Source organism: Burkholderia plantarii, assembly GCF_001411805.1.
GTDB classification, from domain to species: domain Bacteria; phylum Pseudomonadota; class Gammaproteobacteria; order Burkholderiales; family Burkholderiaceae; genus Burkholderia; species Burkholderia plantarii.
Genome location: NZ_CP007212.1, coordinates 2,341,281 through 2,398,064, shown reverse-complemented (window position 1 = coordinate 2,398,064; position 56,784 = coordinate 2,341,281). Strand labels below are relative to the sequence as shown.

48 protein-coding genes and 1 pseudogene (1 of these 49 cut by a window edge) are annotated in these 56,784 nt (G+C 69.6%); 31 read left to right on the top strand and 18 right to left on the bottom strand.

Going from position 1 to position 56,784, the window contains the following annotated elements; genetic code table 11:
- Window positions 1–575: 575 nt before the first annotated feature.
- On the bottom strand, window positions 576–1,031 hold the full coding sequence (locus bpln_RS10240; RefSeq protein WP_123863489.1) for a hypothetical protein: 456 nt from the start codon (window positions 1,029–1,031) through the stop codon (window positions 576–578).
- Window positions 1,032–1,175: 144 nt separating this feature from the next.
- Here bpln_RS10240 and bpln_RS10235 point away from each other — a divergent pair, with 144 nt between their 5' ends.
- Window positions 1,176–1,766 carry an SOS response-associated peptidase gene (locus tag bpln_RS10235; protein ID WP_244132056.1) on the top strand — a complete coding sequence of 197 codons (591 nt, stop codon included), beginning with the start codon at window positions 1,176–1,178 and terminating at the stop codon, window positions 1,764–1,766.
- A gap of 158 nt (window positions 1,767–1,924) precedes the next feature.
- On the opposite strand, the gene bpln_RS10230 is transcribed toward bpln_RS10235, so the two are convergent.
- Window positions 1,925–3,319, bottom strand: coding sequence for a recombinase family protein (locus tag bpln_RS10230; RefSeq protein ID WP_338025947.1), 1,395 nt, complete (start codon window positions 3,317–3,319; stop codon window positions 1,925–1,927).
- Window positions 3,320–3,624: 305 nt separating this feature from the next.
- Between bpln_RS10230 and rimO the strand changes: the two genes are divergently transcribed.
- The 5 genes from rimO to bpln_RS10205 all read left to right on the top strand — a co-directional run bounded on the left by rimO (window position 3,625) and on the right by bpln_RS10205 (window position 9,282).
- A complete protein-coding gene (gene rimO, locus bpln_RS10225) occupies window positions 3,625–4,995 on the top strand; it encodes a 30S ribosomal protein S12 methylthiotransferase RimO (protein WP_042625138.1) in 1,371 nt (456 codons plus the stop codon).
- Between the two features lie 23 nt (window positions 4,996–5,018).
- Window positions 5,019–5,942, top strand: coding sequence for a sugar kinase (locus tag bpln_RS10220; protein ID WP_123863619.1), 924 nt, complete (start codon window positions 5,019–5,021; stop codon window positions 5,940–5,942).
- A 116-nt stretch (window positions 5,943–6,058) separates the two neighbouring features.
- Window positions 6,059–7,243 carry a beta-ketothiolase BktB gene (gene bktB, locus bpln_RS10215; RefSeq protein WP_055139501.1) on the top strand — a complete coding sequence of 395 codons (1,185 nt, stop codon included), beginning with the start codon at window positions 6,059–6,061 and terminating at the stop codon, window positions 7,241–7,243.
- Between the two features lie 53 nt (window positions 7,244–7,296).
- Window positions 7,297–7,920, top strand: a complete 624-nt coding sequence (locus bpln_RS10210) for a hypothetical protein (RefSeq protein WP_042625135.1) — start codon at window positions 7,297–7,299, stop codon at window positions 7,918–7,920.
- A gap of 180 nt (window positions 7,921–8,100) precedes the next feature.
- On the top strand, window positions 8,101–9,282 hold the full coding sequence (locus bpln_RS10205; RefSeq protein ID WP_055138746.1) for a cystathionine beta-lyase: 1,182 nt from the start codon (window positions 8,101–8,103) through the stop codon (window positions 9,280–9,282).
- A gap of 175 nt (window positions 9,283–9,457) precedes the next feature.
- On the opposite strand, the gene serB is transcribed toward bpln_RS10205, so the two are convergent.
- On the bottom strand, window positions 9,458–10,303 hold the full coding sequence (gene serB, locus bpln_RS10200) for a phosphoserine phosphatase SerB (RefSeq protein ID WP_055138745.1): 846 nt from the start codon (window positions 10,301–10,303) through the stop codon (window positions 9,458–9,460).
- An 81-nt stretch (window positions 10,304–10,384) separates the two neighbouring features.
- Entirely contained in the window at window positions 10,385–11,419 is a 1,035-nt protein-coding gene (locus bpln_RS10195; protein WP_055138744.1) for a LysR family transcriptional regulator, read from the bottom strand.
- A 114-nt stretch (window positions 11,420–11,533) separates the two neighbouring features.
- Here bpln_RS10195 and bpln_RS10190 point away from each other — a divergent pair, with 114 nt between their 5' ends.
- Both bpln_RS10190 and bpln_RS10185 read left to right on the top strand, forming a co-directional pair.
- The gene (locus bpln_RS10190) at window positions 11,534–12,550 is read left to right on the top strand and encodes a zinc-binding alcohol dehydrogenase family protein (protein WP_055138743.1); all 1,017 of its coding nucleotides are present in this window, start codon (window positions 11,534–11,536) and stop codon (window positions 12,548–12,550) included.
- 370 nt (window positions 12,551–12,920) lie between these two features.
- A complete protein-coding gene (locus bpln_RS10185) occupies window positions 12,921–13,472 on the top strand; it encodes a DUF6013 family protein (RefSeq protein ID WP_055138742.1) in 552 nt (183 codons plus the stop codon).
- 174 nt (window positions 13,473–13,646) lie between these two features.
- Here bpln_RS10185 and bpln_RS10180 read toward each other — a convergent pair whose 3' ends face one another.
- Together bpln_RS10180 and bpln_RS10175 are read right to left on the bottom strand one after the other, a co-directional pair.
- Window positions 13,647–14,465, bottom strand: a complete 819-nt coding sequence (locus bpln_RS10180) for an ABC transporter permease (protein ID WP_042625129.1) — start codon at window positions 14,463–14,465, stop codon at window positions 13,647–13,649.
- Entirely contained in the window at window positions 14,462–15,232 is a 771-nt protein-coding gene (locus bpln_RS10175; protein WP_055138741.1) for an ABC transporter ATP-binding protein, read from the bottom strand. Before bpln_RS10175 ends, bpln_RS10180 begins: the two co-directional genes overlap by 4 nt.
- A 128-nt stretch (window positions 15,233–15,360) precedes the next feature.
- On the opposite strand from bpln_RS10175, the gene bpln_RS10170 reads away from it, so the two are divergent.
- The 4 genes from bpln_RS10170 (at window position 15,361) to bpln_RS10155 (ending at window position 21,749) form a co-directional block, all read left to right on the top strand.
- Window positions 15,361–17,679 carry an AsmA family protein gene (locus tag bpln_RS10170; protein ID WP_055138740.1) on the top strand — a complete coding sequence of 773 codons (2,319 nt, stop codon included), beginning with the start codon at window positions 15,361–15,363 and terminating at the stop codon, window positions 17,677–17,679.
- A gap of 329 nt (window positions 17,680–18,008) precedes the next feature.
- Entirely contained in the window at window positions 18,009–19,601 is a 1,593-nt protein-coding gene (locus bpln_RS10165; RefSeq protein WP_055138739.1) for an ABC-F family ATPase, read from the top strand.
- Window positions 19,602–19,851: 250 nt separating this feature from the next.
- On the top strand, window positions 19,852–21,042 hold the full coding sequence (locus bpln_RS10160; RefSeq protein ID WP_063891276.1) for an NAD(P)H-dependent flavin oxidoreductase: 1,191 nt from the start codon (window positions 19,852–19,854) through the stop codon (window positions 21,040–21,042).
- Window positions 21,043–21,107: 65 nt separating this feature from the next.
- A complete protein-coding gene (locus bpln_RS10155; RefSeq protein ID WP_042625124.1) occupies window positions 21,108–21,749 on the top strand; it encodes an OmpW/AlkL family protein in 642 nt (213 codons plus the stop codon).
- Window positions 21,750–21,864: 115 nt separating this feature from the next.
- Here the strand turns inward: bpln_RS10155 and bpln_RS10150 are convergent, their stop codons facing one another.
- Window positions 21,865–22,068 carry a DUF1289 domain-containing protein gene (locus bpln_RS10150; RefSeq protein ID WP_055138738.1) on the bottom strand — a complete coding sequence of 68 codons (204 nt, stop codon included), beginning with the start codon at window positions 22,066–22,068 and terminating at the stop codon, window positions 21,865–21,867.
- Between the two features lie 46 nt (window positions 22,069–22,114).
- A complete protein-coding gene (locus tag bpln_RS10145) occupies window positions 22,115–23,413 on the bottom strand; it encodes a phospholipase A (protein ID WP_055138737.1) in 1,299 nt (432 codons plus the stop codon).
- 563 nt (window positions 23,414–23,976) lie between these two features.
- Here bpln_RS10145 and bpln_RS10140 point away from each other — a divergent pair.
- From bpln_RS10140 to bpln_RS10125, 4 genes are all read left to right on the top strand, one after another.
- Window positions 23,977–25,071, top strand: a complete 1,095-nt coding sequence (locus tag bpln_RS10140) for a polyamine ABC transporter substrate-binding protein (RefSeq protein ID WP_042625121.1) — start codon at window positions 23,977–23,979, stop codon at window positions 25,069–25,071.
- A 141-nt stretch (window positions 25,072–25,212) separates the two neighbouring features.
- On the top strand, window positions 25,213–26,364 hold the full coding sequence (locus tag bpln_RS10135) for an ABC transporter ATP-binding protein (protein ID WP_042625120.1): 1,152 nt from the start codon (window positions 25,213–25,215) through the stop codon (window positions 26,362–26,364).
- Window positions 26,361–27,290, top strand: coding sequence for an ABC transporter permease subunit (locus bpln_RS10130; RefSeq protein ID WP_042625119.1), 930 nt, complete (start codon window positions 26,361–26,363; stop codon window positions 27,288–27,290). Before bpln_RS10135 ends, bpln_RS10130 begins: the two co-directional genes overlap by 4 nt.
- Window positions 27,287–28,105, top strand: coding sequence for an ABC transporter permease subunit (locus tag bpln_RS10125; RefSeq protein ID WP_055138736.1), 819 nt, complete (start codon window positions 27,287–27,289; stop codon window positions 28,103–28,105). Before bpln_RS10130 ends, bpln_RS10125 begins: the two co-directional genes overlap by 4 nt.
- Window positions 28,106–28,240: 135 nt before the next feature.
- Here the strand turns inward: bpln_RS10125 and bpln_RS10120 are convergent.
- Window positions 28,241–29,482 (bottom strand): annotated as a pseudogene (locus bpln_RS10120) (NAD(P)/FAD-dependent oxidoreductase); the annotation flags it as partial.
- Window positions 29,483–29,623: 141 nt separating this feature from the next.
- Window positions 29,624–30,523: an MBL fold metallo-hydrolase gene (locus tag bpln_RS10115; protein ID WP_055138735.1), complete on the bottom strand. Its 900-nt coding sequence runs from the start codon at window positions 30,521–30,523 to the stop codon at window positions 29,624–29,626.
- Between the two features lie 512 nt (window positions 30,524–31,035).
- Between bpln_RS10115 and bpln_RS10110 the strand changes: the two genes are divergently transcribed.
- The gene (locus bpln_RS10110) at window positions 31,036–32,289 is read left to right on the top strand and encodes a sigma-54 interaction domain-containing protein (RefSeq protein ID WP_244132061.1); all 1,254 of its coding nucleotides are present in this window, start codon (window positions 31,036–31,038) and stop codon (window positions 32,287–32,289) included.
- An 81-nt stretch (window positions 32,290–32,370) separates the two neighbouring features.
- Here the strand turns inward: bpln_RS10110 and bpln_RS10105 are convergent, their stop codons facing one another.
- The 3 genes from bpln_RS10105 to bpln_RS10095 are packed head-to-tail and all read right to left on the bottom strand — an operon-like array spanning window position 32,371 to window position 38,182.
- Complete coding sequence (locus bpln_RS10105; RefSeq protein ID WP_244132055.1) at window positions 32,371–33,924, bottom strand: efflux transporter outer membrane subunit; 1,554 nt, start codon at window positions 33,922–33,924, stop codon at window positions 32,371–32,373.
- Between the two features lie 2 nt (window positions 33,925–33,926).
- Window positions 33,927–37,082: an efflux RND transporter permease subunit gene (locus bpln_RS10100; RefSeq protein WP_042625115.1), complete on the bottom strand. Its 3,156-nt coding sequence runs from the start codon at window positions 37,080–37,082 to the stop codon at window positions 33,927–33,929.
- Entirely contained in the window at window positions 37,079–38,182 is a 1,104-nt protein-coding gene (locus bpln_RS10095) for an efflux RND transporter periplasmic adaptor subunit (RefSeq protein ID WP_055138734.1), read from the bottom strand. The genes bpln_RS10100 and bpln_RS10095 overlap by 4 nt, the downstream gene beginning before the upstream one ends.
- Window positions 38,183–38,411: 229 nt before the next feature.
- Between bpln_RS10095 and bpln_RS10090 the strand changes: the two genes are divergently transcribed.
- Window positions 38,412–39,032 carry a TetR/AcrR family transcriptional regulator gene (locus bpln_RS10090; protein WP_042625113.1) on the top strand — a complete coding sequence of 207 codons (621 nt, stop codon included), beginning with the start codon at window positions 38,412–38,414 and terminating at the stop codon, window positions 39,030–39,032.
- Window positions 39,033–39,137: 105 nt separating this feature from the next.
- Here bpln_RS10090 and bpln_RS10085 read toward each other — a convergent pair whose 3' ends face one another.
- Together bpln_RS10085 and bpln_RS10080 are read right to left on the bottom strand one after the other, a co-directional pair.
- Window positions 39,138–40,871, bottom strand: a complete 1,734-nt coding sequence (locus bpln_RS10085; protein ID WP_055139499.1) for a ClcB-like voltage-gated chloride channel protein — start codon at window positions 40,869–40,871, stop codon at window positions 39,138–39,140.
- A gap of 112 nt (window positions 40,872–40,983) precedes the next feature.
- Window positions 40,984–42,066, bottom strand: a complete 1,083-nt coding sequence (locus tag bpln_RS10080) for a YeiH family protein (protein ID WP_055138733.1) — start codon at window positions 42,064–42,066, stop codon at window positions 40,984–40,986.
- Between the two features lie 110 nt (window positions 42,067–42,176).
- Between bpln_RS10080 and bpln_RS10075 the strand changes: the two genes are divergently transcribed.
- From bpln_RS10075 to bpln_RS10040, 8 genes are all read left to right on the top strand, one after another.
- Window positions 42,177–43,088 (top strand): LysR family transcriptional regulator, encoded by a 912-nt coding sequence (locus tag bpln_RS10075; protein ID WP_055138732.1) that lies wholly within the window; start codon window positions 42,177–42,179, stop codon window positions 43,086–43,088.
- Window positions 43,089–43,335: 247 nt separating this feature from the next.
- The gene (locus tag bpln_RS10070; RefSeq protein WP_055138731.1) at window positions 43,336–44,100 is read left to right on the top strand and encodes a TIM barrel protein; all 765 of its coding nucleotides are present in this window, start codon (window positions 43,336–43,338) and stop codon (window positions 44,098–44,100) included.
- A gap of 26 nt (window positions 44,101–44,126) precedes the next feature.
- Window positions 44,127–45,134, top strand: a complete 1,008-nt coding sequence (locus bpln_RS10065; RefSeq protein ID WP_055138730.1) for a sugar kinase — start codon at window positions 44,127–44,129, stop codon at window positions 45,132–45,134.
- A gap of 117 nt (window positions 45,135–45,251) precedes the next feature.
- Window positions 45,252–46,532, top strand: a complete 1,281-nt coding sequence (locus tag bpln_RS10060; RefSeq protein ID WP_042625108.1) for an MFS transporter — start codon at window positions 45,252–45,254, stop codon at window positions 46,530–46,532.
- Between the two features lie 5 nt (window positions 46,533–46,537).
- On the top strand, window positions 46,538–47,506 hold the full coding sequence (locus tag bpln_RS10055; protein ID WP_055138729.1) for a 2-hydroxyacid dehydrogenase: 969 nt from the start codon (window positions 46,538–46,540) through the stop codon (window positions 47,504–47,506).
- A gap of 495 nt (window positions 47,507–48,001) precedes the next feature.
- Window positions 48,002–49,048, top strand: coding sequence for a LacI family DNA-binding transcriptional regulator (locus bpln_RS10050; RefSeq protein ID WP_042625106.1), 1,047 nt, complete (start codon window positions 48,002–48,004; stop codon window positions 49,046–49,048).
- A gap of 55 nt (window positions 49,049–49,103) precedes the next feature.
- Entirely contained in the window at window positions 49,104–49,892 is a 789-nt protein-coding gene (locus bpln_RS10045) for a YhfC family glutamic-type intramembrane protease (RefSeq protein WP_055138728.1), read from the top strand.
- Between the two features lie 19 nt (window positions 49,893–49,911).
- Entirely contained in the window at window positions 49,912–50,274 is a 363-nt protein-coding gene (locus bpln_RS10040) for a DUF3022 domain-containing protein (RefSeq protein WP_055138727.1), read from the top strand.
- 64 nt (window positions 50,275–50,338) lie between these two features.
- Here the strand turns inward: bpln_RS10040 and bpln_RS10035 are convergent, their stop codons facing one another.
- Both bpln_RS10035 and bpln_RS10030 read right to left on the bottom strand, forming a co-directional pair.
- Window positions 50,339–50,773, bottom strand: coding sequence for a PGDYG domain-containing protein (locus bpln_RS10035; protein ID WP_042625103.1), 435 nt, complete (start codon window positions 50,771–50,773; stop codon window positions 50,339–50,341).
- A gap of 527 nt (window positions 50,774–51,300) precedes the next feature.
- The gene (locus bpln_RS10030; protein WP_055138726.1) at window positions 51,301–51,840 is read right to left on the bottom strand and encodes a Spy/CpxP family protein refolding chaperone; all 540 of its coding nucleotides are present in this window, start codon (window positions 51,838–51,840) and stop codon (window positions 51,301–51,303) included.
- Window positions 51,841–52,119: 279 nt separating this feature from the next.
- On the opposite strand from bpln_RS10030, the gene bpln_RS10025 reads away from it, so the two are divergent.
- From bpln_RS10025 to bpln_RS10010, 5 genes are all read left to right on the top strand, one after another.
- Window positions 52,120–52,584 carry an Lrp/AsnC family transcriptional regulator gene (locus bpln_RS10025; protein ID WP_042625101.1) on the top strand — a complete coding sequence of 155 codons (465 nt, stop codon included), beginning with the start codon at window positions 52,120–52,122 and terminating at the stop codon, window positions 52,582–52,584.
- 220 nt (window positions 52,585–52,804) lie between these two features.
- Window positions 52,805–53,875 (top strand): zinc ribbon domain-containing protein, encoded by a 1,071-nt coding sequence (locus tag bpln_RS10020; RefSeq protein WP_055138725.1) that lies wholly within the window; start codon window positions 52,805–52,807, stop codon window positions 53,873–53,875.
- 341 nt (window positions 53,876–54,216) lie between these two features.
- The gene (locus tag bpln_RS35275) at window positions 54,217–54,384 is read left to right on the top strand and encodes a hypothetical protein (RefSeq protein ID WP_420807338.1); all 168 of its coding nucleotides are present in this window, start codon (window positions 54,217–54,219) and stop codon (window positions 54,382–54,384) included.
- A 181-nt stretch (window positions 54,385–54,565) separates the two neighbouring features.
- Complete coding sequence (locus bpln_RS10015) at window positions 54,566–55,666, top strand: saccharopine dehydrogenase family protein (protein ID WP_055138724.1); 1,101 nt, start codon at window positions 54,566–54,568, stop codon at window positions 55,664–55,666.
- 180 nt (window positions 55,667–55,846) lie between these two features.
- A complete protein-coding gene (locus bpln_RS10010; RefSeq protein ID WP_055138723.1) occupies window positions 55,847–56,089 on the top strand; it encodes a hypothetical protein in 243 nt (80 codons plus the stop codon).
- Between the two features lie 201 nt (window positions 56,090–56,290).
- Here the strand turns inward: bpln_RS10010 and bpln_RS10005 are convergent, their stop codons facing one another.
- On the bottom strand, window positions 56,291–56,784 hold the 3' portion of the coding sequence (locus tag bpln_RS10005; protein ID WP_055138722.1) for a xanthine dehydrogenase family protein molybdopterin-binding subunit. The gene runs 1,750 nt beyond the window's last position; the window shows 494 of its 2,244 coding nt (coding positions 1,751–2,244); the start codon falls outside the window, past its right edge; it ends in the stop codon at window positions 56,291–56,293.

The following is a 56,784-nucleotide window of genomic DNA, read 5'->3' as shown; positions in this document are numbered from 1 at the left end:
GTGACATAGCATCCTCCAAGGGTGGGGGGAATTGAATACCAGGCGGATAGCCCAGGAGCCAAGTTATAAACGATTAAGGGAAATATCGCAACTCATCATGTTGAGGCGCTTACCTTCGTTGACCAAAGGTGCCGGCACTCCAGTGGAACGAGGACTGGTTGACCCGAGCCGGTCCCAGCCCCGATGGGTAGGACCGTTTAGACAGGCTCGTCTTAGGAGACTATCCCGGATAGTCAACGAACTACGTGTGGCAGTCGAATGGCCGGTTGTGGCCGGAAGCGGACGGCTCGCGCCGGACCTGCTCCGTCAACTGCTTCCGAAAACCCGCCGGCCCATCACTGTCTCGATCATCACGCATTGGCTGAGCGTGAAGTTCGAACTGCCTGTGGCTAGAGGAATCGGCGCCCGGCTGGCAGCACGTGGCGCCGCTCACGCACGTCGGCAGCGCCGGCACTGCCGTTTCCTAGCATCGAAGACCACGCGATCGACCGCGTGATTGCTGCGCTCGCACCGGCAACGTTTGCTCCGGCCGCGTAGGCTCGGACGGCGGCGGCAGGGCGGTGGCCCGCCGCCTGTCACCGGCGCTTCCTCGTGCGCCGCTTGCCCGGTCGCTCCGCCGCCTCGGCGAGCGTGACCTTCACCCACGCGCTCTCGTCATGCGCCTTCACGCCGGCCTTGCGCAGCGCTCGGCGTAGCGCGATCACCTCGAGCACCAGGCGCTGGATGTCCCCATCCTCCGCCGCGCCTGGGCTTACCCACCACGTCCGCATCACATCGAGCGTTGGCGACACGAACTCCGGGAGCGGCTGCTCATTGTCCGGGCCGCGCGCGGTGCCGAACTGGTCCCCCGAGAATTCCGCCCGGGTCAGCTGCAGGTTGCGATCGCGCCGCGTTTCGTCGATGCGCATCGATCCTTCCTTGCCGTAGCCGTGCCAGCGCTCTGCCTCCCAATCCGTCATCCAGAAGTTCGTTGCGATCGGCCCGTAGTAGAGGTCGTGGTACAGCCATCGATACTCCCAGAGCGGTTCCATCTCACACCTCAAACACTGTATAAAATTACAGTATCTTATTTTGATATAGCATGTCCTCGTCAACTCGAAAAAACAGGGACCGCAATATGTGCGAACTACCGCGCACCTAACGAACCTGACGGCTTCAGCGACCTGAAGCTGCCGATGCTCGGCCCGCTCTACGATCACGGGCCATGGCGCGCGGAGATCTGGCCGGACTATTTGGCGCCGATCGCGCGCGCGGCCGGCGACAGCGCCGAAGCGGTGCTCGCGAACTTCGGCATGATCCCGAAAGCGCATCAGCCGCCAGGCAAGCGGTACATGACGATCAACGCACGCTCGGAGACGGTAGGTAAAAAGCCGGCGTTTCGCGCGGCCTGGCGCGCCAGTCAGCGATGCCTGATCCCCGCGGCCTGGATCTACGAGCCGAACTGGGAGACCGGGAAGCACGTCAAGTATCGGATCGGGCTGGACGGCTGGCAGCCGTTCTGCGCCGCCGGAATCTGGCGTGCGTGGAAAGAGGCGGACGGCAGCGAGACTCTCGCGATGGCGATGCTGACAGTGAATGCGGACGAGCATCCTGTGATGAGTCGCATGCACAAGCCGGGCGACGAGAAGCGCTCAGTCGTGATCCTGAGGTCGGCCGGCTATGACGAATGGCTGCATTCGACGAATGCCGATGCGGCCAGGGTGATGCTCCAGATCTGGCCGGCCGATGAAATGGTGTCGGAACCATATCGGCATCGCGAAGCGTAAGGGAAATCGATGGGAATGAAGCCTAAAAAAATCAACTTAATCAACGGTCACCTTGGCTAGGAAATTCCCAATGACTTGCTCAGAAGGCTTGTTGCATAACGATTGCGTACTAGGATTGTGATTCCTGCTGTCGTGGGGTCGATTGCCCGAATCCTGAATCAGTGTGGATTTGTTTGATTTTCTACGGGTGGTGCGGCCAAACGGCCGTCTGAAGGAAGTGGAAGGCCTCCGTCGAGAATAACATCGTCTGCCGAGCGCCATTCCCCGGTGCTGCGATCCACATGCAATAGCCGCGTACTGCCGCGCTTCGCGATCAGCATCAATCCGATCAGCCCGTCGTCGGTTTCCGGGTAGAACCCCGACTGGAACACCACAATCCGAGAGAAGGTATCCGCAACGAGCTGGCGCGCCTGCATCCGCGCGTCATAGTCGAGTTCCTCGACGCCCCGCGCGAGCGCCGACCAAGCGTCTGCGGCGGCCGGCGACTCGGCTGATGCCGCCGCATGCACCTGCAGTTCGAGCGCCTCACAGCGATGGCGCTCGCGCTCCAGATCCGCCTCCATCTCGCGCATCCTCTTCAGCAGCGCGGCCGGCGCTTGCGCCTCGTCCGTCAGCAGCACATCCGTGACGCGGCCGATCTGGCGTTCCAGATCGGCGACCGCGGCACGCGCGCGTGCCAACTCGGCGTTGAGCGCGGTCACGCCGCTGTCGCCCTCCAGTAGCCGCGTGAGGTTCATCTGATCCGAGCAGTAGAGCATCAGCGCGCGCTCGACCGGCGCGACGCTGCAGCTCCCGCTGACCTTGCAGCCCGTGCTGGAGCTGTAGGTGACGCAGTGCAGCCGCCGGTGGCCGGGGTAGGGCAGGCCGTTGGCCATGCGCCGACGTCTCATAATGTTTTGAGCGACGACCGCCGCGCCACAGTATCCGCAGTAGGTGATGCCCAGCCCGGTCACCACGCCCGGGATCTCGCCTTTCCCCTTCCGGCGGCCACGCTCGCTGGCCGCGTTGCGCAGGTCCGCGAACTCGGCCGAGCTGAGCACCGGCGGGTAGTAGCCCTCAAGGCGAAATTGCTCGCCGTCCAACTCGACGGTTTTCTCGCCGATCAGCATCCGGTTCGCGAGCAGTTTGTAGAGTTGCGGCGCGCGCGGCAGGCCGGCGTTGGTGATCGTCATGCCACGATCGTGCAACTCGCGCAGCGTGCGAACCGCGCCGTGCCCCTTCTGGTACATGTCGACCACGAGGCGGATCGCAGCGGCGCGCTCGGGGATCAACTCGAATCGGCCCCCATCCTCACGCACCCACTGCGGAGCCTTGCCGACCCGGACCGGCGCGCGCCAGGTGCCGGCGATCCAGCCTTGGCACTGGCGCCGGATCGCCGCTTTGACGCGCTTGCTCTTCGTGTCGGATTCCTCGTGCGCCCGGATCATCACCAGCAGGCTGTAGACGAGGTCCATCGGCTGCGCCTTGAGGCGCTCCCGGTTGTACTCTCGGCCGTCGCTGGCCGTCACGACGGTGATGCCGGCGTTGATGATCTGGGCGAGTTGCGCCTGCAACGGCTCGGCGCGACTCAGGCGGTCCAGACCCTCGACGATGAGGACGGAGCCGGGCGGAACGTGGCCACCCTCGACGGCGCAGTAACACGCTCAGTGCGCCTTGCTTGACGTGCCGCTGATGGTAGGCGGACAACCCTTCGTCGCGTAGTGAAAGGGACGCACCCAACGACAGGTCCCGCTCGGCCGCCCAGCGCGCGGCGTACTCAAGCTGACGATCAATGCTGCCGCTGGCCGCTTGTTTTGGATCGCTGACCCGTAAATAGCTGTAAACTCTCGCTTTTGCCGCCACACCCCACAAGATTCCGATGTCCCATACCCCGAAAGTAGGGTTCGTCTCCCTCGGCTGCCCGAAGGCCCTGGTCGATTCCGAACAAATCATCACCCAGCTGCGCGCCGAGGGCTACGAGATCTCCGGCACCTACGACGGTGCCGACCTCGTCGTCGTCAACACCTGCGGCTTCATCGACGACGCCGTCCAGGAAAGTCTCGACGCGATCGGCGAGGCGCTGACCGAGAACGGCAAGGTGATCGTGACCGGCTGCCTCGGCGCGAAGAAAAGCGCGAGCGGCGCGGGCCTGATCGAGGAAGTCCACCCGAAGGTGCTGGCCGTCACCGGCCCGCACGCGCTCGGCGAGGTGATGCAGGCGGTCCACAGCCATCTGCCGAAGCCGCACGATCCGTTCGTCGACCTGGTGCCGGCCGCCGGCATCAAGCTCACGCCGCGCCACTACGCGTACCTGAAGATTTCCGAAGGCTGCAACCACCGCTGCACGTTCTGCATCATCCCGTCGATGCGCGGCGATCTGGTCTCGCGCCCGGTCGCGGAAGTGATGCTGGAAGCGGAGAACCTGTTCAAGTCGGGCGTGAAGGAACTGCTCGTGATCTCGCAGGACACCAGCGCCTACGGGGTCGACGTGAAATACCGCACGGGCTTCTGGAACGGCCGCCCGCTCAAGACGCGCATGACGGAACTCGTGGCGGCGCTCGGCGAACTCGCCGCGCAATACGGCGCCTGGGTGCGCCTGCACTACGTCTATCCGTATCCGCACGTCGACGAGATCATCCCGCTGATGGCCGAGGGCGCCTATCGCGGCCACGTCCTGCCGTATCTGGACGTGCCGTTCCAGCACGCGGACCCGGAAGTGCTCAAGCGCATGCGCCGCCCGGCGAACGCCGAAAAGGTGCTGGACCGCGTGCGCAAATGGCGCGAGATCTGCCCGGACCTGACGATCCGCAGCACCTTCATCGCCGGCTTCCCGGGCGAGACGGAAGCGCAGTTCGAAACGCTGCTCGACTTCATCCGCGAGGCGGAACTCGATCGCGTCGGCTGCTTCGCCTACTCGCCGGTGGAAGGCGCGACGGCGAACGAACTCGACGGCGCGCTGCCGGACGAGGTTCGCGAGGAGCGCCGCGCGCGCTTCATGGAAGTGGCCGAGGAAGTGTCGGCGGCGCGCATCGAGCGCAAGATCGGCCAGACGCTGAAGGTGCTGATCGACGAAGTCAACGCCGAGGGTGGGATCGGCCGCACGGCAGCCGACGCGCCGGAAATCGACGGCGTGGTCTACGTGGAGCCGGCGGCAAAGGGCGCGAAGCGCTACAAGGTCGGCGATTTCGTGTCGGTGGCGATCACCGGCGCGGACGGCCACGACCTGTGGGGCGAGGTCGAAGCGGCATGACCCGGGCGATGCCGGCACCGGGCCTGCCGGCGCGGCCCGAGATCCTCGCGTTCGGCGAGGCGATGGTCGAGTTCAACCAGTCGCGGCCGGGCTCGCCGCAGTATCTGCAGGGCTTCGGCGGCGACACCTCGAACTTCTGCATCGCGGCGGCGCGCCAGGGCGCGCGCACCGGCTTCGTCTCGGCGGTCGGCAGCGACCACTTCGGCCGTCTGCTGCTCGAACTGTGGCGGCGCGAGCAGGTGGAGACGGCGACGGTCCGCGTCGACGCGGCAGCCCCCACGGGCGTCTATTTCGTCTCGCACGGCGAGCATGGCCACGCGTTCGACTATCTGCGCGCCGGCTCGGCCGCGAGCCGCTACGCGCCGGGCGACCTGCCGCTCGACGCGCTGGCCGCGGCGCGCGTGCTCCATCTGTCCGGCATCAGTTTCGCGATCAGCGCGAGCGCCTGCGACGCGGCGTTCGCGGCGATCGATGAGGCGCGCGCGCACGGCGTGCAGGTCAGCTTCGACACCAACCTGCGCCTGAAGCTGTGGCCGCTCGCGCGCGCCCGCGCGGTGATGCTGGAGGCGCTGCGCCGCACCGACATCTGCCTGCCGAGTTGGGACGACGTGACGGTGCTGACGGGTCTCGACGAGCGCGACGCGATCGTCGACGCGCTGCTCGACTGCGGCCCGCGGGTGGTCGCGCTGAAGCTCGGTAAAGCGGGCGCCTACGTGGCCACGCGCGACGCGCGGCGGCTGGTGCCCGCTTTCGTCGTCGACGCGCTCGACGCGACCGGCGCGGGCGACTGCTTCGGCGGCGCGTTCATCGCAAGGCTGGTGGCTGGCGACGACGCGTTCGCGGCGGCGCGCTACGCGAACGCGGCGGCGGCGCTCTCGACGCGCGGCTACGGCGCGGTCGCGCCGATTCCGGACGCGCAGGCGGTCCGCGCCTTGCTGGGCGGCTGAGCCGGCGGCCGCGCAGTGCCCGTGGCCCGGCCCGGTCGAAGGATTCCTCGGTTGCCGTCGGCGGCTTCCGTATTACCCTGCGGGTCGTCCGACACAAAATGAGGCAGGGAGGCGCGATGCAACGCGAAGTGGTGGTGGTCAGCGGGGTACGTACCGCAATCGGCGGGTTCGGCGGCAGCCTGAAGGATTTCGCGCCGACGGCGCTCGGCGCGCGCGTGCTGCGCGAGGCGCTGGAGCGCGCGGGCGTGGCGGGCGACGAGGTCGGGCACGTGGTGTTCGGCAACGTGGTCCACACCGAGCCGAAGGACATGTATCTGGCGCGCGTGGCGGCGATCGAGGGCGGCGTCTCGCAGCACGTGCCGGCGCTCACGGTGAACCGGCTGTGCGGCTCGGGCCTGCAGGCGATCGTCTCGGCGGCGCAGAGCGTGCTGCTCGGCGACGCCGAGATCGCGGTGGCGGGCGGCGCGGAGAGCATGAGCCGCGCGCCGTATTCGATGCCGGCGGCGCGCTTCGGGCAGCGCATGGGCGACGTGAAGGTGGTCGACATGATGCTCGGCGCGCTCAGCGATCCGTTTCAGGCGATCCCCATGGGCGTGACGGCCGAGAACGTGGCGGCGAAGTACGGCATCACGCGCGAGGCACAGGACGCGCTCGCGCTCGAATCGCACCGCCGCGCCTCGCACGCGACGAAGGCCGGCTACTTCAAGACCCAGATCCTGCCGATCGAGATCGGCTCGAAGCGCGGCACCGTCACGTTCGACTCCGACGAGCACGTGCGCCACGACGCGGCGGCCGGGGATTTCGCGAAGCTGCGCCCGGTGTTCGCCAAGGAGGACGGCACGGTGACGGCCGGCAACGCGTCGGGCATCAACGATGCGGCGGCCGCCGTCACGCTGATGGAGCGGCGCGTGGCCGAGGCGCGCGGCCTGAAGCCGCTGGCGCGGCTGGTGGCCTACGCGCATGCGGGCGTCGATCCGGCCTACATGGGCATCGGCCCGGTGCCGGCCACGCGGAAGGCGCTTGAGCGCGCGGGCATCGGCGTGGCCGAGCTCGACGTGATCGAGGCGAACGAGGCGTTCGCGGCGCAGGCTTGCGCGGTCGCGAACGAACTGGGCTTCGACCCGGCGAAGGTGAATCCGAACGGCTCGGGCATCTCGCTCGGCCATCCGATCGGCGCGACGGGCGCGCTGATCACCGTCAAGGCGCTCTACGAGCTGCACCGGATCTCGGGCCGCTACGCGCTGGTGACGATGTGCATCGGCGGCGGGCAGGGCATCGCCGCCGTGTTCGAACGTATCTGACGACATCCGGGCGGCCGGCTTGGGCCGCCCCGCAACCGAAGGAGTGACACGACGTGGCAGCCAGCCGAACCCGAACCCGCATCCGACTCGCGACGGCGCTCGCGCTGGCCCTCGCGGCCGGCACGCTGCAGGCGCAGCAGAATCCGCCGGCGGCGAAGCCGCATGCGCCGCCGCCGGCCGCCGCCACCGCGGGCGCCTCGACCACCGAAGCCGCCGCGGCCGCCGCCGCGGCACCGCCGGAGCGCGATGACACGGCGCCGGCCAAACCGCTGAAGCCGGATCCGGCGCTCGAAAAGCTGCCGCGCTACACGGGCACGCTCGGCGGCCGGGCGATCGTCGCGCATCTCGGGCCGAAGACGAACGAGTCGGGCCTGCACGGCGAATACCGCTACAGCGACACGGGGCAGGTGATCCTGCTCGCCGGCGATCGCGACGGCGAGACGCTCGAACTCGAGGAATCGAACGACGGCACCAACATCACGGGCCTCTGGAGCGGCCGCCTCGATGCCTCGGGCGCGCTGTCGGCGGACCGCACCAACGCCGACGAATCGGACCCGCAGCCGGTCGTGCTGCATCTGGCCACGACGCCGGCGCCCGCACCTGCTGCGCACCCGGGCGCGACGGTGCCTGCCGGGCACGCGGTCGGCGGCGTCGGCAACGTCACCACCTCGGATTGAGGCGCGGCGCGAGCGGGCCGCCACGTCGCGGCGGCCCGCCGTTTTCTTGACGGCGGCCGGCCGATCCGGCACCTCTGCGATCGACTGTATCGGGTCACGGCCGGCGATTCGGGCTACGCTGTGCGGATCGTTCGATCCCGCATCATTCCCGATCCACCCATCACGCTCTCCGATTCCGCCATGACCGACACCACCCCGAAGCGCGCGCTCCAGACCCGCATCGTCCAGCCCCAAGCCGAACTGCCGCCCGGCTTCGCGTCGTTCGTCACGCCGGTCACGCGCGCGTCGACCATCGTGTTCCCCGATCTCGCGACGATGCGCTCGCTCGACTGGCGCGAGGACGACCGCTGGCGCTACGGCCTGCACGCCACGCCGACCTCGCTCGAACTCGCGCGCCAGATCGCCGTGATCGAGGGCGGCGCGCATGCGCTGCTGCAGCCCTCGGGCCTCGCGGCGATCATGAACGTCTACTTCGGCTTCGTGAAGACGGGCGACGACGTGCTGGTCCCGCACAACGCCTACAACCCGAACGCCGACCTCGGCAACTGGCTCGCGCGCGACTACGGCATCTCGGTGCGCTTCTACGATCCGCTGGTCGGCGCCGGCATCGCCGAGCTGATCCGCCCCGAAACGAAGCTGCTGTGGCTGGAGGCGCCCGGCTCGGTCACCATGGAAGTGCCCGACATCGCCGCGATCACGGCCGTGGCGCGCGCGCGCGGCGTGGTCACCGCGATCGACAACACCTACTCGGCGGGCCTCGCGTTCCAGCCGTTCGAGCACGGGGTCGACATCTCGGTGCAGGCGCTCACGAAATACCAGTCGGGCGGCAGCGACGTGCTGATGGGCGCGACCATCACGGCCGAGCGCGCCCTGCACGAGAAGCTCAAGCTCGCGCGGATGCGCATCGGCATCGGCGTGTCGGCCGACGATTGCGCGCTCGTGCTGCGCGGCCTGCCGAGCATGCGCGCGCGCTTCGAGGCGCACAGCCGCTCGGCGCTCGGCCTCGCGAAGTGGCTGAAGGCGCGGCCCGAGATCGCGGCGGTGCTGCATCCGCAACTGCCCGACTGCCCCGGGCACGCGGCGTTCGTGCGCGACTTCACGGGCGCGGGCGGGCTGTTCTCGGTGGTGTTCGACGCGCGTTACCGGCCCGAACAGATCGACCGTTTCGTCGAGGCGCTCGAGCTGTTCGCGATCGGCTGGAGCTGGGGCGGCGCGCGCAGTCTGGCGATGCCGTACGACGTGCCGTCGATGCGGCCGAACTGGTCGCATCGCGGCACGCTGGTGCGCTTCTACGTCGGACTGGAGGAAGAGGCGGACCTGCGCGCCGATATCGAGCGCGCGCTCGGCGGCGCGCTCGCTTGAGCGGTGCCCGGGCCGCCTCGGCTGCGCGCCCGGGTGCCTGGCTCAAGGACGAGGGCCTCGGCCGGCATCCGCCGGCCGGCGCGGCCGCGAAACCGCGCTCACCAGAACAAACGGCGTATCGGCCCGGGCCGATACGCCGTTTTCACATGGCACGTCGTGGCGACGCGCGAGCGCGTCAGAACAGCCGCAGCAGGCCGTCGAGCCCGACGTGGTCGAACGCGACGCTGGCGGCATCGCGCACCACCGGCTTGGCCCGGAACGCGACCGAGAAGCCGGCCGCGGCCATCATCTTCAGGTCGTTCGAGCCGTCGCCCATCGCGATCGCGCAGGCCGGCTCGATGCCGAGCGTCGTGCAGGTCTCGCGCAGCGTGCGCGCCTTCACGTCGGCATCGACGATCTCGCCGGTCACCTTGCCGGTCAGCTTGCCGTCGACGATCTCGAGCCGGTTCGCGTTGGTGAAGTCGAGGCCGAGACGCTCGCGCAGCCGCTCCGTGAAGAACGTGAAGCCGCCCGACACCAGCAGCGTCTTCAGCCCCGCGGCCCGCGCGCCGGCCAGCATCGCCTCGGCGCCCGGCGACAGGCGCAGCCGCTCGGCGTAGACGGCTTCGAGCGCGCTCGCGTCGAGCCCGGCCAGCAGCGCGACGCGGCGCGTCAGGCTCTCGTTGAAATCCTTGATCTCGCCGCGCATCGAGGCTTCGGTGATGGCGGCCACCTCGGCCTTGCGTCCGCAGAAATCGGCGATCTCGTCGATGCACTCGATCGTGATCAGCGTCGAATCCATGTCCATCGCGAGCAGGCCGAAATCGCCGAGCCGGCGGCCGGCCTCGACGAACGCCGCGTCGAGCCCGTGTACGCCGCAATACACGGAAATGTCGGGCCGCTGCGCGGGCTGCGCGTTCTCGATGCGGATCGCGTGCGCGTCGACCGGGGCGAGGCGGGTGCCGCGCGCGAGCGCCAGCAGCGTTTTGTGGTGGGTGGAGGACAGCGGCGCGGGGCTCTGGATGACGAGATTCGTGGTCATGACGTGTCGCGTGGGACGAAAACGGCGCGCCAGGCGTGCCGGAAGAGGCCGCTATTGTAGCCGGTCGGCGCGCCCCGGCCGTCAGGCTTTGCCCGGATCGGCGCGGCGGCCGGCGGCCGGCGCGCAAGCGTGCTCGTCCAAGCGATCCCAATAGGGCGGGTCGCCCAGATGCGCGGCGATGAAATCGATGAACGCGTGCAGCTTCAGCGGCACGAACGCGCGGCTCGGATAGACGGCCCAGATCGCCGACGGCTCGGCGAGCGGATAGTCGGCCAGCACCGGCACCAGCGAGCCGTCGCGCAGGTTCGGCCCGACGTCCCAGGTGGACTTGATCGCGATGCCGAAACCGTCCATCAGCGCCTCGCGGATCGCCTCGCCGTTGCTGGCCACCAGCCGGCCGCCGACGCGCACCGTGAGCGGTCCGGCCGGCGTCTCGAAGGCCCAGTCGCGCTGCTCGCCGAGGATCACGCACTCGTGGCGCGCGAGATCGGCCGGATGGCGCGGCGTGCCGTGCTCGGCCAGATAGGCGGGCGAGGCGCATACCACGCGCCGGTTCACGGCGAGCCGGCGCGCCACCAGCGACGAGTCGCGCAGCGCGCCGATCCGGATCGCGACGTCGATGCCGTCGTCGACGAGGTCGACGATCTCGTCGGACAGCCGCAGGTCGATCGACACCTGCGGGTAGCGGCGCAGGAACGCGGGAATCACGGGCGCGACGTGCTGCCGTCCGAACGACGACGACATCGACACGCGCAGCCGCCCGTGCGGCTCGCGGCGCGCATGCCCGACCGCCGCGCGCGCCGCGTCGGCCGCCTCGAGCAGCGTCTGCGCGCGGAGCAGGAACAGCTCGCCGTCCTGGGTCGGCGTCACGCGCCGCGTCGTGCGGTGCAGCAGCCGCGCGCCGAGCTGGCGCTCGAGCTGCGCGAGCCGCGCGCTCGCGACCGTGGCCGAGACGCCGAATTCGCGCCCGGCCGCCGAGACGTTCGCGAGCAGCGCGGCGCGCACGAACAGCGCGACGTCGAGCAGGTCGAGCGGCTTGTCGGGCGAGGCGGGGAGAGCGGGGAGCGGAGCAGCTGAGGTGCCCGGAGCGGCATCCGGGAGCGGGCGCGAGGTCATTATCCGGAAATTCCAAAAAATGTTTCCGGAATTATGTCGGTTTTTCTTCAGGATCGGACGGCTTACGATCGTTGCCATCGTCAACCCGGATTCCCCTCTCGAAGGAGCCCCGCCATGAAAGCCGTCGGACTGACCCGCTATCTGCCGATCGACCATCCCGAGTCGCTGCTCGACGTCGAGCTGCCGACACCCGTGCCCACCGGCCGCGACCTGCTGGTCAAGGTCGAGGCGATCTCGGTGAACCCGGTCGACACCAAGGTGCGCGCGCCGAAGGACAAGGTCGAGGACAGCCCGCGCGTGCTGGGCTGGGACGCGGCCGGCACGGTGGCCGCGGTCGGCCCGGAGGTGACGCTGTTTCGCGTCGGCGATCCGGTCTACTACGCCGGCAGCATCACGCGCCCCGGCGCCAACAGCGAGTTCCATCTGGTGGACGAGCGGATCGCGGCGCTCAAGCCCGCGTCGCTCGATTTCGCGGCCGCGGCGGCGCTGCCGCTGACGGCGATCACCGCCTGGGAGGCGCTGTTCGACCGGCTCAAGGTGTCGCCGCAAGGGCGCGACGCGGGCAAGTCGGTGCTCGTGATCGGCGGCGCGGGCGGGGTCGGCTCGATCGGCATCCAGCTCGCGAAGCAGCTCGGGCAACTGCAGGTGATCGCCACCGCGTCGCGCCCGGAATCGGCGCAATGGGTGCGCGAGCTCGGCGCCGACCACGTGGTCGACCACTTCGGCGACCTACCCACGCAGGTCCGCGCCGCCGGCTTCGAATCGGTCGACTACGTGCTGGTTTTCAACGACACCGATCGCCACTTCCCGGCTGCGGCCGAGATCGTCAAGCCGCAGGGCGCGATCTGCACGATCGTCGAGAACGCGCGGCCGGTGCCCGTCGAGCAGTTGAAGGCGAAGAGCGCCGCGTTCCACTGGGAGTTCATGTTCACGCGCTCGATGTTCGGCACGCCGGACATGATCGAGCAGCACAAGCTGCTGACCGAGGTGGCGCGGCTGGTGGATGCCGGCACGCTGCGCGGCACGGTCGGCCAGAACCTCGGCGCAATCAACGCGGCGAACCTGCGCGAGGCGCATCGCCTGCTCGAAGGCGGGCGCGCGATCGGCAAGCTGGTGCTGAGCGGGTTCTGACGCGCGGCGCACCCAGTGCGGACCCGGTGCCGGCCGGGGCGGGGCAACCTGCCTGACGGAACCGGGCCGGCGCGCCGCACGCTGGCTGACGACACGACGGACAACGGCGGCTGCCGCGAGGGATCGCGGCGGCCGTCGTCGTCTGGGGCGCGCCGTGCCGCGCCCGGTGGCGGCGCGCGTGGCATGCCGTGAGGCCGGGGCGGATGGCGCGGGGGCAAACCTGAGCGACAGGCGAGCGTGACGTGGCGACAACATCGGGCAGTTCCCGCTCACCGGCGCCGCCGCCAGCGACTAGACTGGATAGCGCGTACATCGTCTCTTGCCATAAAACCAGGCGCCCGCCGCGGCGCCCCGATACCAGGAGGACAGCATGAGCCTGCGCAATCCGTCCGTCGCCGTCTGCCTAGCCGCGCTCGCGGCGGCCCTGGCCGGCGCCAGCCCCGCGCTCGCGGCGCCGCCGATCAAGGCCAGCGCCAGCGGCGGCAACGACGGCCAGCTCCAGTACACGGTGAAGGTCGATTCGAAACGCTACGGCGCCTCGCAGGAAACCCGCAAGATCCGCTCGGGAGAGACCGACGACTTCAATTGGAAGTCGGTGCCGCCCTCGGGCGCGGTGGCGATGCCGGACGGCTGCCCCGGTGCCGATTCGGTGCCGCGCGACGCGAACGGCGCGATGGTGCGCCAGACCCAGGTGCGTCTCGCGCCGTCGGTCGACGCGAAGGGCGTGGCGACGGTGCAGGTCAGCTTCCAGGCCAGCGCGCCCGACGGCACCGCGCCGGTCGCGGCGGGCGGCAGGACGCTGCAGTGCCCGAAGGCGGTGACCGTCAGCGAGGTGCGGCGCGTGTCGATCCCGACCAGGGGCGGCACGAAGACGCTCGCGCTGCGCGACGGCACGCACGTCACGATCTCGATCCAGCCCTGAGCCGATGCAGCGCGCGGCTGGCCGGCGGTGTGCCGGCCGTGTCCGGCGCGGGCTCCGGCGGGCGCGGCGCTGCCACGCGACGAGGCACGACAAAGGGCGACGAGGTTGGTGAAGCCCGATGAGGTGCGGGCAGATCAATCCGGCCCGCCCTGAATCCGGCAGGCTCGGCCCGGCTCAGGCCGCCTTTTTTCGCCGCTTGCGCTCGACGAGCCGCGCGGCGATGAAGCGGTGCTCGGCCGAGAACAGCCGGCGGTAGGTCAGTAGCACCGCGCCGACGGTGGCGAGCGCCGCCGCCGCCGCGATCAGGAACATGATCACGATCTGATAGCGCACGGCCTGCAGCGGCGGCTGGCCGGCCAGGACCTGGCCCGTCATCATGCCCGGCAGGCTGACCACCCCGACCACGGCCATCTGGTTCAGCGTCGGCATCATGCCGGCGCGCACCGCCTGGCGCGCGGCGTCCTGCGCCGCCTCCCAGCGCGTCGCGCCGAGCGCGAGCGCGGCTTCCACGCGGTCGCGGCGCGCGGTCAGCTCGCCCGTCATGCGCTCGACGCCGAGGCCGACGCCCGTCAGCGCGTTGCCGAGGATCATGCCGAGGATCGGGATCGTGTATTGCGGTTCGTACCAGGGATGGATGCCGATCACGACGAACAGCCCGAGCGCGCCTACCGCCCACGAGCCGATCCAGATCGACGCGATGCTGTCGATGCGCTGCCCGCGATAGCCGCGCTCGCCGCGCGCGGCGCCGGCGAAGCCCGCCACCAGCGTCATCACGGCCATCAGCGGCAGCACCACGTACCAGCGCGGATGCCCGAACACCCAGCCGAGCAGGTAGCCGATCGCGAGCAACTGCACCACGGTGCGCGCCGCCGCGATGGCGAGCTGGCGGCCGAGGCCGAGCGAGAGCGCGAACGACAGCGCGCCGTTGACGGCCACCAGCGCGGCCGCGAGCGCGACGTCGCCGAGGCTCAGGTCCTGCAGTACCGGGCTCATCGGGCCACCCCGCCGTGGCGCTCGTCATCGGTGCCCGCCTCGCGCGACGAAGCCGCCGCGCCGGTATCGACATCGGCCTCGGCTTCGGCATCCGTTTCGCCGAGCACGCCGGCGTGCATCGTCACGCGACGCGTCGCGATCCGTGCCGCCTGCGCGGGATCGTGCGAGACCCACAGGAACGCGCGTGCCTCGGGCGCCGCGGCGAACCAAGCCTGGACCAGCGCCTCGATGGCGCGCGCCGATTCGGGATCGAGCGCCGAGGTGGGCTCGTCGAGCAGCAGCACCTCGGGATCGAGCAGCAGCACGCGCAGCAGGGCGGCGATCTGCGCCTCGCCGCCCGACAGCTCGCTCGCCTCCTGGTCGAGGAAACCGTCGGCGCGGCCCGCCTGCCGCGCGAGCTCGACGGCGCGCTCGTGATCGAAGCGCAGGTCGCGGTACACGGCCAGCGAATACGGGTAGCGCAGGATGTCCTCGACGGTGCCGTCGGCGGTGGCCGGCCGCTGCCGCAGATAGGCGACGCTGCGCCGGTAGCGCGTGATCGATGCGCGCGCAACGACCGCGCCGCGCCAGTGCAGCGTGCCGCCGTCGAGCGGATCGAGCAGCGCCAGCGCGCGCAGGAACACGCTCTTGCCCGAACCGGATGGACCGGTGACAGCAATGCGCATGCCCGGCATCACGCTGAAATCGGTCGGCGCCACCAGCACCCGCCTGGAGACTGGGTCGCGGCGGGTCAGGCCGCGGGCTTCGATCAGGCCGGCTGCTGTCATAAATGCAATAAAGGGTAAATGGGGGAGGAGACTTCGCGCGCGGTGCCATAATACCGATACTCGGTCGCGGCAGGCTCGGCGCGGCCTTCGCGTCGATCATCTTCCCGATAAAAACAACGGAGCTCGGCATGACGCTTCCACGAGTCATCGGCAAAACGGCGGCCTGGATCATCGGCATTCTCGTGGTGCTGATCGTCGCGCTCGTCGTCTTCATCATCACTTTCGACTGGAACCGCGCGCGCCCCTGGATCAACCAGCGCGTGAGTGCCGAGATCGGCCGGCCGTTCGCGATCCGCGGCGACCTGAAGGTCGGCTGGCACCGTCCCCAGGATGAAACCGGCTGGCGTTCATGGGTGCCCTGGCCGAGCTTCACCGCCAATGACATCGCGATCGGCAATCCCGACTGGACGAAGTCCCCGCAATTCGCGACGCTCGACTCCGCCCACTTCGAGCTGGCCGTGCTGCCGCTGCTCGCGCATCGCGTCGTGATTCCCTCGATCGACATCGTCAATCCCGCGCTCGACGTCGAGCGGCTGGCCGACGGCCGCAACAACTGGACGTTCCAGTTCAAGCAGTCCGGCGAGCCGTCCACCTGGAAGGTCGAGCTGCACGACTTCGGCTTCGCGAAGGGCACCGTCACCTATCGCGACGCGATCACCAAGGCCGACCTGAACGTCGCGATCGACACGCTCGGCCAGCCGATCCCGCTCGGCGAGGTGATGAAGCAGCAGGAGGCGACTTCGCGCGCGGCGTCGGTGCAGCGCGTCGGCAAGGCCGGCGCGACGCAGCTGGCGAACAAGGTGGAGGCGGCTTCCGCGGCTTCCGCGGCGTCGGCCGCCTCGGCGGCGCAGGCCGGCGCCTCGGCGGCCGGCGGCGCGTCCGGCGCCCCGGCGGCGGCCGTGCCGGCCACGAGCGGGGCGGGCGCGACGGCCGGGTCCGGCGCTTCGGCGGGCAGTGCCGGCGGTGCAAGCAGTGCCAGCGGCACGGCCGCGTCGGCACCGCCGCCGCCCACCTACGCGTTCGGCCTCGTGGTCCACGGTCGCTACAAGAACGTGCCGATCGACGGCACCGGCAAGATCGGCGGCGTGCTCGCGCTGCGCGACACGAGCCGGCCGTTCCCGCTGCAGGCCGACGTGAAGGCCGGCGACACGCGCCTGGCGATCGTCGGCACGCTGACCGATCCGATGCAGCTCGCGGCGATCGACCTGCGGCTCTGGCTGCAGGGCTCGAGCATGTCGCATCTCTACGCGCTGACCGGCGTGACGCTGCCCGATACGCCGCCCTATGCGACCGACGGCCATCTGGTCGGCCAGTTCCGTCGCAACGCCAGCACGTTCCGCTACGAGAACTTCGACGGCCGCGTCGGCGGCAGCGACCTGCACGGCACGCTGGTCTACGCGCAGGGCTCGCCGCGGCCGAAGCTGTCGGGCGAACTCGTATCGAACCTGCTGCGCTTCTCCGACCTCGGGCCGGTGGTGGGCGCCGACAGCAACGCGAGCAAGCGCGCGCGCGGCGACACCACCAAACAGCCGGCCGACCGCGTGCTGCCGGTCGAGACGTTCCGCACCGACCGCTGGAAGGCGCTCGACGCGGACGTGAAGTTCACCGGTCGCCGGCTGATCAAGGACAAGGCGCTGCCGATCTCGGACCTCTACACGCACATCGTGATGCAGGACGGCGTCCTGTCGCTGATGCCGCTGCGCTTCGGCGTGGCGGGCGGCACGCTGTCCACCGACGCGCGCCTCGACGGCAGCGCCGTGCCGCTCAAGGGGCGCTTCTCGGTGGCCGCGCGCCACCTGAAGCTCAAGCAGCTGTTCCCGACGGCGCAGGTGATGCAGTCGGCGCTCGGCGAGATCAACGGCGACGCGACGCTCTCGGCCACCGGCAATTCGCCGGCCGCGCTGGCCGCCACCTCGACGGGCGAGTTGAAGGCGCTCGCCACCGACGGCGCGATCAGCCGGCTGCTGATGGAGGCGGCCGGGCTCAACGTCGCGAACGTGGTCTACGAGAAGCTGTTCGGCAACCGCGACGTGAAGATCAACTGCGCGGCCGTCGATTTCGTCGCCACCGACGGGATCCTGAACTCGAAGCTGTTCGCGCTCGACACCGACGACGCCGTGATCCGCGTGGACGGCAACGTCGACCTGCGCAACGAGGGCATGGATCTGGGCATCCATCCGCAGACCAAGGGCTTCCGCGTGTTCTCGCTGCGCTCGCCGCTCTACGTGAAGGGCACCTTCAAGAACCCGAAGGTGGGCGTCAACGTCGGCGCGCTCGCGCTGCGGGCCGGCGCGGCGGTGGGCCTCGGCATCATCAACCCGTTCGCGGCGCTGATTCCGCTGATCGCGCCGAGCCACAATCGCGACGTGCCGTGCTCGGAGCTGTTCTCGCAGCTGAAGGCATCGCCGCAGGCGAAGGCCGCCGCGGACGCGGCGAAAAGGAAGTAGCGCGCCGGCGCCGCGCCGTCCCCCGGCGCGGCGCAACGGCGCCGGGCGACCTGGCACGGTCGCCACCGTGAGGCGGGTGCCTGCGGCGGCCAGCCTGCATCGGACGCCCGCATCATGGACCTCGTACCGGCCGCCCTCGGCTGCCCTGAGGCGCCGCCTCTGCGCACCGGCCACTCCCCGCATCGGCCCGCCCGCGCCCGGGAAATCACCCGATAAAGGCGTCGCATCATATTTTCCCGCGCCATGGTGCCGGCGCTGGCCCGCAGCGCTTCACCGAGACCTGCTAAAATGCCCGGTTTCAGTCGATCCATCACCTACCGGGCCACGCTGTGCTTTCTACCGCCAACATCACGATGCAATTCGGGCCGAAGCCCCTGTTCGAGAACATCTCGGTCAAGTTCGGGGAGGGCAATCGCTACGGCCTGATCGGCGCGAACGGTTGCGGCAAGTCGACCTTCATGAAGATCCTCGGCGGCGATCTCGAGCCGTCGGGCGGCAACGTGGCGCTCGAGCCGAACGTGCGTCTGGGCAAGCTGCGCCAGGACCAGTTCGCCTACGAGGACGTGCGCGTGCTCGACGTGGTGATGCAGGGCCACACCGAGATGTGGGCCGCGATGACCGAGCGCGACGCGATCTACGCGAACCCGGAAGCGACCGACGACGACTACATGCACGCGGCCGAACTGGAGGCGAAGTTCGCCGAGTTCGGCGGCTATGACGCGGAGGCGCGCGCGGGCGCGCTGCTGCTCGGCATCGGCATCGACGAGAAGTACCACAACGGCCCGATGAGCGAGGTCGCGCCGGGCTGGAAGCTGCGCGTGCTGCTCGCGCAGGCGCTGTTCTCGAAGCCGGACGTGCTGCTGCTCGACGAACCGACCAACAACCTCGACATCAACTCGATCCGCTGGCTGGAAGACACGCTGAACCAGTACAACTCGACGATGATCATCATCTCGCACGATCGTCACTTCCTGAATTCGGTCTGCACCCACATGGCCGACATGGACTTCGGCACGCTGAAGGTCTGGCCGGGCAACTACGACGACTACATGCTGGCCTCGGCGCAGGCGCGCGAGCGTCAGGCCAACGCGAACGCGCGTGCCAAGGAGCGCGTGGCCGAACTGCAGGACTTCGTGCGCCGCTTCTCGGCGAACAAGTCGAAGGCGCGCCAGGCCACCAGCCGCGCCAAGCAGATCGACAAGATCAAGATCGAGGAATTCAAGCCGTCGTCGCGGCAGAACCCGTTCATCCGCTTCGAGTTCGAGAAGAAGCTGCACAACATCGCGGTGGTGGCCGACGCCATCACCAAGAAGTACGACCGCACGATCTTCAGCAACTTCAACCTGTCGGTGCAGCCGGGCGAGCGCATCGCGATCATCGGCGAGAACGGCGCGGGCAAGACCACGCTGCTGCGCACGCTGCGCGGCCAGATCGATCTCGATCACGGCACCGTGAAGTGGGCCGAGAACGCGAGCGTCGGCTACATGCCGCAGGACACCTATGAAGAGTTTCCCGACGACGTCACGCTGATGGACTGGATCGACGACTACCGCAAGGAAGGCGACGACGAGACGGCCGTGCGCGGCACGCTCGGCCGCCTGCTGTTCTCGGCGGACGACATCAAGAAGTCGGTGAAGGTGCTGTCGGGCGGCGAGAAGGGCCGCATGATCTGGGGCAAGCTGATGCTCGGCCGCCACAACGTGCTGCTGATGGACGAGCCGACCAACCACATGGACATGGAGTCGATCGAGTCGCTGCAGATCGCGCTCGAGAAGTTCGAAGGCACGCTGATCTTCGTCTCGCACGACCGCGAGTTCGTCAGCGGCCTGGCCAATCGCATCATCGAGGTGCGCACCGACGGCACGCTCAACGACTTCGGCGGTAATTACGAGGACTTCCTGGCGACGCAGGAAAAGGCGTAAGCGGCAGCTTCGAGGTTCGGGCGCCCCGCGCCTCCCGGCCGCCCCGCGACGACGATCGTCGGGATGGCCGGGAGCGCGGGGCGCCGTCGTTTGCAGCGACGCCGCGGCGCGTCTTGCCGTCCAGCCAATCGTCTTCGGGATCGAACTATCGCGAGCGCAACGCGCCGACACCTCGAATTTGACGCGCATCAACCTCTGCATTTCCCGATCCCCGATCATCGAAGCTTTCGACACGTTCGACGAGTTTTCGATGACCATTTCCAGTTCCTTCCCGCCGCTCATGATCCGCGGCCGTGCGCTGCTGCCCATCGTGCAGGGCGGCATGGGTATCGGCATTTCCGCGCACCGGCTGGCCGGCAGCGTCGCGCGGGAGGGAGCGCTCGGCACGATCGCGAGCATCGACCTGCGCCACCACCATGCCGATCTGCTCGAACGCTGCCGCGCCAACCCGGTGCGCGACACATTCGACGCCGCGAACCTCGAGGCGCTGCGCCGCGAGATCAGCCGCGCCCGTACCTGGAGCGAGGGCCGCGGCATGATCGCGGTCAACGTGATGAAGGCGGTGCGCGCGCACGCCGACTACGTGCGTGTGTCTTGCGAAGCGGGCGCCGACGCGATCGTGATGGGCGCGGGCCTGCCGCTCGACCTGCCCGACATGACCGAAGGCCACGACATCGCGCTGATCCCGATCCTGTCCGACAGCCGCGGCATCGCGCTGGTGCTGAAGAAATGGATGAAGAAGGGGCGCCTGCCCGACGCGATCGTGATCGAGCATCCGGCGCATGCGGGCGGCCATCTCGGCGTCGGCAACGTCGAGGAGATGCACGACGCGCGCTTCTCGTTCGCGCGCGTGCTCGAGGAAGCGAGCGAGGCGATCCGCACGCTCGGGCTCGCGCGCGAATCGATCCCGCTGATCGTCGCGGGCGGCATCAACAGCCACGAAGCCGTGCGCGCGGCGCTCGCGCTCGGCGCGAACGGCGTGCAGCTCGGCACGCCGTTCGCCGTCACCGAGGAAGGCGATGCGCATCCGGCCTTCAAGCACGTGCTCACGCACGCGCAGCCCGAGGACATCGTCGAGTTCGTCAGCGTGACCGGCCTGCCGGCGCGCGCCGTGCGCACGCCCTGGCTCGATCGCTATCTGCGCCATGAAGCCCGCATTCGCGCCAAGCTCGGCGCGTTCCGGCAGCGCTGCCCGACCGCGTTCGAATGTCTGTCGGTGTGCGGCCTGCGCGACGGCGTCGAACGCTTCGGGCATTTCTGCATCGATACGCGGCTCGCCGCCGCGTTGCGCGGCGACGTGGCCAACGGCCTGTTCTTCCGCGGCCGGGAGGCACTGCCGTTCGGCGAGGCGATCCGCAGCGTGCGCGATTTGCTCGCGTTGTTGTTGACCGGTGTGGCACCGGAAGCTGCGACAAACCGCCCCATGTTCTCTCTGGCTTGACGGGCATCAAGTTGACGCAGTCGACACCCTCCGACAATCACTACCGTTCCCAGGGGGTTATTGCCATGAAAGAAAAAGTTCGTTGTCTGGTCTCAGCCGTTGCCGCTGCCGCAGCCTTCGCGATGATCCCATCGGTCTCACATGCCGCGTCGCCAGGCGAAGGCATTGCTGCGGGTGACTTCCTCGCGCGCCTGCGCGCGATCGAGATCGCACCCGCGGATCGCGGCAGCGGCACGCTGTCGGCGATCCAGGCCGGTGTGAACAATGCCGTGGTCCCCGAGCTCGACTTCACCTACATGATCCGCGACTACCTCGGCGTCGAGCTGATCCTCGGTACGTCGCGGCATCAGGTCAATTCGAACCTCGGGCATCTCGGCGGCGTGAACGTGCTGCCGCCCACGCTGCTGCTGCAATACCACTTCAACCACGCGGGCAAGGTCCGGCCGTATATCGGCGCGGGCCTGAACTACACGTATTTTTACAACGACGGCCTTCATGTCGGCAATGACGGCGTCGCGGTCCACAAGAGCAGCTTCGGGCCGGCACTGCAATTCGGTGTCGACGTCCAGGTCACGAAGCGGTTCTTCGTGAACGTCGACCTGAAGAAGATCTGGATGCATACCGACGCCACGCTCAACGGTCAGCCGATCGGGCGCCTGCATCTCGACCCGATCATTGTCGGCCTCGGCGTGGGTATGAAATTCTGACGAACCGGTAACAAGAGTTGGGGTTGGACGGCACGGCTGTACTGCGTGCCGCTTTTTTTTGTCCAGCGGTCGGGCATGGCCGGATGCGCGCCGTATTCCGGCTTCAGGCCACGCGTCAGAGCTTGTCGTACTGGAACCGCATTGCCGTGCCTTCGCGCTTGATGCGCTCCCACACCGCCGCCTTTTCCTCCTCGCTCATGAACACCCAGTTCGCGACTTCGAGCGCGGTGCGCCCGCAGCCCTTGCAGACGTCGTCGAAGAGGGTCGAGCAGACGCCGATGCAGGGGCTGTCCGGTTTGTCGTGAAGATTGGAGCTCATGGATGGGCGGCGATCAGTGGGTGCGGCAAAACGTTATGGTAAAGCATCAGCGCGCGATGCTCACGCCGACGCGCGCGATCCAGTGCTGGCGCTGGTTGTAGTCGAGCAGGTCCTCGCCGTAGCCGTCGAAGAAGCCGAACCACAGATAGCCACCCCAGGCGTTGCCGAACAGTTTCGCGAGCGGGTACGACAGCTGCGTGTCGACGCTGCCGTACCAGTGGTGGGTGCCCTTGCGCAGCGTGGTGGCCAGCTGCCAGCCGTTCGGGCTGCCGTACTTGACGAGCAGGTCCATGTAGCCGCGATAGTCGGCGATGTCGCGGTTGTCGCTGATGCCGACGTAGTAGTAGAGCATCGGCGACACCTGCAGGTGGTAATCCGACAGGTCGCCGAACTCCCAGGTCGGCTGCACGAACGCGATGTTCAGGCTGCGCGAGTCGGTGCCGGCCTTGCCGTTCGATTCATGGCCGATCCCGGCCGCGAAACCCATCCGCGTGAACCAGCTGCTGCGCAGGCCGGTGTCGGCCACGTAGTAGAACAGCCGCGGCTTGTAGCTGGTGTCGCGAAACGGGCTCGAATCGGCGGACAGATCCCAGATCGAGGTCTGCGTGTAGCCGAAATACAGGTTGTCGAGCAGCGCGCGCGACGACGGATCGTCGGGCATGTGCAGCCGGTACTTGAAGCTCAGCTGCAGCTTGGCGGTGACGTCGCCGTTCACGCCCGCGCCGATGAACATGGGTTCGTAGTACGAGATTCTCGACAGCAGGCCCTGCGCGCCGGTGGTCAGCGCGTCGGCGGTCGGCGGCGGCGTGCCGGCCGTCGCGGCGACGGTGGTGGCGGCCGCGGCCACGCCGGCCGGCGTCGTCTGGTGCGCCTCCGCTGCTTCGGCCTGCGCGACGCGCGCCTGATTCGGGCCGCGATCGAGCGAGACCACGGCGGCCGAGGCGTCGAAGCCGACCGGCGTGATGGTCACCGTGCCGCGCGCGCTGTCGGGCCACGGCGCGGAAAATCGCACCTTGCGGAACTGGCCGGCGCGCAGCGTGAAGCGCGCCGGCACGCCGGGCTCGCGCGCGAGCCGGACCGGCACCGGCGGCTGCTCGGCGTTGGTGACGGTCACCTCGAGCGCGTCCGGCGTGGTGATCGAGAGCGGCGCGCGGTCGTCGTCCGCGTAGATCAGCGTCAGCGTGAGCGGCGCGCTGGCGGCGGCTTCGCGCGGCGGCTGCACGAGCGAGACGGTGGCGCGCGCCGGCATGGTGGCGCAGGCGAGCGAGGCGGCGGGGATCAGCGCGGCGAGCACGCGGCGGGTGGAACAGGGCAGGGCGAGGCGACGGCGGGAGCGATGGCGCATGAGTTCGAGGAATGGGCGAAGCACGGTGGAAAGTCGTGCCGCAACGCGGACACTGCGACGAGTCGGGCTATTGTAAAGGAGGCGCAGGGGGCGAAACGGATTGAACGGATCGGCCGCCCTGGCCATGTCCTGTCATGCAGGATCATCTGCGCTGATCGACGCCCACGACGGGCGTGGCAGCGCAGGCATCGGGCCTCGGCCGTTCGCTCCCGTGCGCCGGCTCCCGGAAAGCCGAAGCGGACCGGGGCGCATCGTCCGGCGGCGCCCGCGACCGAGGCGCGCGCATGCCGCCCGGCAATGCGCGGCTACCCGGTTATTTTTCCGGGTGGACAGGCGCGTATAACCCGATAAAATGCGCGCACTTCCCGATCCCCGTCCGGCCGGGACGGCACGCTCCGGCCGGGGATGGCGAGGTGTCCCGTTTGCGCGACATCGGCGCATTTTTTTTGTGGCACCACGGGATTAGTGATACTTTTCGAGGTTTTGAGGGACGGGTCGCGCGGGCGCGGGCCGTCGTGACGACAAAGTCGATACGGCCGCGCACGGCCGCACGGGAGAACGGGATGAAAGCAAAGGTGGCAGGCCGGTTCGTGGCGCTCTCGCTTTGTGTGGCCGCGTCGGCAGCTGCGGCGAAGGATACGCAGCTCAACGTGTACAACTGGTCCGACTACATTGCCAAGGACACGATCCCGAACTTCGAGAAACAGACGGGCGTGAAGGTCCGCTACGACAACTACGACAGCGACGACACGCTGCAGGCGAAGCTGCTGACCGGCAGCTCGGGCTACGACATCGTGGTGCCGACCAGCAACTACGCGGGCAAGCAGATTGCCGCCGGCATCTTCTCGCCGCTCGACAAGTCGAAGCTGCCGAACCTCAAGAATCTCGATCCGCAACTGATGGCGCTGGTGGCCGGCGCCGATCCGGGCAACAAGTACGTGGTGCCCTGGGCCTACGGCACGACGGGCCTTGGCTACAATGTGAACAAGGCGCAGCAGATCCTCGGCAAGGTGCCGCTCGACAACTGGGACATCCTGTTCAAGCCGGAAAACATCTCGAAGCTGAAGGCCTGCGGCGTGTCGGTGCTCGACGCGCCGGACCAGATGTTCGCGGCCACGCTGCACTACATCGGCAAGGATCCGATGAGCACCAACCCGGCCGATTATCAGGCCGCGATGCAGGTGCTCAAGAAGATCCGCCCGTACATCACGCAGTTCAACTCGTCGGGCTACATCAACGATCTGGTCGGCGGCGACATCTGCTTCGCGTTCGGCTGGTCGGGCGACGTCGTGATCGCCAAGCATCGTGCGCAGGAAGCGAAGAAGCCGTACAAGGTCGAGTACTACGTGCCGAAGGGCGGCGCGCCGGTCTGGTTCGACGTGATGGCGATCCCGAAGGACGCGAAGAACAAGGAAGCGGCCCTCGAGTGGATCAACTACATCGAGGATCCGAAGGTCCACGCGGCGATCACGAACGCGGTCTATTATCCGAGCGCGAACGCCGAGGCGCGCAAGTTCGTGAGCCCGGACGTGGCCAACGATCCGGCCGTCTATCCGCCGGCCGACGTCGTCAAGACGCTGTTCCTGCTCAAGCCGCTGCCGCCGGAAATCCAGCGCCTGCAGACCCGGCTCTGGACGGAACTGAAGTCCGGCCGCTGAGCGTCAGCCCGGAACACCGGCGCCGATCCACCAAGCCCCTGGTAGCCCCGGGGGCTTTGTTCGTGTTCGCGCGCCTTTGTCGATGCGCGCCGTCGTTCGTTCGCCTCGGTTCATCAACACGCAGGAGTGACGTAGCAGATCATGAATAGCCAGTCGCGCATGCCGGTAGCCGGCGCGCCGTCCACCGTCGCACCGTCCGGCGCCGCCGCGAATTTCGTGCAGATCGTCGACGTGGTCAAGCAGTTCGGCGATACCACCGCGGTGCGCCAGGTCAATCTGTCGGTCGGCAAGGGCGAGCTGTTCGCGCTGCTCGGCAGTTCCGGCTGCGGCAAGTCCACCTTGCTGCGCATGCTCGCCGGCCTCGAGACCGTCACCTCGGGCAGGATCCTGATCGACGGCGAGGATCTCGCGCAGCTGCCGCCGTATCGGCGGCCCGTGAACATGATGTTCCAGTCGTATGCGCTGTTCCCGCACATGACGGTCGAGGCGAACGTCGCCTACGGGCTGCGGCAGGAAGGGGTGCGCAAGGCCGAGCTGAAGGAACGCGTGCGCGATGTGCTCGAACTCGTGCAGATGAGCCGCTACGCGGGCCGCAAGCCGCACCAGCTGTCGGGCGGCCAGCAGCAGCGCGTGGCGCTGGCGCGTTCGCTCGTCAAGCGGCCGAAGCTGCTGCTGCTCGACGAGCCGATGTCGGCGCTCGACAAGCAGATCCGCCAGCGCACCCAGATCGAACTCGTCAACATCCTCGACAAGGTCGGCGTCACCTGCATCATGGTCACGCACGACCAGGAGGAGGCGATGACGATGGCCGGCCGCATCGCCGTGATGAGCGAGGGCGAGATCGTGCAGATCGGCGCGCCGCGCGAGGTCTACGAATATCCGAACAGCCGCTTCTCGGCCGAGTTCATCGGCTCGACCAACCTGTTCGAGGGCAAGGTGGTGGAGGACGAGCCCGACTACGTGTTCATCGAGTCGCCGGAGCTGCCGTGCCGCATGCACGTGAGCCACGGCATCACCGGCCCGCTCGGCATGGCGGTGACGGTGTCGGTGCGCCCCGAGCGGATCGCGCTGACGCGCAAGCCGGGCGAGGGCGCCTACAACTGGGCGCACGGCGTGGTCACCAACGTCGCCTACATGGGCGGCTACTCGCTGTATCACATCAAGCTCGATTCCGGCAAGACGGTGATCGCCAACGCGACGAGCCTCGCGCTCTCCGAGATCGACACGCCGCAGTGGAACGACGAGATCTACGTGCGCTGGAGCGCCTCGGCCGGCGTGGTGCTGACCTCATGAACGCCCTGTCGACGTGGTTCTGGTGGCCGGTGCGCAAGCTCGGCCTGAGCGGGCGCTCGGCCGTGATCGCCGGGCCGTTCTTCTGGCTCGTGCTGTTCTTCCTGGTGCCGTTCGTACTGGTGGTGAAGATCAGCTTCGCCGAGCTCGAACTCGGGATTCCGCCGTACACCGAGCTGACCTCGTTCGCCGACGGCGTACTGAACATCAAGCTGAACTTCACGCACTACGCGTTCCTGTTCACCGACAGCCTGTATTTCGCGACCTACGTGAACTCGGTGCTGGTGGCGGCGGTCACGACGCTGCTGTGCCTGCTGCTCGGCTACCCGATGGCGTACTACATCGCGCGCTCGAACCCGGCCTCGCGCAACCTGCTGATGATGGCGGTGATGCTGCCGTTCTGGACGTCGTTCCTGATCCGCGTCTACGCCTGGATCGGCATCCTGAAGAACAACGGCCTGCTGAACAACTTCCTGCTCTGGATCGGGCTGATCCACGCGCCGATCGAGCTGTACCGCACCAACACGGCGGTCTACATCGGCATGGTCTACACCTACCTGCCGTTCCTCGTGATGCCGCTCTACGCGCATCTCGTGAAGATGGACCTGCGCCTGCTGGAGGCGGCCTACGATCTCGGCGCGAAGCCCTGGAAGGCGTTCGTGACGATCACGCTGCCGCTCTCGAAGAACGGCATCATCGCGGGCTGCCTGCTGGTGTTCATCCCGGCGGTGGGCGAGTACGTGATTCCGGAGCTGCTCGGCGGCGCCAACACGCTGATGATCGGCCGCGTGATGTGGAATGAGTTCTTCAACAACGCCGACTGGCCGATGGCATCGGCCGTGACCTGCGCGATGGTGCTGCTGCTGCTGGTGCCGATGGCGATCTTCCAGCATTACCAGGCCAAGGAAGCGGAGGGGCGCCGCAAATGATGCCGAATCGTTACCTGCGGTTCCTCGCGCTGGCGATCGGTTTCGCGTTCCTCTACATCCCGATCCTGAGCCTGATCGTCTACTCGTTCAACGAGTCGCAGCTGGTCACGGTCTGGTCCGGTTTCTCGACGCGCTGGTACGCGGCGCTGCTCGGCGACGACGAGCTGATCGCCGCGGCCTGGCTGTCGCTGAAGATCGGCGTGCTGACGGCGTTCGCCTCGGTGGCGATCGGCACCTGGGCGGGCTACGTGCTGGCGCGGATGGGGCGCTTCCGCGGTTTCGCGCTTTATTCGGGGATGGTCAACGCGCCGCTCGTGATTCCCGAGGTGATCCAGGGCATCTCGCTGCTGCTGCTGTTCATCGAGCTGGCGAAGTGGATCGGCTGGCCCGCGCAGCGCGGCATGCTGACGATCTGGCTCGGCCACGTGATGCTGTGTCTGTCCTATGTCGCGATCATCGTGCAATCGCGCGTGCGCGAGCTCGATCCGTCGCTGGAGGAGGCCGCGCTCGATCTCGGCGCCACGCCGCTGAAGGTGTTCTTCACGGTCACGCTGCCGCTGATTTCGCAGGCGCTGGTGTCGGGCTGGCTGCTGTCGTTTACGCTGTCGATCGACGACCTGGTGCTGTCCGCGTTCCTGTCCGGCCCCGGCTCGACGACGCTGCCGCTGGTGGTGTTCTCGCGCGTGCGGCTCGGCCTGAATCCGGAGATGAACGCGCTCGCGACGCTGTTCATCGTCGCCGTGACGATCGGCGTGATCGGCGCGAACATGATGATGATGCGCCGCGAGCGGCGCCGGCTCGCGGCGGCCGCCTGACCGGCGGGGCCGCGCGCCCCGTTCGGATTTTTCAGCACGACGCCCGGCATCGTTGGCCACGATGCCGGGCGTCGTCGCTTGGGGCGCCCGTGTTTTGGGCGTGGGCACTCGCGCTTCGAGTGCCCACCCTCACGCTCACGCCTCGCTGATCACCGGCCGTGCATACCACTCGCGGCCCTTCAGCATCGCGTGCCAGTACAGCGGCGGCAGCACCTTCTCCTTCAGGAACCACGCGAGGCGCGACGGCCGCGTGCCGTCGTTGACCCAGTTCGGGAAGGTCGGCGCGACCTTGCCGCCGTAGAGGAACTCGGCCAGCACGATGCGGCCGCGTTCCACCGTCAGCGGGCACGAGCCGTAGCCGTCGTAGCGCGCCACGCCGCGTGCGCGGCCGAGCGCGGCCAGGACGTTGTGCGCGACCACCGGCGCCTGCTTGCGCGCGGCGGCGGCGGTCTTGGCGTTGGTGGTGTTGGTCGCGTCGCCGAGCGCGTGGATGTTGGCGAACCCGCGATGGCGCAGCGTCGCCGGATCGACGTCGATCCAGCCGGCCGCGTCGGCGAGCGCGCTGTCGCGCACGAAGCCCGGCGCGCGCTGCGGCGGCACCACGTGCAGCAGGTCGAACTCGCGCGTGATCTCCTCGCTGCCGCCGCCGTCGGCCTCCGCGCGGGCGCGCCGGAACGTGGCGCGCCGGCCCGGGCCGTCCACGGCGATCAACTGGTCGCCGAAGCGCAGGTCGATCCCGTAGGCCTGGACCGACTCCATCAGCGCGGGCACGTAGGCCGGCACGCCGAACAGCGCGGCGCCGGCCAGATGAAACTCGATCTCGATGCCGGCGAGCCGGCCGGTGCGGCGCCAGTGATCGGCGGACAGATACATCGCCTTCTGCGGCGCGCCCGCGCATTTGATCGGCATCGGCGGCTGCGTGAACAGCGCGCGCCCGTGCGTGAGCGACTGCACGAGCTGCCACGTGTAGGGCGCGAGATCGTAGCGGTAGTTCGAGGTCACGCCGTGGCGGCCGAGCGTGTCGACCAGCCCGTCGATGCCGGCCCAGTGCAGCTCCAGCCCGGGGCAGACGATCAGTTCGCGATAGCCGAGCGTGGCGCCGCCGTCGAGCGTGACGGTGTTGTGCTCCGGCGAGAACGCGGTGACCGCCGCGCGCAGGTGCGTGACGCCGGGCGGCAGCACCGATTGCATCGGCCGTGCGGTGGACGGCGCGTCGAAGATGCCGCCGCCGACCATGGTCCAGCCGGGCTGGTAGTAGTGCGTGTCGGCCGGATCGACGAGCGCGATGTCGAGCGAGCGGTCGCGCCGCAGCAGGCTCGCCGCCGTGGCGATGCCGGCGGCGCCGGCGCCGACGATCACGATCTCGTGGCGCGCGGAGGACGTTCGGACGGAACCGGCGGCGGCCGGTGACGGGACGGACATGGCTGGGGCTCCTGACGGGAATGGTCGGTGATGGGTGTTGTCCTGGCCGGGAAACGAAGCACCGTTGGCACGGCGCCTGTCTTGCCCGGCGGTGCGTTACAGCGCGTCGATCGGCAGCTTCAGGTAGCGGACCCCGTTCGCCGCGGGCTCCGGCAGCCGGCCCGCGCGCATGTTGACCTGCACCGACGGCAGGATCAGCACCGGCATCTCGAGCGTCGCGTCGCGCGCGGTGCGCATCGCCACGAACGCGTCCTCGTCGATGCCCTCGTGGACGTGGACGTTGTCGCGCCGCTGCGCGCCCACGGTGGTGACGAGGCAGACCGGGCGGCCGTCGGGCGCGTAGTCGTGGCACAAATAGAGCGGCGTGTCGGGCGGCAGGCTCAGCACCTTGCGGATCGAACGGTAGAGCGTGCGCGCGTCGCCGCCGGGGAAGTCGCAGCGCGCGGTGCCGTAGTCGGGCATGAACAGCGTGTCGCCGACGAACGCGGCCGTCTCGGCCGGCGCCGACGTGCCGTCCGCGCGCTCGACCAGGTAGGTCATGCAGGCCGGCGTATGGCCCGGCGTGTGGATCGCGCGGATCGCGAGCGTGCCGAGCGCGAGCGTGTCGCCGTCGTCGACGAGCCGGTCGAACGGGCGGCCGTCCGGCACGAAATCCGGGCCGGCGTCGAACAGCGCGCCGAATACCTTCTGCACGCCCGTGACCTCGCGGCCGATCGCGATCTCGCCGCCGAAGCGCGCCTGCAGCAGCGGCGCGGCCGAGAGGTGATCGGCGTGGACGTGCGTTTCCAGCAGCCAGCGCACGCGCGCGCCGCACGCCTCGACGTGCGCGGCGACGCGCTCGGCGCTGCGGTGGCTGGTGCGGCCGGACTTCGGATCGAAGTCGAGCACCGGGTCGACGATCGCGCACTCGCGCGTGGCGGTGTCGACGACGACGTGGGTGGCCGTGTTGGTGACCGGATCGAAGAGCGAATCGACGGTAAAGGCGGGATGGGACATCGTGCGGCACTCCGGAATCAGAAATCGGGAAAACACCTGATCGAGACAAGATACGTGCCAGCGTCACGCCTGGCGCGCGCTTATCGCTTAATTGTTTGATCCGACTACTGTTTTTCGCGAATGACGGTAGGGCCGCCGCCTCGGGACGCGCGAGCCGGATGCGCGATTGCTGCCACGCATGGCAGTGGCATGGCAGAATTGGCAGTGCGTCGCGCAGAGGCAAAATGTCCCGGTGCGCGATGCATCCCGCCGCTTTTCGTCCCGCGAACCGAGCCCGTCCGATGCCGATTTCCCCTCCCGCCGACATGGCGGATACGCCGCCGCCCATTGACTCCACCGACACGTCCCCTGCCGTGGGCGCCCCCGATGCGGCCGTGCGCCGCCCGCGCGCGGCGCGGCGCGCGATCCCGATCGTGGCCGCCGCTTCGGACCTCGCGCAGCCGCCTGCCGAGGCGGCCGCCGCGCCGGGGATCGGCGCGCTCGTCTCGTATCTGGAACACGATCCGCAGCCGATGATCGTGGTCGATCGCGATTACCGGATCCTCGCCGCGAACGGCGCCTATCAGCGGCAGTTCGGCGGCGCGGGCCGCGAGCACGTGGGCCGCCACTGCTACCGCGTCTCGCATCACTACGACGTGCCGTGCGACCAGGCCGGCGAGCATTGCCCGATGCGCGCCGCGCTCGAATCGGGCGCGGCCTCGCGCGTGCTGCACATCCATCACACGCCGCGCGGGCCGGAGCACGTCGATGTCGAGATGCGCCCCGTGTTCGATGCCGACGGCGCGGTGATCGCCTACGTCGAGCGGCTGACCACGGTGCGCAGCGCCTCGGCGCGGCCGAGCGCGGGCGGGCTGGTCGGCGGCTCGGACGCGTTCAACGAGGCGCTGTCGGCGCTGCAGCGCGTCGCGCCGTCGATGCTGCCGGTGCTGCTGCTCGGCGAATCGGGCACCGGCAAGGAGCTGTTCGCGCGTGCGCTGCACGAGGCCAGCGCACGCGCGGGCGGGCCGTTCGTGGTGGTCGATTGCTCGGGGATCGCCGAGTCGCTGTTCGAAAGCGAGCTGTTCGGCTACGAGAAGGGCGCATTCACGGGCGCCAACGCGCGCAAGCCGGGGCTCGTGGAGACCGCGCAGGGCGGCACGCTGTTCGTCGACGAGATCGGCGACGTGCCCGCCTCGATGCAGGTCAAGCTGCTGCGGCTGATCGAGTCGGGCACGTTCCGGCGCGTCGGCGGCGTGGAGGCGCTGCGCGCCGACTTCCGGCTCGTCGCGGCGACCCATCAGCCGCTGCGCGAGATGATCGGCGACGGCCGCTTCCGCCAGGATCTCTATTACCGGATCAGCGCGTTTCCGATCGAGCTGCCGCCGGTGCGCGAGCGGCCCGGCGACATCGGCCTGCTGGCCGAGTCGATCCTGCGCCGCATCGCCGACGCGCGGCCCGGCGCGCGCGTCCACGTGCTGCACGAGACGGCGCGCGCCTGCCTCGACGCCTATGCGTGGCCGGGCAACATCCGCGAGCTGCGCAACGTGCTCGAGCGCGCCTGCCTGTTCGCCGACGACGGCGTGATCCGCGTCGAGCACCTGCCCGATGCGCTACGCGAACCGCCTTCGGATGAGGCCGTGCGCGGCGCGCCCGACGACGACACGCTGCGGCAGGTGGCGCGCACGTTTCGCGGCACGCGCAAGGCGCTGGCCGCGCGGCTCGGCATGAGCGAGCGCACGCTGTATCGGCGGATGCGGGCGCTGGGGTTGGGCGGCGGCGGCGAGTGAGGCGCACGCCGGCGCCGGACGACCAGCGGCCGGCGCGATCGATGCAAACGGCGCAATCGACCTGCGCGCCGGCTGTCCGCCTCACTGCCCGACCACCCGCTTCGCTTCCTCGGGCGGCGTGCCCATCGCCTGGAACAGCCGCGCCGTGTCGCTGAGCCGCGTGCCGGTCGCGCGGATCACGTCGAGCTGCGCGTTGCGATATTGCTGCTCGCTCGAACGGCCGGCCGACGGCGGCAACGCGCCGAGCCGCACGCGCGCGGCCGTGTCGTCCGAGGCGCCGCGCGCGGCGTCGGCCGCGCGGCTCGACGCGTCGAGCGCCTGCGCGTCGTTGTCGAGCGCGGCCAGCGAATCGGCCACGTTCTGGAACGCGGTCAGCACGGTCGCCTTGTATTGCTCGACGGCGGCCTGGTAGCTGGCCTGCGCGGCCCGCCGCTGCGCCAGCAGCGCGCCGCCATGGAACAGCGGCTGGGTCAGCGAGGCGCCCACGCTCCAGATGCCACCCGCGCCCGACAGCGCCGCCGGCCAGCTGAAGCCGCCCTGGCCGAGCGAAGCGGACAGCGAGATCTGCGGGAACAGCTGCGCGGTGGCCGCGCCGACGGCGGCGGCCGAGGCCTTCAGCGCCGCGTCGGCCGCGCGGATGTCGGGCCGCGTCTGCAGCAGCGTGGACGGCACCGCCACCGGCACGTCCTCGGGCAGGTGCAGCTCGGCGAGCGCGAGATCGTCGGGCGCCTGGTCCGGCGTGCGGCCGAGCAGCACCGCCAGCGCGTGCCGCGCGGAGAGCCACTGCTGGCGCAGCGCGGGCAGCGTCGCCGCGAGCGAGGCGGCGCTCTGGCGCGCGTTCAGCAGATCGGCATGCGATGCCGAGCCGAGCCGGTTGCGGCGCTCGGTGTCGTCGGCCTGCTCGTCGGCGAGCGCGACGAGCCGCTCGGTGGTGCGCATCTGCTCGGCGAGCGTCGCCGAGGTGATCACGGCGGTGACGATGTTGGCGGCGAGCGCGCGCCGCGTCGAGTCGAGCTGGAACGCGGTCACGTCCACGCGCTGGCGCAGCTCGCGGTTCGCGAAGCGCGCGGCGCCGAACAGGTCGAGCGTGTAGTTGGCCTGCAGCTGGCCGACGAAGGTCCGATACACCACGGTCTGCGGGCCGAAGCCCGGCACGCCGAGACCACGCTCGCGCGCGGTCTGGCCGCCGGCGTCGATGGTCGGCAGCAGCGAGCTGCCGATCTGCGCGCGCAGCTGCTCGCGCGCGGCCTGCAGCGAATGATCGGCGGCGGCCAGCGTCGGGCTCGCGCGCAGCCCTTCGTCGACCAGTGCGTCGAGCCGGTCGGAGCGATAGCGCGTCCACCACGCGGGTACCGGTTGCGCGCCGACCTCGAAGTGCTGCGCGATGCCCTGCGCGGCGACGGTGCGCTCGGGCAGCGGCGCGGCGCCGTATTGCGCCGGCGACGGCATCTCGGGCGCGGCGCCCGACGGCCCGAACAGCGAGCAGCCGGCCAGCGCGGCCAGCGCCGAGAGCGAGGCGGCCGCAGCCAGCGGCCGCAGCGAGGGCAGGGACCGCAGTGCCCGCGGCAGCCTCGGCGAGCGTGGCGCGGCGCGTGACGGACGGTGCGACGTGAAACGGGACGGCAAGCGTGGCATCGTCAGGCTCCGTGGGACGTGGCGGGCGGCGGCGTGCGATCGGCATCGGCGCGCTCGGTGGGCTTGACGCGGAACCAGGTGGCGTAGAGCGCCGGCAGGTAGAACAGCGTCAGCACGGTCGCGCTCGTGATGCCGCCCATCAGCGCGGTCGCCATCGGCCCGAAGAAGTTGGAACGCAGTAGCGGGATCAGCGCGAGCACGGCGGCCGCGGCGGTCAGCGTGATCGGCCGGAAGCGCCGCACGGTGGCGCCGACGATCGCGTCGAAGCGCGCGTGGCCGGCGCCGATGTCCTGCTCGATCTGGTCGACCAGGATCACCGAGTTGCGCATGATGATGCCGAACATGGCGATCACGCCGAGCATCGCGACGAAGCCGAACGGCTGGCCGAACAGCAGCAGCGTGGCGGCCACGCCGATCAGCCCGAGCGGCGCGGTCAGCACCACCATCAGCACGCGCGAGAAGCTCTGCAGCTGGATCATCAGCAGCGTGAGCACGGCGATCAGCAGCAGCGGCATCTGCGCGTTGATCGAGGCCTGCGCCTTGCCGCTTTCCTCGACCGGCCCGCCGATCTCGATCCGGTAGCCCACCGGCAGTTGCGCGCGCAACGTGTCGAGCTGCCTGTCGATCGCCCGCGTGACGTCGATGCCCTGGGCGCCGGCGCGCACGTCGGCCTGCACCGTGATGGTGGGCTGGCGGTCGCGCTCCCAGATCACGCCGTATTCAAGCGTGTCGTGGAAGCGCCCGAGCGAGCCGAGCGGCACCGGGCCGTTCGGCGTCGGCATCGCCAGCGTGGCGAGCTTCGACGGATCGACGCGCTCGGCCTTCGGCGCGCGCAGGTCCACGGCGATCAGCTTGTCGCGTTCGCGGTACTGTGTGACGGTGGTGCCGGTCAGCGTCATGGCGAGGAAGCTCGACACGTCCTGCGAGGTCACGTTCAGGTCGCGCGCCTTGTTTTGGTCGAGTTCGAAGCGCACCGAGCGCTCGGCCGGCTCGTCCCAGTCGAACTGCACGTTCAGGCTGCGCGGATCCTTGCGGACCGCGGCGGCTACCCGGTCGGCGATCGAGCGCACCGTGGCGATGCTGTCGCCGCTCACGCGGAACTGCACCGGATAGCCGACCGGCGGCCCGTTCTCGAGCCGCGACAGGCGCCAGCGGATCGCCGGGAACTGGTCGCGCAGCGTCGGGGCGAGCCAGTTCGCGAGCTTCTCGCGATCCTTCACCGATTTCGCGGTCACCACCAGCTGCGCGAAGTTCGGCTGCGGCAGCTGCTGGTCGAGCGGCAGGTAGAAGCGCGGCGCGCCGGTGCCGACGAAGCTGACCGTGTGGTCGATCTCGGGACGCTTCGCGAGCACCTGTTCGAGACGTTTGGTCTGTTCGAGCGTGGCCGGGTACGACGCCCCCTCGGGCAGCCGCACGTCCACCAGCAGTTCGGGGCGGTCCGAGCTCGGGAAGAACTGCTGCGGGATCAGCGAGAAGCCGCCGAGCGCGACCACGAACAGCACCACCGTGATCGCCAGCACCACGAAGCGGCGCTCGATGCACCAGCCGATCCAGCCGCGCAGCCGCGTGTAGAAGCGCGTGTCGTAGATGTCGTGCTCGTCGTGATGGTCGGGATCCTGCGGCGCGGCCGGGCTCGTGCCCTGCGTCGCCTCGCGCTTGCGTTCGGGCAGCAGGTGATAGCCGAGCAGCGGGATCAGCACCACCGCGGCGAACCACGAGGCGATCAGCGCGATCGCCGAGACCTCGAAGATCGAGCGCGTGTATTCGCCGGTGGACGACTGCGCGAGCGCGATCGGCAGGAAGCCGGACACGGTCACGAGCGTGCCGGTCAGCATCGGGAACGCGGTGCTGGTATAGGCGAACGCGGCGGCGCGCGTGCGGTTGTAGCCCTGCGCGAGCTTCACGGCCATCATCTCGACGGCGATGATCGCGTCGTCCACCAGCAGCCCGAGCGCGAGCACCAGCGTGCCGAGCGAGACCTTGTGCAGGCCGATGCCGAACAGGTTCATGAACAGGGCGGTGATGGCGAGCACGATCGGGATCGAGATCACCACCACCATCCCGGTGCGCAGCCCGAGCGAGACCAGGCTGACGATCAGCACGATCGCCACGGCTTCGGCCACGGCTTCCAGGAAGTCGTCCACCGAATGCGAGACGGCGAGCGGCATGCTCGACACCTCGGTCAGCGTGAGGCCGGCCGGCAGTTGCGTGCGCAACTGGCGGGTGGTGGTCTCGAGCGCCTTGCCGAGCCGGATCACGTCGCCGCCGGGCTGCATCGTCACGCCGATGCCGAGTACCGGCCGGCCGTTGGCGCGCATCTGCGAGACCGGCGGATCGTCGTAGCCGCGTTTGATGGTGGCGAGCTCGCCGAGCCGGAAGGTGCGGCCGTTGACGCGTATCACCATGTCGGCGAGCGCCTCGACCGTCGCGAACTGACCGCTCGGGCGGACGTAGACGCGGTCGTTGGTGGTGGTCAGCGTGCCGGTGGAGGCCACCGCGTTCTGCGCGTTGATCGCCTCGCCGAGCTGGTTCGGCGAGATGCCGAGCCGCGTGAGCCGTGCGTTGTCCACCTCGATGAAGATCCGCTGGTCGGGGTCGCCGAAGTAGTCCACCTTGCCGACGCCGGGCACGCGCAGCAGCACCGTGCGCAGCTGGTCGGCGTAGTCGTGCAGCTGCGCGGCCGAGAAGCCGTCGCCGTCGAGCGTCCAGATGTTGGTGTAGACGTCGCCGAACTCGTCGTTGAAGAACGGCCCCTGCACGCCCTGCGGCAGCGTGGCGCCGATGTCACCGACCTTCTTGCGGATCTGGTACCAGGTCTCGGGCACGTCCTTGACGGGCGCGGAATCCTTCATCGTGAAGAAGATCATCGACTCGCCGGGCCGCGAGTAGCTGCGCAGGAAGTCGATCGCCGGGGTTTCCTGCAGCTTGCGGCCGATCCGGTCGGTCACCTGCTCCTGCACCTGCCGCGCGGTCGCGCCAGGCCAGAAGGTGCGGATCACCATCACGCGGAACGTGAACGGCGGGTCTTCCGACTGCGCGAGCCGCGTGTAGGCGAAGATGCCGGCCAGCGTGGCCAGCACGATCAGGTAGACCACCAGCGCCTGGTGGCGCAGCGCCCAGGCGGACAGGTTGAAGCGACTTTCTTCGCGGGCGCTCATGAGGCGGCGTCCTCAGCGTGCAGCGGCGCGACCGCGCGCACCTTCTCGCCGGCGCTGACGGTATGCACGCCCTGCTGCACGACGCGTTCGCCGGCGTGCAGGCCCTGCGAGACGGTGACGCTGTTCTCGCCGTAGCGCACCACCGTCACGCGGCGCAGCTCGAGCGTATCGTCCTGGCGGATCACCCAGACGGCCGGCGCCGCGCCGTCGTGGAACAGCGCGGTGGACGGCAGCGTGTAGCGCGCGCCGTCGGCGGCCACGCCCGCGAGCGCGACGTTGGCGGTCATGCCGAGCCGCACGGCCGGATCGGGATTGCCGAGCGTGAGCCGCACGCGATAGGTGCGGCTCTGCGGATCGGCGGCCGGCGCGATCTCGCGCACGCGCGCCTCGAAGCTGCGCTGCGGCAGCGCCGGCAGCGTGACGGTGGCCGCGTGGCCCGGCTGCAGCAGCGCAAGCGTGGCCTCGGGCACGTCGGTGACGATATCGACGTCGCCCGACCAGGCGAGCTGGTAGACGGCCTGGCCGGCCGACACGTTCTGGCCGGTGTCGGCCTGCTCGGCGGTGATGTAGCCGGCGTGATCGGCGACCAGCGTGGTGTATTGCAGCTGGTTTCTGGCCAGCGCGAGCTGCTGGGCGGCCTGGTCGCGCTGCGCGCGCGCCGACGCGTAGGCGTTCTCGGTCTGTTCGAGCTGGGCGGGCGCGATCAGGTTCTCGCGGGCCTGCGCGCGATCGCGGTCGACCTGCTGCTGCGCGTAGGTGAACGCATGCGCCGCCGCATCGTATTGCGCCTGCGCGCTCGCGGCGTTCTTTTCGGGATCCGAAGGATCGAGGCGGGCCACGGCCTGGCCCTTTTTCACCGTATCGCCGAGCCGCACGCTGCGCTCGATGATCTTGCCGGCGATCCGGAACGACAGCGGGGTGGCGTAACGCGGCTCGACGTCGCCGGGCAGCGTGGTCGCGATGATCGCGCCGTCGGCGGCCACCGGCGTGGCGACGACGGGGCGCGGCGCGGGAGGCGCGCCGTCGCCTCCGGGATGACAGGCGGCAACGAGGAGCGCGGCGCCGAGGACGACGACCACGCGGGAACCGGAACCAATCACGACAACCTCACGAGAAAGGGCTGAGGAAATCCGGCGGGCGCGGCGCGCCTGCCCGGGCGCCGCCGGTGCCGCCCATCCGAAGGGCGGCGGCGCTGGCAGCAACATTACACTTATTACGATGAAGCTTACACTTCCCGCTCTATCTCGAAAACGATGATGGATTCTAATACATATCTGTATTTGAATGCAAAGATGAATCTGAAGTTGAAAAATGCTAGACTTCGCGCCTATGAAACCGAAGCGCCTGACCCGCGAGCAGAGCAAAGACCAGACGCGTGAGCGCCTGCTCAATTCCGCGCACGCGATATTTACGAAGAAGGGGTATGTGGCCGCGAGCGTCGAGGACATCGCGGCGGCGGCCGGCTATACACGCGGCGCGTTCTATTCGAATTTCGGCGGCAAGGCCGAACTGCTGTTCGAGCTGTTGCGCCGCGACCACGAGACGGTGCGCGCGGAGCTGAACCGGATCTTCGAGGCGGGCGGCACGCGCGAGCGCATGGAGGCGAACGCCCTGGCGTTCTACAGCGGCTTCCTGCGCAAGAGCCCGGCGTTCCTGCTTTGGTCCGAGGCGCGGCTGCAGGCGGCGCGCGACGCGAAGTTCCGCGTCCGCTACATCGCGTTCATGCGCGAGAAGCTCGAGGACATGGCGCATACCATCGAGATGTTCGCCGAGCAGTCGGGCACGCCGCTGCTGCTGCCGGCGGAGGTGCTCGCGATCGGCCTGATGGGGCTGTGCGACGGCGTGCAGGCGCTCCACGTCGCCGATCCGCAGCACGTGTCGCTCGACCAGACCGAGGCGACGCTGGCCGGCTTCTTCGCGCGCGTCGTGCTGGGCCGCGCGCCCGACTGAGGCGCGCCGGGCTGCGGCCGGCGTTGCCCGCGCGGCGTCGCTGCCGTCCCTTTCCCGCCGTTTTTTCCTGCTGCTGCTTGCCGTTACCGCTTGCCGCGCGCCGCCTCAGCGGCTCGCGTCCATGCGCCGGTACGCGTCGAGCAGCGAGGTCTTGTAGACGACCCCCGCCAGCACCGGCTCCGCGAGGCTTTCCACCACCGGCAGCCGCTCGCCCTGGAAACTCATGAAGTGCTCGAAGGCGGCGCCGAGCGCCATGTCGGGCGTGAGCAGCGGGAACGGCGTATGGACGTAGCCGGCGGCCGTCCGGTGCCCGGTGTCGTGGCCTTCCAGCAGGTCCGAGGTGATGTCCTTCAGCGCCACCGCCCCGCGGAAGCGGCCGTCCTCGTCGGTCACGTAGAGGTACTTGACCGGATATTCGAGGAACACGCGCGTCATCTCGGCGACGCTCGCGTCGAGCCGCACCACCGTCTGCGCGGGCTGGATCAGCGCGCGCATCTGGGTGGCCCGCAGCCGCAGCCGCTCCTCCTCGTCGCGATGGCGGCGCAGCGTGATCTCGTACATCGAGGTCTGGCCGAGCGCGCGCGCGCCGAAGTAGGCGACCACGCACGACACCATCAGCGGCAGCACCACCTGGTAGCTCAGCGTCATCTCGAAGATCATCAGGATCGCCATCAGCGGCGCCTGCGTCGCGCCGGCCAGGAACGCGCCCATCCCGACGATCGCGTAGGCATACGCGGCCGACACGTGGCCCGGCAGCAGCGCCTGCATGGCGAGGCCGAACAGCGCGCCCACCGTGGCGCCGACGAACAGCGTCGGCGTGAAGATCCCGCCCACCGCGCCCGAGCCCGAGGTGGCGGCGGTGGCGAGCAGCTTGAAGACGAGCACGATGACGAGCGCCTGCCAGGTCCACGGCGCGTGCAGGATCGAGTTGACCACGCTGTAGCCGTTGCCCCAGACGTCGGGCACCCACACCGAGATCACGCCGACCGCGAGGCCGCCGAGCGCGAGCCGCACCGGCAGCGGCGCGGGCAGCTGGCGAAAGCGCGCCTTCGAGGCGGCCAGCAGGCGCAGGAACTGCGGCGCGCCGGCGCCGCACAGCAGGCCGAGCGCGACGAACGCGAGCACCTCGACGCCCGCCACGGCCGGGAACACCGGCATCTCGTAGGGCGGACGGTAGCCGGCGAACTCGCGCATCGTGATGTTGGCCACCACCGAGGCCACCAGCATCGGCCCGAAGCTTTCCATCGCGATCGCGCCGAGCACGATCTCGCCGACGAAGAACGCGCCGGCGATCGGCGCGTTGTAGGCCGAGGTGATGCCGGCCGCGGCGCCGCAGGCCACCAGCAGGCGCAGGCGCGGCGGATCGAAGCGCGCGACGCGTCCCACCAGCGAGGCGGCCAGCGCGGCGAGCTGGACCATCGGGCCTTCGCGGCCGATCGAGCCGCCGCTGCCGATCGTCAACAGCGACGACGCGCTGCGCCAGAGGCTTTCGCCCACCGGCACCACGCCGTCGCCGAGCGCCACCGCTTCCATGTAGTCGGCGCCCGGTTTCTTGGCCTGGCCGCGCTGCGCGGCCAGCAGCACGCAGCCGGCCAGGAAGCCGCCCGCGGCCGGCAGCCAGACCCGCGTCTGCCACGGCAGGCGCTTGGCCATCTCGACGAAGCTGCCGGACGAGCCGGACACCAGCCGCTGGATCGTGTCGATGCCTTCGCGGAACAGGATCGTCGCGAACGCGCCGCTGATGCCGGCGATCACCGACCAGATCAGCATGGTGTGGGCGTCCGACAGGCGGAACAGTGTTTGTGCGCGGGTGCGCAGCTTCAGGAGAAAGGACAGCACGAGGTCGACGGGCGGGCGGAGAAAGTCGACGGCAAGCATAGCACCGCGCCGCGCGCGCCTGGGCAGGGCGCGCGCGGCGCGGGGGCCGCTGCCGCGGGCGCGGTCGGCCGAATCAGCCAAGCCAGCGCTCGACCAGCCAGGTGATGCCGAAGCCGCCCGCGATCAACCACAGGTACAGCACGAAGCCGGCCGTCAGCGCGCGCGGGCCGGCCGCGCGGATCTGCGAGAGGCGCGTCTCGATGCCGAGCGCCGTCATGGCCATGGTCAGCGCGAACGTGTCGAGCGTGTTCAGCGCGTGGACCGTCGGGTCGGACAGCACGCCGAGCGAATTCACGATCACGAAGCCGAGGAAGCCGAGCGCGAACCACGGCACCGCGAGCCTGCGCCGGCCGTGCCCGGCGGCGGCGCCGTGCTCGCCATGCGCGCCGCGCAGCGGCCGCGCGAGCCAGGCGCCGAGCGCGAGCAGCACCGGCACCAGCAGCATCACGCGCGTCATCTTGACGATCGTCGCGGTATGCACCACCTGCGCGCTCACGTCGCTCGCCGCGCCCACCACCTGCGCGACCTCGTGGATCGTGCCACCGAAGAACAGGCCGAGGCCCTGCGCGTCGAGCGGAATCCAGCCGGCGTGCCAGGCGAGCGGGTAGGCGAACATCGAGAGCGTGCCGAACAGCACCACGCTGCCGACCGCCATCGCGCTCTGGTGCGGCTTCGACTGCAGCGTCGATTCGAACGCGAGCACCGCCGCGGCGCCGCAGATCGCGCTGCCGGCCGCCGTCAGCAGCGCCGTGTCGCGATCGAGCTTGAGCAGCCTGGTGCCGACCCAGGTGCCGATCACGAGCGTGCTGACCACCACCAGCACCGAGACCGCCAGCCCCGGCAGCCCGACCTGCGCGATCTCCTGCAGGCTCACGCGCAGCCCGAAGAACGCCACCGCGATGCGCAGCAGCTTGCGCGCCGAGAAGTTGACGCCGGCCGCCCAGCTGGTCGGCATGCCGTCGCGCAGCGCGTTGCCGTAGACGGTGCCGGCGATGATCCCGACGATCAGCGGCGAGAGGCCGAGCCGCGCGACCGCGGGCAGCGCGGACAGGCTCGTGACCGCCGCGGCGAACAGCGCGACGAACAGCACGCCGTTCAACTGGCCGCGCAGCGATGGCGCGGCGGCGTGCGACAGGGAGGGGGTGGCGGTGCTCATGGCGGCGATTCCGGCGTTGGGTGCGATGGCTTAATCCTAATTTGGATATATCGATATGAGAAATTGTGATTAGTGACATCAATTATCGGAAAATCTGATACTTTTCAGGAATGAACCCGGATCAACTGATAACGTTCGCGACCGTGGCCGAGCTGCTCAACATCAGCCGCGCGGCCGAGGCGCTGCATCTGTCGCAGCCGGCCGTGTCGGGCCAGCTGCGGCAGCTGCAGGACGAGTTCGGCGAGCCGCTCTACCTGCGCGACGGGCGCGGCGTGCGCCTGACGCCGGTGGGCGAGCAGCTGGTGCCGCTGGCCACGCGCCTGCGCGACACCTTCGCGCAGGCGCGCGCCTATCGCGACGCGGTGCGCGGCGTCGAGCGCGGCACGCTGCGGGTGGGCGCCAGCACCACGCCGGCCAGCTATCTGCTGCCGTACCTGATCGCCGAATTCCGGCCGCTCGCGCCCGGCGTCGCGATCCAGGCCATGACCGGCAACACGGCCGACGTGGTGGCCGCGCTCGGCTCGCTCGATCTCGCGCTGATCGAAGGGCCGCCCGGCGACGCGCTGCCGCCCGGCACGGCGGTCCATCCGTGGCGCGAGGACGAGATCGTCGCGATCGTGCCGGCCTCGCATCCGCTCGCCGCCTCGGCCGGCCGCGCGGTCACGCTCGAGGCGCTGGCCGAATCGCCGCTGGTGCTGCGCGAGGCCGGTTCGGGCGTGCGGCAGCTGGTGGAACGCGCGTTCGCGCGGGCCGGCGTGCCGGTGCGCGTGGCGCTCGAGATCGCCGGCGTCGAGGCCGTGAAGGAGGCCGTGCGGGCCGGGATGGGCGTGGGCTTCGTGTCGGCGATGTCGCTGCGTGGTGACGCGGCGCTGGTGATGCGCTCGATCGCGCCGCAACCGCTGGTGCGGCGGTTCTCGGTGCTGGTGCCGCATGCGGCCACGCCGTCGCGCGTGGCCGCGAAGTTTCTCGAGATGAGCCTCGCGCAGGGCGACGTGCCGGACGAGCGGCGAGCCGACGAATAGAACGAGCCGGGCGCAGGGGCGAACGGACGCAGCCAGCCCGGCGCTGGACGGGACGCGATGCGGCGAACCGGCCTTCGCATCGCCCGGCGTTGGCCCCGGCGCCGCGACGCGAACATTGCCTAGGGATTTCCTCTATGGCCGCGGCAAAACCCGAGGCGCACCATTCGGTCCATCGAACTGGAACCGGTTCCAGTCATTCCGGGTCGAATCGGTTCGGCCAGCATCATTGATCAAGGAAAGGGCAGACATGGCAGACATCGTGATCGTCGCGAGTGCCTACGGGGCCGACGCGATTCGCCGCGAGGGGCACGCCGCGTTCGTCGCGGCCGCGGCGCAGGCGGGCGCGTCGGGGTTCGAGGTGCGCCGCGAGCTGTTCGCGGCGGAGCATGACGCGTCGAGCGCCGCGCTGGCCGCGCTGGGCGGCGCGATCGCCGCCGCCGGACTGTGGGCCGTCTATTCGACCCCGGCCAATCTCTACCGCGACGACGGCGCGCTCGATCGCGACGCACTCGTCACGTCGCTGGCCGAGGCCGACGCGCTCGGCGCGCGCTTCGTGAAGTTCCAGCTCGGCGGCTTTGCCGGCGCGACGCATGCGCGCGACCTCGCCGAAGCGGCGCGCGGCGCGCGGGCGCGCGTGCTGGTCGAGAACAGCCAGCTCGTGCTCGGCGGCACGCTCGCGCAATTCACCGGTCTGTTCGGCGCGTTGCGCGAGGAAGGCGCCGCGGACCTGATCGGCATGACGTTCGACGTCGGCAACTGGATCTGGCCCGGCGAGGTGCCGCTCGACGCGGCCGGCGCGCTGGCCGACCATGTCGAGTACATCCACTGCAAGGCGGTGACGGGCGAGGGCGCGCGCCGCTTCGCGGTGGCGCCGCAGCCGGCCGATCCGCTCTGCGTGCCGGTGCTCGCGGCGCTGCCGCGCCACGTGCCGCGCGGCATCGAGTTTCCGTTCGATCTGGCGGACCTCGCCGCCGACGCGCGTCGGCGCGTCGCCTGGCTCGAAGCCGCCTGATCCCGTTTTCCGAAGGAGTGTTCCGCATGTCGCAATCCCCCGTCGAAATCGTCACCTATGGCGAGGCGATGACGCTGTTCGTCGCGAACGCGCCCGGCCCGCTCGCGCAGGCCGAGCAGTTCACGAAGCGCATCGCCGGCGCGGACCTGAACGTCGCGATCGGCCTCGCGCGGCTCGGCTTCCGGGTCGGCTACGTGAGCCGCGTGGGCGCCGATTCGTTCGGCCGCCACGTGCTCGACACCCTCGCGCACGAAGGCATCGACGCATCGTGCGTGACGGTCGACGAACGCCACCGCACCGGCTTCCAGCTCAAGGCGCGCGCCGAGGACGGCGCCGATCCCGACGTCGAATACTTCCGCAAGGGCTCGGCCGCGAGCCATCTCTCGCTCGACGACTACGTCGCCGGCTACGTACTCGGCGCGCGCCACCTGCACCTGACGGGCGTCGCGCCGGCGATCTCGTCGACCTCGTGCGAACTCGCGTTCCATCTGGCGCGCGAGATGCGCGCGGCCGGCAAGACCATTTCGTTCGACCCGAACCTGCGCCCGACCCTGTGGCCGTCCGCCGAGGTCATGGCGCGCACGCTCAACGAAGTCGCCTCACAGGCCGACTGGGTGCTGCCCGGGCTGGCCGAGGGCCGCCAACTGACCGGCCTCGACACGCCGGCCGAGATCGCGCGCTTCTATCTGGCCAATGGCGCGCGCGCCGGCGTCGTGATCAAGCTCGGCGAGGCCGGCGCGTATTACCTGACGGCACGCGGCGAGGAGGGTACGGTGGCCGGCGAGCGCGTCGCGCGCGTGGTCGACACGGTCGGCGCCGGCGACGGCTTCGCGGTCGGCGTGGTCAGCGCGCTGCTCGAAGGCCGGCCGATCGGCGCGGCGGTGGCGCGCGGCAACCGGATCGGCGCGCTCGCGATCCAGGTGATCGGCGACTCCGAGGGCCTGCCGACGCGCGAGCAGCTCGACCGCCTCGAAGGCGTAGCGGCGGCGCAGCATCAATCGCGGGCCGCCGCCGAGGCGCCGCTCGCGCGATAATCGGCGCGCGCGGCGCCGTGCGAGCGGCGCGGCGCGCGACCGGCCGCAACCCGCGGGCCGCGGCCCGCGGCACACCAACAACCCGATACGGCGGCTCACGCCGAAGGAGACAGCCCCATGCCCCAAACGCTCGCGATTCGCCGCTGGTGGAAGATCATGCCGATCGTCTTCATCACCTACAGCCTCGCGTATCTCGACCGCGCGAATTTCGGCTTCGCCTCGGCCGCCGGCATCAACCACGATCTCGGCATCGGCAAGGGGCTCGCCTCGCTGATCGGCGCGCTGTTCTTCCTCGGCTACTTCTTCTTCCAGATTCCCGGCGCGATCTACGCCGAGCGGCGCAGCGTCAAGCGCCTGGTGTTCTGGAGCCTCGTGCTGTGGGGCGCCTGCGCGGCGCTGACCGGCGTGGTCAGCAACATCCCGTCGCTGATGGCGATCCGCTTCGCGCTCGGCGTGGTCGAGGCCGCCGTGATGCCGGCCATGCTGATCTTCATCAGCAACTGGTTCACGAAGCACGAGCGCTCGCGTGCCAACACGTTCCTGATCCTCGGCAACCCGGTCACGGTGCTCTGGATGTCGGTGGTGTCGGGCTATCTCGTGCATGAATACGGCTGGCGCCACATGTTCGTCGCCGAAGGCTTGCCGGCGCTGGTCTGGGCCGTGTGCTGGTGGTGCCTGGTGCAGGACCGGCCGGCGCAGGCCAAGTGGCTGTCGGCCGACGAGAAGCGCGACATCGAGCGCGTGCTCGCCAGCGAGCAGGCCGCGCTGAAGCCGGTGCGCAACTATCGCGAGGCGTTCCGCCAGCCGGCCGTGATGGTGCTCAGCGCGCAGTATTTCTGCTGGAGCATCGGCGTGTACGGCTTCGTGCTGTGGCTGCCGTCGATCGTCAGCAACGGCTCGTCGCTCGGCATGGTGGCCACCGGCTGGCTCTCGGCGCTGCCGTATCTGGCGGCCACCATCGCGATGCTCGTCGTGTCATGGGCGTCGGATAAACTCGATACCCGCAAGGCGTTCGTCTGGCCGTTCCTGCTGCTCGGCGCGCTCGCGTTCGCGGGCTCCTGCGCGCTCGGCTCTTCGCATTTCTGGCTCTCGTATGCGCTGCTGGTACTCGCGGGCGCCGCGATGTACGCGCCCTACGGGCCGTTCTTCGCGATCGTGCCCGAGCTGCTGCCGAAGAACGTGGCGGGCGGCGCGATGGCGCTGATCAACAGCATGGGCGCGCTCGGCTCGTTCGTCGGCTCCTATTTCGTCGGTTATCTGAACGGCGCCACCGGCACGCCGGCTGCTTCGTATGCGTTCATGAGCGTGGCGCTGCTGGCGTCGGTCGTGCTGACGCTGATCGTCAAGCCGCAGCCGGACGGGGCGGTGCCGCTCGCGCACTCCACCACAGGGAAATGAATCGCATGACTTACCGTATCGTCGCCTACAAGGCGCTGCCCGACGACGTCCTCGCCTATCTGCGCGACCACGCCGAGGTGATCCAGGCCGACGGCGCCGCCGCGCTCGCCGAGGCGCTCGCCGGGGCCGACGGCGCGATCGGCGCGAGCGTGCCGGTCACCGCCGCGATGCTCGACGGCGCACCGAAGCTGCGCGCGTGGTCGACCATCTCGGTCGGCTACGACCAGTTCGACGTCGCCGACCTGACGCGGCGCGGCATCGTGCTCGCCCACACGCCCGACGTGCTGACCGAATCGACCGCCGACACCGTGTTCGCGCTGATCCTCGCGAGCGCGCGCCGCGTGGTGGAGCTGGCCGAGTTCGTCAAGGCGGGCGAGTGGAAGAAGAGCATCGGCGAGCCGCACTACGGCACCGACGTGCAGGGCAAGACGCTCGGCATCGTCGGGCTCGGCCGGATCGGCGCGGCGGTGGCGCGGCGCGCGGCGCTGGGCTTCCGGATGCGCGTGCTGTACACCAACCGCAGTCCCAACGAGCAGGCCGAGGCACAGTTCGGCGCGCGCCGCGTGCCGCTCGACGAGCTGCTCGCCACCGCCGATTTCGTCTGCCTGCAGGTGCCGCTGACCGCGGCGACGCGGCACCTGATCGGCGCGCCCGAGTTCGCGAAGATGAAGCGCAACGGGATCCTGATCAACGCCGCGCGCGGGCCGGTGGTGGACGAGGCCGCGCTGATCGACGCGCTGCGCGCCGGCACGATCCGCGGCGCCGGCCTCGACGTGTTCGAGCACGAGCCGGTGGCGGCCGATTCGCCGCTGCTCGCGATGAAGAACGTGGTGGCGCTGCCGCATATCGGCTCGGCGACCGCCGAGACGCGCCACGCGATGGCGCGCAACGCGGCCGAGAACCTGATCGGCGCGCTCGACGGCACGCTGCGCGAGAACATCGTCAATCGCGACGTGCTGAACGCGCGCGGCTGAGGCCGGGCTCGTCGATACGCGCCTGGCCGGAGATGCCGGCGGCCGGATAGACGATATCGGATGGCCGGTATTCGGCGCCGCGTGAATGGCCAAGGGCCGCACCGGCGTGAAGGTGCCGCGCGAGGTTCGCCGGCGTGGCCGTTGCGGCCCGGGAGCCGCGCCGCGCGGGCGGTCCGGCCGAACCGCGCCGTTTGCCCGGCGCGAACGGTTACCGCGCACCGCCGCGAGCCTTGCCCGTCGGCCCCGTTCGCCGGCCCGCGACAGGGGCGCGCGAATCGAGTGAACCCTCGTTTCAGGCCGCGGCCGGCTGCGTTATGATCGCGCGCTGGCCGTGCGATCGTGCCGGTTCGCGGGCACGGCATCACGCTGTCGCGCGGGCCGGGCGAATCTGCCGCGCTGCCGCGCTCACTGGAGAATTGATCAGTTGACCTGCTTGTTCAGATCCCGCCGACGTCGCGCCTGCCTGGCGCGAGCCGCCCACGCGGAGGCCGCGCGATGAGCGAGTTCCGTCCACCGTCCGCCGCGCGCCCGGCGACGATCAGCGACGTCGCGCGCGAAGCCGGCACCGGCAAGACCAGCGTCTCGCGCTACCTGAACGGCGAGACCAACGTGCTGTCGGCCGACCTGCGCGGCCGCATCGAGGCGGCGATCCAGCGCCTCAACTACCGGCCCAACCAGATGGCGCGCGGGCTCAAGCGCGGCCGCAACCGGCTGCTCGGGCTGCTGGCCGCCGACCTGACCAATCCCTATACCGTCGAGGTGCTGCAGGGCGTCGAGGCGGCCTGCCACGCGCTCGGCTACATGCCGCTGATCTGCCATGCGGCCAACGAAGCCGACATGGAGCGCCGCTATCTGCAGCTGCTCACCACCTATCGCGTGGAAGGCATGATCGTCAACGCGCTCGGCGCGCGCGAGGACGCGCTGCTGCCGCTGCGCGGCTGCGGGATTCCGACCGTGCTGGTGGATCGCCGCGTGGACGGCTTCGATGCCGATCTGGTCGGCCTCGACAACGCCGCCGCGGTGCGCGCCGGGCTCGCGCATCTGCTCGACCGCGGTTACACGAGCGTGACGTTCGTGGTGCAGCCGTTCGAGCAGGTCAGCTCGCGCCGGCTGCGCGAGGCGGCGTTTCGCGCCGCGCTGGCCGAGGCGGGCCACGAGGTCGCGTCGAGCGTGATCGCCGATCTCGGCGAGCCGGACGCGCTGCGCGCCGCGCTGGCCGAGGTCGATGCGCGCGTCGAGGCGGCCGGCCGGGCCGGGCGGCGCGCGGCGCTGTTCGCCGCCAACGCGCCCGTCGCGCTCGCGCTCGCGCGCCATCTGCACGCGCGGCACGGTGCCGGCTGGCAGGCGAAGGCGGCGCTGCTGTCGATCGACGATCCCGAATGGGCCGAGCTGCTCGGCATCACCACCATTCGCCAGCCGACCTATGAAATCGGCTACCGTGCCGTGGAATTCGTCCACGACCGGATCGATGGCGCCACCGGCGCCGCGTGCGAGGCGCTGCTGCCGGGCGAGCTGGTGGTGCGCACGTCCACCTCAAGCTGAGTATCATGCGGGGTCGCGCACCGTTCGGTGCGCCCGCACTCGCTCAAGGATCGTCATGACTGTTGCTCCCGCCACGCTGGTGGCGCTGGTCGTCGGCACGCTGCTCGTCGCGCTGCTGCCGATCGTCACGTACCGTCTGCTGAAAGCCCCGATGAAGCTCGACCGGCGCGACGCGATCGTCGGCATCGCCGCGTTCATGCTGTTCGCGACGCTGATCGAGCGCGGCTTCTACGCGATCGCGCTCGGCATGCCGGCCATCACGCAGTTTCTCGTCAAGCCGGCCGCGTTCGTCGCCTTCGGCACGATCGCGGCCGCCGTGTTCGAGGAGGCCGGCCGCTATCTCGGGATGCGCTTCGTGGAGCGGCGCTACGGCGCGTCGCCCGGCGACGGACGCGGGCTTGGTTACGGCATCGGCTTCGGCGGCGCGCAGGCGTGGTTCGTCGGCGTGATCGTGCTGGGCCAGTGGACCTGGCTCGTCTGGCTCGCGCAGCGCGGCCAGCTCAACGAACAGCTTGCCACCATGCCGACCGATCTCGCGCTGCGCATCCAGATGATGCTGGTGACGATGTCGGTGTCGTCGATCGGCGTGCGCGTGTTCGAATGCATTGCCGCGTTCACGTTCCAGCTGGCGATGTCGGTGATCGTCTGGCGCGGCGTGCAGGCGCGCAAGCGCTGGATCCTGCCGCTCGCGATCGTGCTGCATCCGGTCGGCGACCTGCCACTGATCGCGTTCAATGCCGGCGCGATTCCGATTTCGACCATGGTCACGCTGTACGGCGTGCTGACGATGATCCTGATCGCCGGGCTCGCCCGGTGGTGCCGGTCGGCGTCGAACGCAGCCTGAGCCGCCACGGAGACCACTGATGGATGACTACCACTACGATTGCGCGAGCGCCGAGTTCAACGAGCTCGCGCACGTGATCTGCGACCTGTTCCCCGAACAGACCAGCTTTGCCGAACGCCGCGACGACGCGGGGCGCCTGCTGCACGTGCAGTGGCTCGGCATGCGCTTCGGCTCCGCGCCGCGGCGCATGGCGCTCGACGTCCGGATCGAGGCGGCCGCGCTCGCGCGCTATCTGGGCATGCGGCCGATGCAGCGCGCGCGCAGCCATGCGGTGCTGCGCGCCTATGTCGAGGCGTTCATCGGCTCGCTCGAGGAGCGGCACGCGGAGGGGCAGGCCGTGGAGCGCGAGGCTGCGCTCACGCTGGGCGAGGAGTTCGCTTAGGCACGGCTTGCCGCGCTGCTTGCGGGTGGCGGCTGCCCGGTGTTGCCAGCGGTTGCCTCGTGGCTCAGTCCGTGACGCGATAGACCTGCGCGAAACGCTGCGCCTGGACGACGCCGTAGTCGCCGGGCGCGTATTGCATGACCCAGTCGCCGGCCGTGCCGCGCAGCACGTCGCCATTCTCGGAGCGCGCGATCGTGAACGGCGCGTCCATCCGCCGGGCCAGCACCACGCTCGGACGATTGCGGTACGCGCCGGGCCGGCCGGGTTCCAGGTCGGGCCGGGCGGGCAGATATTTCGCATCGAAGCGCTCGCGCGACACCACCCAGCGGTCACCCGTCGAGCCCGTCACGAGCGCGTCGCCGGCCGCGTAGCGGTTCGGGCCTTCGAGGCTCATCAGTTCGCCCGCCTCGGGCGCGAATTCGACTTCCACCGTTTCATTCTTGACGACGCGTTGCGCGGCCGGGTCGGTGCGCAGGTCGATCTGCCTCAATTCGATCATGATTCGCGTGCTGGTCGGTGAAAAGCACGCACTGTAGCGTGAAATCTGGTGGCTGTGGGATGGTGCGAGGCGGCCGGGTTGCGCGATGAACCCTTTTTTCGGCAGAATCGCCGGAGCCTTGTGGATCAAGGGGTTGCGGCGAGATGGGAAATTTGGGCGGGAAGGGCGTCGGGTGGAGGAAGTCTTTTAAAATCAGTGGGCTGTGGGATTTGGTGGCTAGTTCGCTGCCGCGTAGGCAGCTTAGAAAGACGTCCGCGAGGGCCGTGTGATGCTCGACTAGTTCGCTGCCGCGTAAGCAGCTTAGAAAGTTCGGCAATCTCACGCGCGGATTGACATCGGGTTCGCTGCCGCACAGTCAGCTTGAAAAGCCGGATGCAGTCCAAAAAGGTCAGCGACGACACCCGCTTCCACCCCGACCACGCTACCTCTTTCCACAAAAAGCCGACGCAAAAAAAACCGGCCCACCGCGATATCGCGGTGGGCCGGGCCATCAGCGTCCCCGGGGCGAAGCCCCGGCTCAGCCGTCCTTACTGCGCAGCCGGGGCGCTGGCCGCGTCGGCTGCCGGCGCGGCCGGCTTCTTCATGGCGTGATGCGGTGCGCGCTTCGCGGCATTCGGGCCGTGATGCTCCCAGCGCTCGCCGAACGTCTTGTCGGCCAGTGCCTTCTGCTCCGGCGACAGCGCGTCGTAGAGCGGGCTGAACGTGTCGACCAGCTTCTTCGCGCCATCCGCGTTCGCCTGGGCGATTTCGGCGTATTGCTTGACGTCGTCGACGGCGGTGGCCGTCTTCTTGTTTTCCATGCGCTCGCCATAGAGGCGGCCCATCGTTTCGCCGTTGTCGCGCATCGTGTCGGCGAACGGCTTCCACTGGGCTTCCTGCGCCGACGTGATCTTCAGCTGCTTGTGCAGGTAGGCGATCCGTTCCTCGACACGTGCCTCGTGGCGGGCAGCGTGCGTGGCGGCCGACGCCGATGCGGCAGCGGGAGCCGACGCGGGCGTCTGGGCTTGGGCGGCGATCGAGCCAGTGAGCGCGAACAGCGCAGCGAGGGTCAGCGAGATCTTTTTCATTTGAACTCCTGTGTGGTGTCATACGGCAGCCGGCGGCGCCCGTCCATCGATCGGAAGCAAGCCGCGAGCCGGAGCCGCGCGCTATTAGTAGCATGCTCCCGGCAAAATGTGCAGTGCAGCGACATCTGCTTACAACCGAAACGAAACCGAAATCGCCGCAGCCGGACCGTCCGCACGGTCGCCAGGCCTCGCGCGAACGCCGCCCCGCGCCTGCCGCCAGGCGGGTCGCGTTTATCCCGGAAGGCGCTATTATCGCGACACCTTGTCACGGAAATTGTCATGCGCCCACCCCGACTCGACCAGCTCGATACGCTCGACCGCAATCTCGTCGCGCTGCTGCAGGCCAATGCCCGCGCCAGCGTGGCCGAGCTTGCGCGCCAGCTCGACGTGGCGCGCACGACGGTGATTGCGCGGATCGAGCGGCTCGAACGCACCCAGGTGATCGCCGGCTACAGCGCGAGGCTGGGTCAGGACGTGCTCGACGCGAGCCTGGTGGCCTATGTCGGCATCATCCTCGCGCCGAAGTTCGGTCACGACGTGCTCAAGCGACTCGACCGGATGCCCGAGGTGCAGTTGCTCTGCGCGGTGAGCGGCGAATACGATTACGTCGCGTGGCTGCGCGCCGATTCGCCGGGCCGCCTGAACGACCTGCTCGACGAGATCGGCTCGCTCGACGGCGTGGAGCGCACCACCACCTCGATCATCCTCGCGCGCAAGATCGATCGCGGCACGATCGCGGTGTGACGCCTGCCGTGGCCGCCATGCGCGGTCCGCCGCGCAGCGCATCGACGGCAGAAACAAGGCGGCGCAGCGGATCGGCAGGGCGCACGCGCGCCGTCGACGCCACAAGCCGCGAAGACACGCCCGGCGCGCGGGCGTGGAGCGGCTCCGGCAAGCGGCACGAACTGCACGAACTGCACGAGCGGCAGCAGGCGGCATCAGCGATCCCAAACGGAGAGAGGCCATGAAGACCAGTCCGGCATTTTCCCGCCCCGAACGGTGGTTGCGCATCGCGTCATGGGCGATCGCGATCGTGTTCGCGCTGTTCCTGAACATGCTCGGCAGCCTCGTGATCCGCGACCTGATGTTCGCGCCGCGCGGCGGCCCGCCCGATATCTCGCAGTTCTCCGACACGGCCCGCGACGCGGCCCTGCGCGACGAGCGGCGCGCGCTCGACGGCGAGCGCGAGAGCCTGAGCGCCCGGCAGGAGACGGCGAACGCGGGCGCCACGCGCGCGCGGCGTGATTACGACAACGCCCGAGAGGGCTTGCGCAACTGGGTCGCCACGCGCAGCGCGACGGGCGACAGCAGCCGCAATCCGGAACTGCTCGCGCGCACGCAGGCGCTCGACGCGCTGCAGGCGGCGCTGGCCGGCTGGCAGAAGCAGCAGGACACGCTCGGCGACCAGTTAAACGCGCTGGCGGCGCGCTCGGCGGCGCTCGACGTGCGCACCGAGCAGGCGCACCGCGAGGCCGACGCGCGCTACGAGGCCGCGCTGCGCCGTTATTCGCTGACGGTGTTCGGCTATCGCCTCGCGTTCACGCTGCCGGTGCTGCTGGTCGCGGTCTGGCTGTTCGTGCGCCATCGCCGCACGCGCTACTGGCCGTTCGTTTACGGCTTCGGCCTGTTCGCGCTGTCGGCGTTCTTCGTCGAGCTGGTGCCGTATCTGCCCGACTTCGGCGGCTACGTGCGCGTGGTGGTCGGGATCGCGCTGACGGCGTTCGCGGGCGTGGCCATGCTGCGGGCGTTCCAGCGCTATGTCGAGCGCAAGCGCGACGAGCTGCAGCGCAGCCAGGATGAACGCGCGCAGGCGATCGGCTACGAGAAGGCGATCGCCTCGTTCCAGAAGAAGACCTGCCCGTCGTGCGACAAGCCCTGGAGCCTCGGCGGCGAGCACGCCACGTTCTGCATCCATTGCGGCCTGCGCCTGTTCCAGACCTGCGTCTGCACCGCGCGCAATTTCGCGTTCTTCCCGTTCTGCAGCGGCTGCGGCGCGGCGGTGCAGCGTGACGCGCCGCCGGCGAAAGAGCTGTAGCCAGGCCCGGGGGCGAAGGCGAGAGCAAGGCGAGGGTGACGATGGCCCTCGCGATCGGCGCGCGTCGATTCGTACCGGAGCATGCCGGCGGGGCCGATGGTGGCGATCGCCTTGCTTCTTGACGCCGCCCTGGCGCGCCAACCAGGGCGATAGTCATTCGCGCGGGCCGCTCCGGTATCCGGCCGCCGCGCGAGAATGCGCCGCCGCCCGTCCGCGTCGCCCCCCGGACGCGCCGGGGCGGGCCGTGTCGACGCTGCCCGAGGCTGCTTCGCCACGGTCGCGCGGAAGGCGGACGTGCCCCCCTTCGCCCGCAAGCGGCGGATTGTTTCCGTCCGGACAACATGGCGTCCGCACCCGCGATGCTACTGCCGCGCGTCGTCCCTGATTACTACCCGAGCCGCACGCGTCTGCCGGCCCGCATTCGCGTGTTCGTCGATGACATGGCCGAGCAGGTTCGCGCGCTCGACCTGCACTGCGCGAGCGGGGCGGCGGTGCTGCCGGCGCTCTGATGCGCCCACGCCGCGCCTTCAAAATGTAGGATCGTCGAAACGACGAAATCGAATGTCGAAACGACGATGTCGGGCGTCGAAGCGCATCATTTTCCGTCTATCAAGTGTTTTTGCCGATCCGTACACTCTTCGACAGGCAAGCCGCCATGCCACTCACAACAATCACGTCAGGAGCGTCATCATGAAGATCGCCATCGTCGGCGCCGGTCTCATCGGCCATACCATTGCCCATTTGCTGCGTGAAGCCGGCGACTACGAGGTGGTCGCGTTCGATCGTGACGCCGAGGCGCTCGCCAGGCTGGCCGAGGCCGGCATCGCCACGCGCCGCGTCGATTCCGCCGATTCGAACGCGCTGCGCGACGCGCTCAAGGGCTTCGACGCGCTCGTCAACGCGCTGCCCTACTACCTGGCCGTGAACGTCGCGCGCGCCGCGCGGGCCGCCGGCGTCCACTACTTCGACCTGACCGAGGACGTGCGCGCGACGCAGGCGATCCGCAGCCTCGCAGACGGCGCCGAGCATGCGTTCATGCCGCAATGCGGGCTCGCGCCCGGCTTCATCGGCATCGCCGCGCATTCGCTGGTGGCGGGCTTCAGCGAGGTCCGCGACGTGAAGATGCGGGTGGGCGCGCTGCCCGAATTTCCGACCAACGCGCTGAAGTACAACCTGACCTGGAGCGTGGACGGGCTCGTCAACGAATACTGCCAGCCTTGCGAGGCGATTCGCGACGGCCAGCGCCAGTGGGTGCAGCCGCTCGAAGGGCTCGAGCATTTCTCGCTCGACGGCACCGAATACGAGGCGTTCAACACCTCGGGCGGGCTCGGCACGCTCTGCGAGACGCTGGCCGACAAGGTCGGCACGCTCGACTACAAGACGGTCCGCTATCCCGGCCATCGCGACCTGATGCAGTTCCTGCTCGGTGACATGCGGCTCGAATCCGACCGCGACGCGCTGAAGGCGATGCTGCGCCGCGCGGTGCCGACCACCACGCAGGACGTCGTGCTGGTGTTCGTGACCGTGACGGGCGTGAAGCGCGGCCAGCTCGTGCAGGACGTGTTCACGCGCAAGATCTTCGCCAACGAGATCGGCGGCATGCCGATGAACGCGATCCAGATCACCACCGCGGGTTCGATGTGCGCCGTGCTCGACCTGTTCCGCGAAGGGGCGCTGCCGCAGCGCGGCTTCGTGCGGCAGGAGCAGGTGTCGCTGGAGGCGTTCCTCGGCAACCGCTTCGGCAAGCTCTACGACGGCGCGACGCTGGTGCCGGCCCACGCGCTGGCCTGAGCGCGGCACGCGACCCGGCACGCGCGACCGCACCGCGAACCAGTGCCCCGCAAGCGCGATCGCTTGCGGGGTTTTTTGTTGTCGACGGCGCGATGCGCGGCCATGCATCCGGGGGCGGACTTCCCACGTAATTGCAAGGGTTGCGCCGCCATTCCGGCGGCGCGCGCACCGGAGCCGGACATGAAACTGCTGATGACGAGCATGGCAATCCTGGCGGGCGTGGCATGCTGCCCGCTCGCGCAGGCTGGGCAGGGCGGCAATGCGCACGGCGCTGCCACCGCGGGCATGACCTACCACGGCGATCCCGTCTCCGGCCCCACGAGCCCGTTGACGCCGCCGTCGCGGATGGCGCCGGACGAGCGGCGCGGCCCGTCGGCGGCGTCGATGGCGCAGCCCGCCAGGCCGGAGATGAACCGCCAGTAACGGCCGCCGAACCAGGGCCGCCGAGCGTCGACCCCCGCGGCGCCGGATCCCCGATGGCGATCGGGCGGCCGAGGTCGGCCTCGTCAGTTCGGCGGCATCCGCAATGGCATGGCGCGACGGCGCCTGCATGCCGGCTGCCGGCGCAGGACGGGGTTCGGTCCGGGCGCGAAGCCCCCGGCGTGATCGCTTCGCCCGCGCGCCTCACCCCCGCAGCTTCTCCGGCAGCAGCGGCGTCTCGCGGATGCGCTTGCCGGTGGCATCGAAGATCGCGTTGGCGATGGCGGCGGCGGTCGGGCCCTGTGCGGCCTCGCCGACGCCGAGGAAGGGCATGGCGGGCCGGTCGATCAGATGCACCTCCACCGAACGCGGCAGCGAGCCGAAGCGCAGGATCGGGTACGTGCTCCAGTCGAAGCTCGTCACGCGCCGCGTGTCGAACGTGGTGCGCTCGAACAGCGTCCAGCTCGCCGACTGCACGATGCCGCCTTCGATCTGGTTTTTCACGCCGTCGGGGTTGACCACCTGCCCGCAGTCCACCGACGCGACCACGCGCCCGAGCGCGACTTCGCCGGTGTCCGCGTCGACGGTCAGTTCAACGGCGATCGCCAGATAGGCCATCAGGTTCTTGTACTGGGCGAACGCGAAGCCGGTGCCGTGTCCGCGTCCGCCGGCGGGCCGGCGCGGCCAGTCGAAGCGCG

What these genes read in the sequence shown, in the direction of transcription:
- bpln_RS10050 (WP_042625106.1), top strand. Translation starts at nt 48,002, where the DNA reads ATGAGCGAGTTCCGTCCACCGTCCGCCGCGCGCCCGGCGACGATCAGC.
- bpln_RS10175 (WP_055138741.1), bottom strand. Translation starts at nt 15,232, where the DNA reads ATGACAGCAGCCGGCCTGATCGAAGCCCGCGGCCTGACCCGCCGCGAC.
- bpln_RS10055 (WP_055138729.1), top strand. Translation starts at nt 46,538, where the DNA reads ATGACTTACCGTATCGTCGCCTACAAGGCGCTGCCCGACGACGTCCTC.
- bpln_RS10135 (WP_042625120.1), top strand. Translation starts at nt 25,213, where the DNA reads ATGAATAGCCAGTCGCGCATGCCGGTAGCCGGCGCGCCGTCCACCGTC.
- bpln_RS10015 (WP_055138724.1), top strand. Translation starts at nt 54,566, where the DNA reads ATGAAGATCGCCATCGTCGGCGCCGGTCTCATCGGCCATACCATTGCC.
- bpln_RS10110 (WP_244132061.1), top strand. Translation starts at nt 31,036, where the DNA reads ATGATCGTGGTCGATCGCGATTACCGGATCCTCGCCGCGAACGGCGCC.
- bpln_RS10075 (WP_055138732.1), top strand. Translation starts at nt 42,177, where the DNA reads ATGAACCCGGATCAACTGATAACGTTCGCGACCGTGGCCGAGCTGCTC.
- bpln_RS10190 (WP_055138743.1), top strand. Translation starts at nt 11,534, where the DNA reads ATGAAAGCCGTCGGACTGACCCGCTATCTGCCGATCGACCATCCCGAG.
- bpln_RS10020 (WP_055138725.1), top strand. Translation starts at nt 52,805, where the DNA reads ATGAAGACCAGTCCGGCATTTTCCCGCCCCGAACGGTGGTTGCGCATC.
- bpln_RS10010 (WP_055138723.1), top strand. Translation starts at nt 55,847, where the DNA reads ATGAAACTGCTGATGACGAGCATGGCAATCCTGGCGGGCGTGGCATGC.
- bpln_RS10240 (WP_123863489.1), bottom strand. Translation starts at nt 1,031, where the DNA reads ATGGAACCGCTCTGGGAGTATCGATGGCTGTACCACGACCTCTACTAC.
- bktB (WP_055139501.1), top strand. Translation starts at nt 6,059, where the DNA reads ATGCAACGCGAAGTGGTGGTGGTCAGCGGGGTACGTACCGCAATCGGC.
- bpln_RS10105 (WP_244132055.1), bottom strand. Translation starts at nt 33,924, where the DNA reads ATGCCACGCTTGCCGTCCCGTTTCACGTCGCACCGTCCGTCACGCGCC.
- bpln_RS10205 (WP_055138746.1), top strand. Translation starts at nt 8,101, where the DNA reads ATGACCGACACCACCCCGAAGCGCGCGCTCCAGACCCGCATCGTCCAG.
- bpln_RS10170 (WP_055138740.1), top strand. Translation starts at nt 15,361, where the DNA reads ATGACGCTTCCACGAGTCATCGGCAAAACGGCGGCCTGGATCATCGGC.
- bpln_RS10125 (WP_055138736.1), top strand. Translation starts at nt 27,287, where the DNA reads ATGATGCCGAATCGTTACCTGCGGTTCCTCGCGCTGGCGATCGGTTTC.
- bpln_RS10195 (WP_055138744.1), bottom strand. Translation starts at nt 11,419, where the DNA reads ATGACCTCGCGCCCGCTCCCGGATGCCGCTCCGGGCACCTCAGCTGCT.
- bpln_RS10130 (WP_042625119.1), top strand. Translation starts at nt 26,361, where the DNA reads ATGAACGCCCTGTCGACGTGGTTCTGGTGGCCGGTGCGCAAGCTCGGC.
- bpln_RS10025 (WP_042625101.1), top strand. Translation starts at nt 52,120, where the DNA reads ATGCGCCCACCCCGACTCGACCAGCTCGATACGCTCGACCGCAATCTC.
- bpln_RS10060 (WP_042625108.1), top strand. Translation starts at nt 45,252, where the DNA reads ATGCCCCAAACGCTCGCGATTCGCCGCTGGTGGAAGATCATGCCGATC.
- bpln_RS10065 (WP_055138730.1), top strand. Translation starts at nt 44,127, where the DNA reads ATGTCGCAATCCCCCGTCGAAATCGTCACCTATGGCGAGGCGATGACG.
- bpln_RS10035 (WP_042625103.1), bottom strand. Translation starts at nt 50,773, where the DNA reads ATGATCGAATTGAGGCAGATCGACCTGCGCACCGACCCGGCCGCGCAA.
- bpln_RS10160 (WP_063891276.1), top strand. Translation starts at nt 19,852, where the DNA reads ATGACCATTTCCAGTTCCTTCCCGCCGCTCATGATCCGCGGCCGTGCG.
- bpln_RS10150 (WP_055138738.1), bottom strand. Translation starts at nt 22,068, where the DNA reads ATGAGCTCCAATCTTCACGACAAACCGGACAGCCCCTGCATCGGCGTC.
- bpln_RS10235 (WP_244132056.1), top strand. Translation starts at nt 1,176, where the DNA reads ATGCTCGGCCCGCTCTACGATCACGGGCCATGGCGCGCGGAGATCTGG.
- bpln_RS10100 (WP_042625115.1), bottom strand. Translation starts at nt 37,082, where the DNA reads ATGAGCGCCCGCGAAGAAAGTCGCTTCAACCTGTCCGCCTGGGCGCTG.
- bpln_RS10115 (WP_055138735.1), bottom strand. Translation starts at nt 30,523, where the DNA reads ATGTCCCATCCCGCCTTTACCGTCGATTCGCTCTTCGATCCGGTCACC.
- bpln_RS10045 (WP_055138728.1), top strand. Translation starts at nt 49,104, where the DNA reads ATGACTGTTGCTCCCGCCACGCTGGTGGCGCTGGTCGTCGGCACGCTG.
- bpln_RS10080 (WP_055138733.1), bottom strand. Translation starts at nt 42,066, where the DNA reads ATGAGCACCGCCACCCCCTCCCTGTCGCACGCCGCCGCGCCATCGCTG.
- bpln_RS10040 (WP_055138727.1), top strand. Translation starts at nt 49,912, where the DNA reads ATGGATGACTACCACTACGATTGCGCGAGCGCCGAGTTCAACGAGCTC.
- bpln_RS35275 (WP_420807338.1), top strand. Translation starts at nt 54,217, where the DNA reads ATGGCGTCCGCACCCGCGATGCTACTGCCGCGCGTCGTCCCTGATTAC.
- bpln_RS10090 (WP_042625113.1), top strand. Translation starts at nt 38,412, where the DNA reads ATGAAACCGAAGCGCCTGACCCGCGAGCAGAGCAAAGACCAGACGCGT.
- serB (WP_055138745.1), bottom strand. Translation starts at nt 10,303, where the DNA reads ATGACCACGAATCTCGTCATCCAGAGCCCCGCGCCGCTGTCCTCCACC.
- rimO (WP_042625138.1), top strand. Translation starts at nt 3,625, where the DNA reads ATGTCCCATACCCCGAAAGTAGGGTTCGTCTCCCTCGGCTGCCCGAAG.
- bpln_RS10185 (WP_055138742.1), top strand. Translation starts at nt 12,921, where the DNA reads ATGAGCCTGCGCAATCCGTCCGTCGCCGTCTGCCTAGCCGCGCTCGCG.
- bpln_RS10070 (WP_055138731.1), top strand. Translation starts at nt 43,336, where the DNA reads ATGGCAGACATCGTGATCGTCGCGAGTGCCTACGGGGCCGACGCGATT.
- bpln_RS10140 (WP_042625121.1), top strand. Translation starts at nt 23,977, where the DNA reads ATGAAAGCAAAGGTGGCAGGCCGGTTCGTGGCGCTCTCGCTTTGTGTG.
- bpln_RS10180 (WP_042625129.1), bottom strand. Translation starts at nt 14,465, where the DNA reads ATGAGCCCGGTACTGCAGGACCTGAGCCTCGGCGACGTCGCGCTCGCG.
- bpln_RS10030 (WP_055138726.1), bottom strand. Translation starts at nt 51,840, where the DNA reads ATGAAAAAGATCTCGCTGACCCTCGCTGCGCTGTTCGCGCTCACTGGC.
- bpln_RS10145 (WP_055138737.1), bottom strand. Translation starts at nt 23,413, where the DNA reads ATGCGCCATCGCTCCCGCCGTCGCCTCGCCCTGCCCTGTTCCACCCGC.
- bpln_RS10155 (WP_042625124.1), top strand. Translation starts at nt 21,108, where the DNA reads ATGAAAGAAAAAGTTCGTTGTCTGGTCTCAGCCGTTGCCGCTGCCGCA.